The following is a 49,247-nucleotide window of genomic DNA, read 5'->3' as shown; positions in this document are numbered from 1 at the left end:
CAGGTCTTTGCGGCAAATGCTCAGGGGCGACACTTTGACGAGCGACTGGTAGAGCGCCTCGCTCTCCCGCAGCGCCTCCTCCGCCCGCTTGCGCTCGGTGATGTCGCGGTAGATGGCGTAGACCGCCTCCAACTTCCCTGCGACCAGAATAGATGCGCCGATGAGGGATACATCAACGAGGGTGCCGTCCTTCCTGCGCCGCACCGTTTCCAGAAGGTTTTTCCCGCCTTGAATGGTAGACCTTGTTAGCGCCTCGGCTTCTTCCCAGCGCGCGGGAGGTGCCACCAGGTCGTCGAGATATTGTCCGACGACTTCATCGACCCCATAGCCAAACATGCGCACAAACTCGGCGTTCACCCGCAAGACCCTGCCTTGGGTATCGGCGATCGCAATGCCTTCCGGGGCTGTCTCCACCAGTTGGTCGAAAAACGCTCGTTCGCGCTGAACCTCTTCCTCCGCGTGCTTGTGCGCGGTGATGTCACGACCGATACCTACCAAACCGATAATCCGGCCCTCCTGGTTCCGCAATGGCAGTTTAGAGGAGAGCAACCAACGTTTCTGTTGTTTCTCGTCAAGGATATACTCTTCCCTATTGAGCACTGGCTTACCAGTTTGCAACACCAATTGATCGTCAGCAAAGAACTTCTCCGCAAGTTCCTTTGGATAAATATCGAAATCGTCCTTGCCTAAAACATCAGCTTCCGATTTCACTCCGAGGTAGCGTACTTCAGTTGAGTTGGCGAGTGTCTTGCGGCAGGCCAAATCTTTGGAATAGATTGAATCCGGAATATTATCGATCAGTGTACGAAGCAGTAATCGTTCATTTTGGAGCGTTTCCTCAGCCTGTTTGCGCTCAGTGATGTCGCTGATGAATCCTTCTATGTAGAGCAACTGCCCGGCATCGGAGAAGATGCCTCTCCCTCGCTCCCACACCCAATGATCGGTTTCTCCGCTGGCAACGACAATGGGGTACTCATGTTGGAAAGCCTTTTTCTGCTGAACACAATTCTGTACATTCAGCCACACCCGCTCCCGGTAGTCTTGGCGAATTATGTCGTTGAAAGCCAACTTCTTGTTGTGCAGGAAGTCTTCGGGTGCATAACCCGTTATATCCCTGCACCCATCGCTCATGAACGACATGGTCCAGTCACGGTCGTTCTGGCAACGATAGACAAACCCGGGAAGATTGCCGATCATTGTACGGTAGCGTTCTTCGCTATCTCGCAGCGCTTCCTCCGATGGCCTCTGCACTACGGCAGCCTCATCTGAACGGATTTCCTTGTCAGTCATGGTTGCCCCTCTCCCCAGTTTCCAGACCACATTTGGCCACGTCAGCCCCCGTCCCACAGTGCTCGCGACTGTCTTGTGCATGTTTGTTGCACTCGCAGCTCCTGAACTCTTCTTGACTTCATCGAAGAGCAATTCTCTTGCCACACGCGCGAAAAGAGGGGAACTCGCTCGATTCTGTTCTCAGGATAGTCGTGGCACAGAATGGGTCAAGTTCTGCAGTGAGTTGACACGTCAGTGATGTGGACAAATGGGCACCTTGCCATTCACAGACTTGCCCCGTGGAGTCATTGACGCAAAACGCTGCGCTGCTATATATTGTAGTACTTGTAGTACTTGGATTCTGAATACGTATTCGCGGCCCGGCGCGTGCTCGCCGGGGAACAGGAGGCAAGCAATGGAGCCAGTACGCAAAATCTTGATCATACTCTCTACGGCCGAGCGCGAAAAAGCCATGGCAGGTTTGATGTTCGCTAAGAACACTCATGAAAACCACGTGTTTGATGATGTGCGCGTCGTTCTATTTGGCCCAATCGAACGACTTCTCAGCGAGGACAAGGAGATCAGAGACCTTGGTGCGGAGGTCTTCAAGGTTACGGCTCATCCCATGGCCTGCAAGGAGTTCGCAGAAGAGGCGGCCGTGAGCGACGCTCTCAAGAGTCTGGGGTGCGAGATCGATCAGGTGGGGGGCATCATCTCGGAGTGCATCCGAAACGGCTACGTTCCCCTCGTGTTCTAGACGTTCCGTTTCACCATAGTCGCGTGAATCACAAACGCCCCGGGTTTCCCGGGGCGTTTGTTTTCCAGATATGCTCTGCGCTACTTCTGTTTTCTCTCGCACAACTCCAAGAGAACGCCGTGCGTTGCCTTGGGGTGAACGAAGGCTATCCGGGCCCCGCCCGCACCGTTACGAGGCGTTTCGTCGATCAACTTGATACCCTTGGCCTTCAGCTCCGCCAGAGCTGCGTCGATGTCGTCGACTCGGATCGCGATGTGATGCAGGCCCTCACCGTGCTTCTCGATGAACTTGGCGACCGAGCTATCCGGACTGGTAGACTCCAGCAGCTCGATCTCCGTGTCGCCCACGGGCAGGAACGCCGTTCTCAGTTTCTGTTCAGGCACCTCCTGGGTACCATGCAGCTCGATACCCAGAGACGCCTGCCAGAATGACAGTGACTCCTGTATGCTGGTAACAGCAATTCCGATATGATCGATGTTCTTGATGTTCATGTATTCCTCCAGCTTTGTTCAAAGATGATGTCTGCCAGCGAATATGGGTCGCTCTGCTTGCTGGCGACCTTTTCCAGCTCTGCCTGCACGGCCGGCTGGTCCAGCTGCTGCTTCATTGTGTCTGCCAGGCGCGCCTTCAGGATCTCCAGAACGTCGAGCTTGGCCATCCGTATCTTGAGTGCATCCAGCTTCCCGGATGCCACAAGATGCGCGCGATGCCGTTCAATCGTATCCACAACGCTCTCGATGCCAGTGTTCAATTCGGCCGATACCTTGAGCACGGGCGGGTTCCAGCCCGTCGTCATCGACAGTTGCAGAACAGATTCGACCTGAGTCGCCGTACGGTCTGCTCCATCGCGGTCCGCCTTGTTGATGATGAACAGATCCCCGATCTCCATGATGCCTGCCTTCATGGCCTGGATATCGTCCCCCATGCCGGGTGCCATGACAACGGCTGTCGTATAGGCGACATCATGTACGTCGACCTGGGACTGACCCGCGCCAACGGTCTCGACGAGGATCCAGTCGAACCCCGCAGCATCAAGGATACGGGCCGCCATCCGGGTGGCACGGTTGAGACCCCCAAGCGACCCCCTGGTCCCCATGCTGCGGATGTAGACATGGCGAGTGAGAGCGACATCGAACATGCGGACCCGGTCGCCCAGGATCGCGCCGCCCGAGAAGGGACTGCTGGGATCGACCGCCAGAATGCCGACCTTCTGTCCACGAGCCGCCAGCAATGCCGCCAGTCGTGAAACCAGTGTGCTTTTGCCCGCGCCGGGCGAACCGGTCAGTCCAACGATATAGGCGCGTCCTGTGCTCGCATAGACGCCATGGATCACCTCGGCGCCGCGTGGATCGCCATTCTCGACCCACGTGATCGCACGCGCGACCGCTCTCGTATCGCCGGCCAGGACACCCAGCTTGACGTCCACCTGACTAGGCTTCCCTCTTCACGTGGCTCCGGATGTAATCCACACACGTAGCGAGTGGAGTTCCCGGTCCAAAGACCTCACTGATCCCGTGTTCTTTGAGGAACGGGATGTCATCTTCAGGAATGACCCCTCCACCCATGACCAGGATATCGTCGGCTCCTTTCTCCTTCAGCAAGTCAACGACCTTTGGAAACAGCGTGTTGTGCGCCCCCGACAAGCACGACAGGGCAACCACGTCCACGTCTTCCTGCACAGCGACTTCCGCGATCTGCTCGGGCGTGCGGCGAATGCCGGTGTAGATGACTTCCATGCCCGCGTCCATGAAGGCTCTTGCCAGGACTTTGGCCCCACGATCGTGCCCGTCCAGGCCAGGCTTTGCCACGAGAACTCTGATCTTCTCTTCCATGGTCTCCTCCTTAGAACGTCGCGTCCGGCCGATACTCGCCGAACACGGAGCGCAGCACGTCGCAAACTTCACCAAGAGTCGCGTACGCGTCGACCGCGTCGATGATCGCTGGCATCAGGTTTTCATCAGTGCCTGCGACAACTTTCACCTGGGCGAGGGCCGCTTCGATCTTGGCGGCATCGCGGTGGCTCTTCATCGCAGCCAGCTCCTTGTGCCGTTTCTCAAAAAGAGCGGAGTCGATGTGCATGAGATTCTTGAATGGTTTGTTCTCGACCTGGAACTTGTTGACGCCGACGATGACCTTCTTGCCTGACTCGATCTCCAGCTGGTACTGATAGCTGCTGTTCTGGATCTCCTGCTGGATGAACCCTCGCTCGATTGCCTTCACCGCGCCGCCGAGCTCATCGATTTTGGCGATGTACTTCAAGGCCTCTTCCTCGATGCGGTTGGTCATGGATTCCACGAAGTAGCTGCCTGCAAGAGGATCGACCGTATCGGCCACTCCCGACTCGTACCCGATGATCTGCTGTGTTCGGAGGGCAATACGCACTGAGTCCTCTGACGGTAGCGACAGAGCCTCGTCACGACTGTTTGTATGGAGTGACTGGGTCCCACCCAGCACTGCGGCAAGCGCCTGCAGCGTCACCCGTACGACATTGTTGTCCGGCTGCTGGCTTGTGAGTGTGCAGCCTGCCGTCTGCGTGTGAAAACGCAGCATCAGGCTCTTTGGATTCTTTGCATGGAAACGGTCTTTCATGATCCGCGCCCACATTCGACGGGCGGCACGGAACTTGGCAACTTCTTCCAGCAGGTTGTTGTGCGCATCGAAGAAGAACGAAAGGCGGGCCGCAAAACTGTCGACATCGAGTCCTGCCTTGATGGCTGCATCGACATACGCTATGCCGTCGGCGAGTGTGAATGCGACCTCCTGGACCGCAGTGCATCCGGCTTCACGCATGTGATAGCCACTGATGCTGATCATATTCCAGTTGGGAGCTTCCTTGGAGCAATAGGCAAAGATGTCACTGATGATGCGCATTGACGGGGCCGGCGGATAGATGTACGTACCGCGAGCGCTGTATTCCTTGAGAATATCGTTCTGAATGGTGCCGTTCAGCTTGTCGGCGCTGATGCCCTTGCGCCTCGCAAGCGCGATATACATCGCCATCAGAACCGCGGCAGGAGCGTTGATAGTCATGGACGTGCTGACCTGATCGAGCGGGATGCCATCGAACAGCACCTCCAGGTCCGCGAGCGAGCTGACCGACACGCCAACCTTGCCGACCTCACCCTCCGAGAGCGGATGGTCTGCGTCCATGCCCAGCTGGGTGGGAAGATCGAACGCGATGGACAGACCGGTCTGGCCCTGGTTCAATAGATATTTGTACCGGCGGTTGGACTCCTCGACTGTTGCAAACCCCGCGTACTGGCGCATGGTCCACAGACGGCCCCGATACATCGTGGCCTGGTAACCTCTCGTGTACGGATACTCTCCGGGGAACCCAAGGTCGCGCATGTAGTCCATCTCGCCAACATCCTCGGGCGTATATAACAGCTTGACGTCGATGCCGGAACTGGTCGTGCAGTCCGAATAGGCCTTGCATGTCTTGCCGGCAGGGATCTTGTCAGCACCCTCCTGCCACTTCGCCTTTGCAGCTTTCAGTCTCCCAACGCTTTCCTTGTCAAACATTCGCTCACCTCACTTTTGACATGTCCATGGAAGGCTCAGGGCGTGTTCACACCCGATGTTCGTCTCCAAGAAAGTATAGCAGGAAACAGGAGCCTCACCACATGAGGTGCATCCTGCGAACCAAGCCGTCATTCCCCCGAGCCCTTTTGCTCAAGGCGAGGGGTACTCTCGGCGAAGGCGGGAATCCAGTCCTTGGTCCGTCATTCCCTCTGTATATTGTCATTCCCGCGCAGGCGGGAATCCAATCCTGGCCGTCCTCCTGTCACGTCGTGGATGCACTCGCCTCCTCCTGAAACATCGCCATGATGGCTACAAGTTCGTTCGCTACCGGAAAAATGAGCGGCTACCTAACTCCCAACAGTCGCCATTTCGGTGGATCAGTAGTGGTGGAAATAGGGGCGGACTGGCAGCCCTGCGAACGTCCTTCCGTACTACTACTCAAACTGGTTTTGGAAGTAGTGTTGGGCACCCGGGGCTCGTCTGTGACACGCGGCCCCGCGTCACCAGTGCCAATACCTCGGGAGAGGCTTGGAATGGGCGATGATGCCCTCAACGGCCTTCTCGAAGTCGTTTCCGTACGCATCGAGGAAGGACTTGGTCATCTTGACGTGGTTCTCGAGGATAACGTTAGCCGGGCCGTGGTCATCACCGAACAGTCTCCAGCCCGCCTGCTCCAGGAGCTTGTTGATCTTGATCCTTGCAGTTACTTTTTTCTGCATGCCCTTCCTGTCACCTCGCTTCAGTTGCTGCGCGCATATGGCGCACATACGTAGACGTATACCACGAACGCACGAAAAGACCACCCCAGAGAACAGGTGTATTGACGCATGGATTCCCGCCTGCGCGAGAAGCACCCCTTGCCTTGGACAGAAAGGCTCGGGGGAATGACGAACGAGGCGCCTTCCTGTATTGTTGTCGTCCCCCGGAAGCGGAACCATACGGTGATACAAGAATGGGTTCCCGCCTTCGCGGGAACGACAGACTGAGCGGCAACGCGAAGATGGATTCCCGCATACGCGGGAATGACAGAGGTATTATACTGTAGACGACATCCCTGCAGTGGAGGCGACAATGGAACAGCATGGTCTGGTGATGGTGTACACGGGCAACGGCAAGGGGAAGACGACTGCGGCGCTGGGTCTCGGCCTCAGAGCCATTGGAGCCGGGCAGCGCGTTCTGCTCGTCCAGTTCATGAAGGGAGATCCGACTTACTCCGAGCTGAAAGGTATCGCCTTTCTGCCGGGATTCGAGGTTGTCCAGACGGGTCTGCACCACTGGGTCACCAAGGAACAGGTCAGCCTGCTGGACAAGACGGAGGCACGGCGGGGATTGAACATCGCCCGCAATGCTTTCGTGGAAGAACGACATGAACTTGTGATCCTGGACGAGCTCAACTGCGCCATCGACTATGGTCTTATTCCTGAGGCTGATGTTCTCGAGCTGCTGACACACAGACCCCAATTTATGTCGGTCTGCATAACGGGGCGTGGAGCTCCTTCACTCCTGCTGGGTGTTGCCGACATGGTCAGTGAGGTCATCGAGGTCAGGCACCACTTCCGCCAGGGCATCCCAGCCCAGAAGGGAATCGAGTTCTAGTCCGCCGGACAGAGCCCAGTGAACCCATCGAAGCACAACGCCTGGGGGCTGTTCAACCTCGGTGCTGCGGCTACCATCTGGGGCAGCACGTTTGTGGTCAGTCGCTGCGCCCTGGCCAGCGTATCCTTTCTCCACCTTGTCATCTTGCGGTTTGCATGCTCGACTGCTCTGTTCATGGTCCTCTTCCTCGTCCAGCGGCCAAGACTGCCGCACGGCCGCGAATGGTGGCTCTATCTCGGTAGCGCTACGTCGGGCTATGTCCTCTCCATTCCGTTCCAGTTCCTCGGCACATCGCTGACCAGCGCACACATCGGCTCGATCGTCACCTGCGCCACACCGCTCGCCATGGTCGTTCTTGCCGGACTCTTCCTGTATGAACGCATACGCGTCCGGGACATCTGTGCAATCGTCATCGCTCTCGCCGGCGTCACACTGATATCACTGGAGGGGCTCAGTCATAGCCCAGGGGCAAGCCCTCTGCGCTGGCTCGAAGGCATTGCCGCTTTGGTTGCCGCGGCTGTCACATGGGCCTTCTACTCCCTGTTCCTCCGCCTCATCACCCGGAAACAGTCGTCCCTCACCGCGACAGGTATCAGCAATGGACTCGGGTTTTTCATCCTCCTTCCTTTGTTCATCCCTCGGGGTGGCAATGTCATCGCCACAGTCGCCACCCACCCTGTGCTTGTTACTGCTATCGCCTACCTCGCCGTCATCTCGACGTTTCTCGGGTTCTACCTCTGGACCCTGGGGCTCGAACAGGTCACCAGCGTCTCTGCATCCTCGCTCATGTTCTTCTGTCAACCTCTCGCGGGGACAGTCCTCGGCATGCTGGTTCTCCATGAGCACGTCACCGCGCAGACCATCATCGGCAGTGGGCTCATCCTGACCGGGCTTCTGGTCAGCATGAACGGATCACACATGAATACACTGTGAAGAATGGATAGCACGTTCACCCCGGCATCCGTGTACTAGAGGTGGCGAAACAGACTTCATACCAACCTCCTTCCCAGAAACAAAAAGGGCCTCCGTAGCAGCCGGAGGCCTTTTTTGTTTGTCAGTGGGAACGCTACTCGAACAGCGCCGTGCTGGCGTAACGATCGCCACGGTCGGGGAAGATAACAACAATCGCACCACTCTCCAGCGTGCGAGCCAGTTCCATGGCTCCCCAGAGGGCTGCACCGCAAGAGATGCCGACACTGATGCCTTCCTTTCGGTAGATTTCGCGAGCAATGCCAAAGGCGGGAGCGTCTTCGGTCATCCTCAGCGTTACGTCCAGGTTGTCGAAGCTGAAGATGCCCGGTGTATAGGCTGCCATGTTCCGCAGGCCCTGGATCTTGCTGCCCGCAATCGGCTCGACCCCGACGACCTTCACCTGTGGCGTTTGCCTGTGCATGAAGGCGGATAGTCCAGTCAATGTGCCGCCCGTACCCATGCCCGCGACCACGTGCGTCACGTCGGGGACGTCCCGTAGGATCTCTGGGCCGGTTGTCTCTTCGTGTGAACGCGGATTGGCGCTGTTCTCGAACTGGTTGAGGTTGACCCATGATGGATCCTCCGAAAGCATCTGCTGTGCAGTCTTGATGGCCAGATTCGTGCCGCCGGCAGCGTCGGTGAGAATGATATCCGTGCCAAACATCTTCATGATCTTCCGACGTTCGATGCTCGCACTCTCGGCCATCACAGCACGGAACCTGTAGCCGCGCAGAGCCGCGATCATCGCCATGGCAATCCCGGTATTTCCGCTGGTGGCTTCCAGCAGCTGAGCTCCGGGCTTCAACACGCCTCGTTCCTCAGCGTCCCTGAACATCATGAGGACGGGGCGGTCCTTGACTGATCCCCCAGGATTATTGCCCTCCAACTTTGCCAGGATACGAACCCTGGGGTTTGTGCTGAAGTGCTGAAGCTCGACGGTCGGTGTATTACCGATGAGGTCCAAGATGGAATTTGTCGTCATGTGGTTTCTCCTTTAGTACCACGAGAGGTACATTGACACCATGGGGTCTGTCCGGAACGACGTGGCGCGAGGTCTTGGCAGGCATGAGGTTCCCTGTGAGGCCCGCTCGCATGACCTCTGCCTTCGTGACATGTTCACCAGTTCTCCAGGCAGTGACTGCTATGTGGTCACTGCTGTAGTCGACGAGATAGACGGGCACGTACTTATATCCCATGCGCTTGAGAGCGTTGTAGCGATGATGGCCGTCCAGAATAACCATGGTCCGCTGGTCCACGATGATGGGGTCCTTGACCATGCCGTCCCGCACCAGATCGCGCTGGACGCGCATCAGGTTCTCGTTCAGGATCTGCTCGTGTTGCCGCAAGGCGTTTATAGGTACCAGTGTTATTGTCATTCCTTCTCCTTCTTCGTGAGTTCTCCAGTAACCAAAGAAGCCTCCCGTCTCCGGGAGGCTTCGCATGTTCAGTGTATGAATATACGACTAGCGATGCCCCTCGGTATGCTGCGTTTCACAGATGCAGATGTCCATCGCTATGGTTGTCATACAGTTATTGTGTCCCGACAGGACTCCGCGTCAACCTCTCCATGTGATGGTGTCATTCAGGATACCTTGCTCTGGTAGTCCTCAATCGCCAAGTGCAGTGCCTGAACTGCATATCCGGCACAACGCCACTTCGATTCAGGCAGACCTTCGAGCAGACCCGACAGATACGGCATGTCGAGAGCCAGGGCCTCGTCAATGGTCTTGCCCGGCAGTTCCTTGCTGAGAACAGACAGCGTTGCGATAAGAGCTGTACACCCTGCTATCCGGTATTTGGCATCCGTGATGCGACCTGCGCCGACGCTGATGAAAAGGGTCAGTTCGACGGCGTCCGCATTGTCGGTGATATGCCCCGTACCCGAGGGATCGTCGATGTGCCCGATGTTGCTTGGGCTCATGAACTCACGGATCGTGGCACGACTGTACTTGTCCATGTGACCTCAAGCCATCGAACGCAGGAACTTGACGAGATTGGGAATGACGTCTGCGGCATAGTCGATGTCCTTCTCTGTCGTTACATATCCAAACGAGAGACGTATCGACGACTTCGCTTCCTTCAGGTCACAACCGATAGATGTCAGCACATGCGACGCCAGCGTTTCCTCGGCGTTGCAAGCCGAACCGCCCGCTGCGATAATCCCAGCCTCGTTCATGGCAAGGAGAAGTGGCTCGTTGTCGATACCCTCGATGCGGATATTGAGGTTCTGTGGCACACGCTGCTTCATGTCGCCGTTCAGGAAGATTCTGTCGATGCGTGCCGAAAGCTTGTCATACAGCATGGTCCGCAACGTCGTCAGACGTTCGAGCTCTCCCGGCAGCCGTTCCTTGCCCAGCTGCGCCGCCTTGCCGAGCCCGACGATACCAGGAACGTTGTGGGTTGACCCACGCAGGCCCCACTCCTGTCCACCTCCGTCGATAAACGGATACAATGCTGCGTGGTCACGTACAAACAAGATACCCACACCCTTCGGTCCGTTGAACTTGTGACCAGAGAGACTCAGGAAATCGACCCCCAGGGCGTTCACATCCACGGGGATATGCGCAGTCGTCTGGACGGCGTCCGTATGCATGAGAGCTCCGTTTTCATGAGCTACGCGCGCGATGTCGGCGATGGGCTGTATCGTGCCAATCTCATTGTTGGCGTGCATGATCGAAACCAGCAGGGTAGTCGGGCGCATAGCACGCCGCACGTCGTCAGGATCCACGATACCACTGCGCCCAACCTTCACGAACGTGACCTCATATCCCTGGCGCTGCAATGCCAGGGCGCTGTGCAAGATGGCGTGGTGCTCGAACTCCGCCGTCACCAGGTGCCCAGGCTTATGCAACCGCTCGCGTGAGGCCTTTTCCACTGCCCCCTTCAGTACCCAGTTGTCTGACTCCGTCCCGCCACCCGTGAAAACAACCTGTTCGGGCTTCGAACCGATAAGAGACGCGACGCGCACGCGGGCTTCCTCGACCGCTGTGTGCGCCACATCGCCCGCAGATGAATGCATGTACGTCATAGGGTTGGCAAATCGCTCAGTGAAGAACGGTTTCATCTCCTCAAAAACAGCCGGGTCAACCGGCGTGGTGGCTGCATTGTCCAAGTAGATCACTCTTTCCATTGCTTCCTCCAGTGCCTTCATTGCCTGTTCACCCGCGCCGACCGCGCACAGAGACAGCCGAAATACGGCGGACATCCTGCTTGGCCTCAGGGCTGCAGAATCCCCTCCGTCTGGCCTTCGACAGACAGTATAACCGATGTGATGCCCGATATCCACATGAATGTTGTTTCGATCTGCTGCCGAATGCCCCCGGACTTGCATGGAACCGTCTGTCCATTGTTGAAGCCCTTCGCTGAAATCGATCCGTGCGACGCCTCGGTCGCTGACAGACACGGACCTCCCGTATGATTGATGCCGCGCACTATCCCCGGGGGACGTACTCATTCCCTTCCAGCAGCGCCTGGACGGTCTCCTCGGTCCGAGGGGCCTCGCGCACGGTCTTGTCGCCTACAACATACAGCCGGTCCGGCAGGACGCGTATGGTCTCCAGATTGTGCGTGGACAGCACCACCGACTTGCCCTTCGCCGTAGCCCAGGATATCAGGCCGTGCAGTTCGCGCAGGCTGGGGAGGTCGAGGTGCAGTTCGGGCTCATCCATCAGGAGAACATCTGTCCACTGCGCCACAAGAGCCAGGAGCATGATCTTGCGCTGCTGTCCTGAAGACATCTCGTCCAGGAAACGTGCACCAAAGCCGCTAACCTCTGAGAACACGTCAGGGTGATCCGAGGCCTCGAGCTGTTCCATGGACTTGAGCCGTCCAAGGGAACTGAGCTCAATGACCTCATCCACCAAGATGTGCGCCTGAGGTATCCCAGGCGACAGGAACCCAATGGTTGCCGCAAGGGTCTGAGGACTCATGGACTGCAGCGGGTGCCCCTTCAGCATGACCTGACCATCGAAGGGTGGCAGGAACCCGCGCATCGTCCGAAGGAGTGTCGACTTCCCTGTCCCGTTGCGGCCGACCAGCGCAACGGCCTCTCCCGGGCGAATGCTGATTGTCACGTCCCTGAGAACAGGTTCCCCCCGAACGTACCCGACCGCGACGTTGCTGAGTTCGAGGACAGCGGGGATCACATCACCCTCCTCGACTTGATCGACAACCAGATGAGATATGGCGCCCCAAAAAGTGACAGCACCGTGTTCAAAGGCACCTCAGACACGCTCACTGAACGGGCTATGAGATCCCCAACAACCACCACGGTCGCGCCCATCAGCATGGTCAGGACGACGAACGTTCGGTCCGTGCGATGTGTCAGCAGACGTGCCAGGTGCGGAGAGAACAGTCCAGCGAACCCCACGACTCCCGAGGCGGCAACGTCTGTGGCAGCAAGAATAACACTGACGACCAGCAGTGAGATCCTGATTGTTCTCACGTTGACGCCCAGGTTCTGCGCAAAGTCGTCACCTACCAGATACGATCGAAGAGGACGCATCAGGCTCATGACAACCGGTACGGCCACGATCAGTCCTGCAGCCACCACTGCCATGCCCGTTTCGGACGCCCTGTTGAGTCCCATCCAGGACCAGAAGATGGTGTTGGAAAGAATGTCAGGCCGTGTCGAGACGAGGATCGAGTACAGGGCGTTCAGCATGTAGGAAAGAGCAAGACCCGACAGCAGGAATGCCAGCAGGTCGTGACCGATGCGCCTGCTGATGACGAGGAGCATCACTAGAACGAGGAGGCCTCCAGCCAGTGGTGCAGCGATCATGACGGGGACGGAAGCAACCGTCCCGGCAAGACCGAAAAGAGCAACAAGTGTGACTGCCAGCTGTGCCCCTCCTGAGACTCCGAGGAGGTAACTGTCGGCCAGTGGATTCCGGAAGGCCGTCTGCATCAGGAAACCGGACAGTCCGAGCGATGCGCCTACCAGGACACCCAGCCCGATGCGAAGGAGTCTCAACATGACGATCTGAGCTTCCGGCGTTCCCATGGGGGCACCCCCGATCATGAGGCGCAGTCCGTGAAACACCTCAGAAGGCACCAGACCAGCACTGCCGAAAAATACGCTGATACCCGTGACGACAAACAGGATTGCGGCTGTGCCCACAAGCACAGCCGCATTGTGTCGTCGAACCCCGGCGTCAGGGGCGGGAAGCACGCTGGACATAGTCCGCGATCATTTCGAGACCCTTGATGATACGAGGCGACGGGCGGAGGATGTAGTCACCCAGAATGTCATAGACGTGCCCCTGTTTCACAGCGTTGATCGTGGCAAACGCGGTCCGCCCTGAGACATCTCCAGCTCCCATGCCGGATGCCACGACGATGACGTCCGGGTCGTGACTGATGATGTATTCCTCGGATAGAACGGGCCACGGAGTATTCGCCTCATCAGCGATGTTGGATCCCCCGGCGATTGAGATGAGGTCTGAGACAAACGTCCCCTTCCCAGCACTCATCAGCGGACTGTTCCAGATCTCGACGTACACGGCCGGCTTGCGAGTCAGTTTCTTCGCCGCCTCAGCTACCTGTGCGATGGACCGGTGCATGGACAACGCCACCTCGAACCCCCGGTCCGGAACGCCAAGCACGACTGACAACGAGCGTATTGCATCTAAGATACCTGACAGAGACTTGGGATCGTCGGCGTATACCTGGCGCCCCATCGTATGGAGACGTTCTATGACCGCCAGCGGCGTGCCATCCGTCACCAGGATGAGGTCAGGTGACAGGACCAGCAGCTTCTCGAGTGAGGGGTTGCTGAATGCACCGACGGTCGGGATCTTCTTTGCCTCCTCGGGGTAATCCGTGTACTCGGACGTGGCAATGATATTGCTGCCCTGACCAAGGGCAAAGCAGTTCTCTGCAAGATTCGGCGCCAGGGTCACAAGCCTCATCTTCCCGGCCTTCGCAGGGAACGTGTCATGTTCATAGCCGAGGACNNNCGAACCAGGTCCTTCCTGACCGACGTGTTATAGGAGCTGTCGACGAGCGTCCTGCTGCCAAACTCATAGGCGCCCGCAACTGGTCCCAGCGCGAAGTAAGCAGTGTTCTGCGACCGCTCGAACCGCACCACGCCGCCTGCCGCCTCGATGAGAGCGCGCATGGGGAAGGCAAGGTTGGTACCGAGCTCGACCGGAACAGACTCCTTGGGGAAGCTGCCTGCAACACGCTTTGAGCCTATAGTGACAACGAACGTGGATTGACCAGCACGGATATTCAGGGAAACACGACGCATCGAGGCAGCCGAGGCGACACTGCCGGCCTGTGTGGCGGGGACGGTAACCAGCATCGATACCATGATGACAGCAAGCACAAGCGATATGATCCATCTTCTACCTGCCAGTCTGCAACCTGCCGTCGGATCAACATGCCTTTCGGTCCGGTTCCAATATCCTCTCCTCAACATTCTGGTTCCTCCATCTCATTGAGTTTTTGGTCCGGCCGCCTGCGGTGAATCACAGGGGACTCCCACTCGGCCACCGGTTGCATCCGCTTCTGAGGGCGGACCGCACTTCTAGTGCCAGACAAGCGGCCCAGCGATGCAGACCGGTCGTCTCGTGCCTTGGCATGCTCCAGTATATCAGTTCCTGTCCTCTGTCAACGTTGCCATTCCTCCGGGTCCTCGTCACGCAAGGTATTGCAAAAAGGGATTAAAATATAAATTTAAGAGGAGCAAATTATCCCTTTGGAAAGAGGCGATGGATTTCGAAAAAGGAAATACAAAAACTACAGGGAGGTACGTACATGGAATTGGCTATGCAAAAATACTTCTCGTCAATAATTGAGATTCTTAACCGAATTGAAAGTACGCAGAGTGAAAACATCCAAAAGGCTGCTGATCTTATGGCGGATTGTACAAAGAATGGTGGAATAATTCATGCATTCGGTACAGGCCATTCGCATCTTGTTGCTGAAGATATCTTCTGGCGGGGATCCACGTTATCCAACATACATGCAATATTGGAACCCAGCATGACAGGACACGCCGAAATAACAAAGGCCGAATACATGGAGAAGCTGGAAGGGGCGGGCAAACTAATTGTTGAGTATCACCGACTTGCTCCGCCGGATATTTTGATCGTGATTTCCAATTCTGGCAATAATATCGTTCCAATAGACGTTGCGATCGAAGCTTCGAAAAGAGGAGTTAAAGTCATTTCTATTACTTCTTTCGATTATGCAGCTCATCTTAAAACACTACATACTTCAGGCAAGAAACTAAAAGATGTTGCAGATGTAGCGATTGATAATTGCTGCCCCATTGGGGACGCTGCCGTATCTTTTGAAGATTTGCCAATGAAGGTTGGCGCCGTTTCAACAGTTGCTGGATCATTCATAGCTCATTCACTTATTGTACAGACAGTCGAAAACTTGCTGAAGCAAGGCATAAAACCAGATGTATATTTTAATGGCTCCTTTATGGCAAATTCCAAAGAAGTCGAAGAGTATAACCAGAAAATTACTGACAAATATTTCTCAAGAATTAGAAATCTGTAGGGACTAGACAAGAACAGTTCTCCATATCAGGTTGGCAGCGGCATCTCGCTTGTACTCAATCATCAGGCAACACAGCTACCTCCTCCATTCACGATGATTCAGGATGTGCAATGCGACGGGTGACAACCCGCTCTCTTTGCCATATACTAAATATGCAAGAGATGGAGGAGAAGACATGATACGTGCGATAAGCCTGGACTTGTGGAAAACGCTTATTCTAGACCATGATCAGGATGAGGCTCTACGTGACCGCATCCGGGCTCAAGCCATTCGTGAAGTCCTTGGCGAACACAATGTTGTCGTTTCCGAGGATGGGCTCTACGAGAGTCTTCGTCGCATCGACGTCTTGCGCAGAGACGTCCGTGAGATGCGCGACTGGACTCTGACAACCTCCAGCCAGGTCGGTTTTGTTCTGACGCAGGCCAGCGTGTACCCTTCCAGGGATCTGGTCGCTGCTGTCCTGCCCCGATATGAAGCGGCGATCTTCCAGCTGATGCCTGCCCTCGTCGAGCCAGACACCCCACAGTTGCTTGCAGATCTGGCCCAGCACTACCCTCTCTCCTTGACGTCCAACACGGGCAAAACGCCTGGGCAGGTTCTGCTGAAAGTATTCGACATGCTGAACATCCGCAAGCCATTCACGCATTTCATCTTCTCGGACGAAGCCCTGTTTCTGAAACCCGACAAGGGTATCTGGGAACTACTGGTCGACACCAACGAACTGAAGCCGGAGGAGATCGTCCATGTGGGGGACTCATACCGCATGGACTACAAGGGAGCCCGCGCGGCCGGCCTCCAGGCCATTCTCTTTGGACGCCAGGAGTCGTTGCCCACAGAGACCCTCGCGATCGCCTCACTCAGTGAACTAACAACAACCATCGAGGAGATGAACAGATGAACATATGTCTTACCGGTTCCAGCCTGACCTCCAGCGAAGTCGTCCGTGTCGCCCGCCAGGGTGCCGTCGTCGAACTCGGCAAGGAAGCTGTGGAACAGATCAATATTGCCTCTTCATTTGTCCGGAAGATCGTTCAGGATGAAGCCCCTGTCTATGGCATCAATACGGGATTTGGCTCTCTGTGCAACGCACGTATCGGTCCCCAGGATTTGGGCAAGCTTCAGGAGAATCTCATCCTGTCACACGCTGTCGGTGTCGGCCGCTGTTTCACCGAGGACGAGGCGCGAGCAACAATACTCGTACGTGCCAATACGCTGGCCAGCGGACATTCGGGTGTTCGTCTCGAGGTAGAGCAACTCCTGCTTGAACTGCTCAATAAGCATGTATACCCCATGATCCCATCACAAGGGTCTCTCGGCGCATCTGGTGACCTGGCCCCTCTTGCCTCGCTGGCGCTCGTGCTGATCGGCAAGGGAACGGCGACCGTACACGGCGAAATCCTCCAGGGTCAGGCAATCCTCGACGCCATCGGAGCCAAGCCAGTCGTCCTGGAAGCCAAGGAAGGTCTGGCCCTCATCAACGGCACCGCCGTCATGACCGGTGTAGCCGCTCTCGTCTTTGCGGACGCACGCACACTCCTTCGTACCGCCAACCTGGCAGCCGCCATGACCATGGAAGCACTCCGCGCCCGTCTCGAACCCTTCGACGAACGCATCCACGATCTGCGCCGGCACGCCGGACAGGGCGCTGTTGCCAGGGACATTCTAAGCTACGTTGCAGGCAGCAAACTCATCGGCACATGCGACGACGTCCAGGACGCGTACAGCATCCGCTGCATGCCACAGGTCCATGGCGCCATCTCCGATACGATCGACTTCGTGGAAAACGTGTTGCTCAATGAACTCAATGCAGTCACAGACAATCCCCTCCTGTTCCCTGCCGACGGAGACGTCCTGTCGGGCGGAAACTTCCACGGCGAACCCGTGGCGTTGGCCATGGACTACCTCGCCATTGCGCTGGCAGAGCTGGCCAGCATCAGCGAACGGCGCACCAACCGGTTGCTGAACCCCGCCCTCAACCGGGGATTGCCGGCGTTCCTGACGCGCGATGCAGGCCTCAACTCCGGCCTCATGATCGCCCAGTACACGCAGGCCGCTCTGGTTTCTGAGAACAAGATACTGGCACATCCAGCTTCCGTGGACAGCATACCGGTATCCGCCGACCAGGAGGATCACGTGAGCATGGGCACCATCGCTGCGCGCAAAGCCCGTTCGATTGCGGACAACGTGGCCACCGTGGTCGCCATCGAACTGCTGGCCGCCTATCAGGCTGTCGACATCCTTGGTGGCGAGGACAAGCTCGGTCTCGCGACCAGCAAGCTCTTCGCACAGCTCAGAACGTGCGTTCCACCCATAAACGGCGACCGCATGTTCATCGAAGACATCAACGCAGTACGAAATCTGATTCGCAGCAATGCGGTCTGACAGGAGGAAGAACATGGAACCGATACATGCACCACACGGAACGACCCTGACATGCAAAAGCTGGCAACTGGAAGCTCCCATGCGCATGCTGATGAACAACCTGGATCCAGAGGTTGCGGAGCGGCCCGAAGACCTGGTCGTCTACGGCGGCAAGGGCAAGGCTGCTCGCAATTGGCAGGCCTACGCCGACATCATCGCGACGCTCCAGAGCATGGATGTCGATGACACGCTGGTCGTGCAGTCCGGCAAACCCGTCGCCGTCTGGAAGACTCATATCGACGCGCCACGTGTCATTATCAGCAATTCGATGCTGGTCCCACACTGGGCTACCTGGGACGAATTCCACAAGCTGGAAGACAAGGGACTGATCATGTATGGCCAGATGACCGCCGGTTCCTGGATCTACATCGGGGCTCAGGGCATCCTGCAGGGTACCTATGAGACGCTGGCCGCTGCCGCCCGGCAGGCCGGTTGGGAAGACCTGAGCGGACGATTCGTCCTCACGGGTGGATGCGGTGGCATGAGCGGCGCACAGCCTCTGGCCATCACCATGAACGGGGGTGTTGGGCTGATTGTCGAGTGTGACCCGGCCCGAATCCAGAAACGTCTCGACGCCAAGTTCATAGATACGATGGTGACCGACCTGGACGAGGCGCTGCTGATGGTCCAGAAAGCCGTCGCAGAGAAGCGCCCATTGTCCATCGGACTCGTCGCCAACGCGGCCGATGTGTTCCCCGAACTGTTGCGCCGTGGCATCATCCCGGACGTCGTCACCGACCAGACGTCTGCTCACGACACGCTGAATGGATACGTCCCCAACGGCATGCCGCTGGAAGAGGCATACGCTCTGCGCGCGAGCAACCCCGCCGAGTACGAGAAGCGCACACTGGACGCAATCACCGTCCACTGCAAGGCGATGGTCGGCCTGCAGGAACGAGGCGCCGTCGTGTTCGACTATGGCAACAATATCCGTGGCCAGGCCCTGGCAAACGGGTACGAGGACGCGTTCAAGTTCGACGGCTTCGTCCCGAAGTACATCCGTCCCTTGTTCGAGGAAGGCAAGGGCCCCTTCCGCTGGGCAGCACTCTCAGGGGACCCGAAGGACATCTGGACGACCGACGAGGTTATCCTCAAGGAGTTCGCCTATGATCAGCACCTGGTAAAGTGGATCCAGATGGCGCACGACCAGGTCCAGTTTCAGGGGCTTCCCGCCCGCATCTGCTGGCTGGGATACGGCGAGCGTGAGCGGTTTGGCCTTATCATCAACGACCTCGTGAAATCCGGCAAGATCTCCGCGCCCATCGTCATCGGACGCGACCATCTCGACTGTGGCTCCGTCGCCTCACCCAACCGTGAGACCGAGAAGATGATGGACGGCAGCGACGCCATCGCCGACTGGCCCATCCTCAACGCTCTCCTCAATACGATCGGAGGAGCTACCTGGGTCTCCGTGCATCACGGCGGCGGCGTCGGGATCGGTTACTCCATCCACGCCGGCATGGTCATTGTTGCCGACGGCACGGATGCTGCGGCCAAACGCCTGTCGCGTGTTCTCACCTATGATCCAGGCATGGGCATCGTACGGCACGCTGATGCAGGGTATCCGAAAGCCATCCAGTTTGCCAAGGACCACGGCATTCGCATGCCGTCACTCAAATAGGAGGTTCGACCAATGGAAAAAGAACTCAACTACATCGACCTGATACGCACGCGTCATTCGACACGCGACTACGAGCAGCACACGTTGACTGACGCCGACAGGACTCAGATCATGGAAGCGGTCGCCGGCACTGTCCAGCTCAACAACAGCATCCATCTCGAGTGGAAGATCGCCGACCGTTCGCCCATGGGGTGCAGCGGTCTGGTGTATGCCGAGTGCCCCATGTCCGACGAGGAGCTTGTCGAATATGGCTACCAGGGTGAGCAGATAGTTCTGGCGCTGCTCGCAAATAGTTGGGGAACGTGCTGGTATGCACAGGTGCGGATGCCGGGCAGCCCCTGCTCAATAACCGTAGGCAAGCCGGCTGCGCAAGGGGTCCGATCAGTGGTCATGAGTGCTCTCTCACGGGGACACACACGCAAGTCGCTGGAACAGCTGGTCAAGGATGGCATCCCTGAACATTCGTCACCCCTGGTGCGCACTGTTCTGGAGTCCGCCCGACTTGCCCCCTCCGCCGTGAACCGCCAGCCCTGGAACTTCGAAGTGGCATCTGACACACAGATCGTCATCAAGGGCGATACCGGCCGTTTCCCCGACATCGGCATCTGTCTGGCAAACGCGATGGTCACTGCGCGCCAACTCGCAGGCAAGGCAACCGTTTCTCGTCTCGACGAAGGCAAGTACAGTGTCGCCTGGTAAGACACGCTGCAAGGCCGGCCCTCTGCGACAGGTCGAGGTTACCACATGCATGAGAAAGGGTTGAGACGATGAGCGAGGGGCTGCGGGCAGGGCCGAGGATGACAGTTACCGGTTCGACTACTCGGGAACAAACAGAGGACATCTCATGAAACGCCTGTTCCAGGAAGCGGGCGCGCTAACCTGGCTGTTCGTGGGAGCTGTCGCATGCGCTGTGGTCGTGTCGGTGTCCACGGTAGCCTTCGCAGACATCTTCGGCCGTGCCCTGTCACTCGTCGTGGCCGGCAGCGGTCTCGTGGCTCTGCGGCAGGTCATCGTCGTCGGTGTCGCTATCAGTGTGGCGTCCGTGGCGTGCACGTTCCTTGGAAAGCTCCTTGCCGGCCACTTCAGCGAGCGCCTGCAACGGATCCTCCGTGACCGCGCCATCGAACGTCTTGCCCATGCGACGGCTGCAGCAATGCACGGCGAACACTCAGGGGACATCCAGTCCCGTTTCTCGAGTGACATGCTCTTTCTCGAGCAACTGGTCAGAACCGATAGCCTGCAGTTCGTGTCACAAGCTCTGACGGCCCTCCTTGCGGCCGCATACATGCTGTCCAGGAACTGGCTGCTTACGGTCGCATCCATTGCACCCACTCCTATCCTCCTGCTCGTGGCGTCATTTCTGACCAGGCCCCTCGGACCTCTCATGACAGCCGCCCAGGAGGCCCTTGCACAGGCAAGTGTGGTAACCCAGGAAGCAGTCTCCGGCGCCGAAGTCATTCGGGCCATGAACATGACCACCACCGTGTCTCTTCGCCACGAGCACGCGCTGTCCTCGTGGCAGGAACGGAGTACCACGGCGGCGAACCAGGTTGCGAAGCTGTACTCGACAGGCATGACGCTGGCAGTTATGCCCTTCATCATCGTCTTATCCGTCGGAGGATACCTGGCCCTGGCCCACCGTATCGAGATCGGGCTGCTGTTCTCATTCGTCCTGCTGGTCAATTACCTCTCCTTTCCCCTTCAGGAAATGCCCCGGCTGCTCGGTCGCATCCGGTCAGGTTCGGCTGCTGCACACAGGGTCCTTGAACTGCTCGACGTTCCAGTGGAGCGAACAGGAGGGGCACGTGGCCCTGCGAGCGCGGATGATGTCCTCACCCTGGAGGACGTGTCCTTCTCCTACTCCGGGACAGCAGAGCCAGCTCTGAAAGATATCTCACTGACAGTGAAGCAGGGGCAGAAAGTCGCTCTGGTGGGTACCAGCGGTTCGGGCAAGTCGACGGTCCTGCGGCTTATTACCGGTGACTACACCCCCAACGCCGGAACTGTCCGGGTCAATGGATTGTCGGTCCAGGATTGGGACCTCTCTGCGCTCCGAGCAACCATAGCAGTCGTCGACCAGGAAGCGTTTCTCTTTGGCGACAGTGTCGCCGACAACGTACGTACTGGACGCCTGGATGCGACGCAGGTCCAGATTGCCGAAGCTCTGGACGTGGCAGCCGCCGACTTTGTCGGGGAGATGACACAGCATGAGGACACGCTGGTCGGGGACACTGGAGGTCGACTGTCAGGTGGCCAGAGACAACGCATAGCCCTCGCGCGAGCGCTGGTCAAGGACGCGCCGCTGATCATCCTGGATGAGGCCACATCCGCTCTGGACAACGAACTGGAACGTCGTGTCTATGCGCGGCTGGTCGAGCACTATCCGGACAAAACTGTCGTCGCAGTGGCGCACAGACTGACAACCGTCCAGGACGCCGACATGATCTATGTGTTTGACAACGGTCGTGTCGTCGAACAGGGAACGCATGCCAGCCTGTTGGCTGCCGGGGGACGCTATGCCCTGCTCTGGGAACTGCAGCAGGCACAGGAGAGTGACCGTGGATAGCTGGAGGGCACTGAGGAGGCTGCTGTCCTGCACAGGGGATGCTGCTCGCCAGTATACGGCGGGCATCGTCGGTTTGGGCCTCACCAATTATGCGCTGAACGGTATGTTCGCCATCTCCCTTTCTGCGTTCACACGAGCATTGATGAGCGGCAACCGTCCCATGCTGAACTGGTCAGTCATGCTGTTCGTGGTCGCCGGACTCGCCGCGTCACTGGGCGTCCTGTTTGCCGGGAGAGCGCTGGTCATCGGTGCGGTACGCTCCGAACGCCACGTGCGGAGCGCCGCGTTCGCAGCTGTCAACCGCCTTTCCCTGACCGCGCTGGAACGCCTGGGCCCAGGAGAAGTGCTGTCACGGCTGACCAACGACACGGCGGTCGTCGGTCAGATGTACAAGCAGACGCTCCAGGACGTTGCAAACACGCTATGTGCAGGTTTCGGGTCCATCATCACCGTACTAGCCATCGACTGGCGCGCCGGACTGGTCATCATTGGTCTCTCGTCCCTGACGCTCCTGGTCACGCTCCCACTCCTCGCTCCCCTCAGGCGCCAGAGTACGGCTATGCAGGAAGCGAAAGCCGCGTTCCTGGGCGACGTCGGCCAGATGGCACGTGGCTCTGCCATCATCCGCTCATTCAACCTGGCAACCTGGATGACCGACCGCCTCCGTCGCCGTAGCAGAGACCGCCTGCGGGCCGGGCTCGCCGCCGAGACAACGCAGGCTGCCCGTGCGACCGTTGATGTGCTGACAGACACGACCCTCATAGGGCTGATGGCATACGGTGCGTATCGAAGCGCTCTGGATCCGTCTTTCGTGCCCAGGCTTGTCGCCCTCATCCAGATGTCCAACGGCGTTACCACCTTCTTTAGCCAGCTGTCCAGGATTCTCGCCGACCTGCAGGTGAGCCTGGCAGCTGGGATACGCATACTGGAGCTTATGGGCCTCCCCGCAGAACCCGACCACCTCACCGGTTCTTGGGCAGAGCCCGCGTCTGCGCGTTGTGGCTTAGGCGTCAGTGACCTGGCCTTCACCTATCCTAGTTCGGACAACTCTGTCGTCAGCGACATCGGGTTCACTGTGCGCAAGGGCTCGACCGTGGCATTCGTTGGACCGTCCGGAGGCGGCAAGACAACCCTGTTCAAGCTCCTGCTCGGGCTGTACGCACCTGCGCGTGGAACGATAACCGTCGAGAGTGATTCCATCTATGATCAAGCCCTCACTGAGTGGCGCGGGAACTTCGCCTACGTTCCGCAGAATGCCTTCGTCTTCAGTGACACGGTCTACGGGAACATCCTAGGCGGCATGCCAGACCCCGGCCGGCAGGAGGTCGAGAGGACAGCCCGGGCTGCCAACGCCCATGACTTTATCATGCAGCTGCCAGACGGGTACCAGACTGTGCTCGAGGAGTCGGGGCGGAACCTCAGCGGCGGCGAGAAGCAGCGCATCGCAATCGCGCGGGCGATCCTCCAGAATGCGCCCGTGCTGTTGCTCGACGAAGCTACATCAGCCCTCGACACAGAAAACGAACAACAGGTCCAGGAAGCCATCGAGAGGCTGATGAAAGGCCGGACCACGCTGGTGATCGCCCACCGTCTGTCGACGATCCAGAGAGCAGACACCATCTATTACCTGGAGGACGGCCGTCTGATCGAGCAGGGGACTCACGAGGAACTCATGGATAGCCCAGACGGAAAATACAGGGCACTGGTCGAAGCGGGCCTCCGACCACAGGCCGTCCAGGTGCAGGACATCTCCTGCTAAAGGCCACAGACCCTCGCCGTTCTACGAGGGCGACCGAGTCTCAGATGGCAAGACAACTTCAGGAACAGCAACCTCGAGATTGACTCCACAGGCCCACGAGTGCGCGGTGCAGAAATGAAGAAGGCGCAAGTCCTGGTTTTGTCCCGGGCTTCCGCCATTTCATCTTGGACACCATCCACTGCTTCTGCTGCTTCTGAAGGTGCCGGATCTTCGCTGGTTTGCTCCGTGTCCGGCGGTTCTTCTCGATGGGCCGCGTGGCCTTCTTCATCATGCTGTCTTCGTTCATGAGCCACCTCCTGATTGTCAATGCTCGTGCGAATGAAGCCCTAACAATGTATCGGAGGGAAATTGGATGTCAAGTTCCATGCGTGAAGGACGGCCGTAAGCAGACAACACTCACGGCCGGGGTCCCTTCGATTGCGAATTCCAAAACCTGTCTAGTCTGCGAGGCCCTCTCTGGTACGCAACTGCATACGGACCTGTCGCTCGCTGAACTTGCGAGCGAAGTCAGAAGCAACGCGCGCATTCTCAAGCGCACCCGCTTTGTCATCATTGTTGCTGCTGTGCAAAATGCCAGGAGTGACACCTCTCTTCGCCAGCAATTCCATGACCTCGACCATCATGCTATCGACCAGCACTGCCCCCGCGATTGTCGAGCCAGGACCGGCCTTGGCTGGACTGCCTTCGATAGAAACCAGAGCGTCACCTGGTTCGCCACACGTATCCAGAACAAGGTCGGCTACCTCGAAAAGCCTCTTTCCCGATGGATGCCGGGATGGAGTCCCCTTCGAATGCGCAACATTGGTCACGGCGATGACGTGCAGCCCCATCTTCTTGCCCTCCATGGCCATCTCAACAGGAACGGCATTACGGCCGGAGTTGGAGATGACAACCAGTACATCGCCCTCTTCAACCGGCGAGTTGGTCAGGTAGACATGGGCAAGGCCGGGCAGACGTTCGAGATATGTTGCCTGTGTCTCATTGATGTGTACCATAAGCTCAGTTTCCAGGATGCCCTGTGCTTGGATGAGACCGCCGGCACGGCTCATCATCTCTTCGGCAATCATGTGAGAATGTCCCGTTCCAAAGCCAAACAGCATTCCACCGTTCTGAACGCTGTCTGCCACTATGCGAGCGGCTTCCAGTATGTTGTTCATTTGCGTCTCTTCAATACGGTCGATCATAGATCTCACTGCCTGAATATACGTTGTTGCTGCCATGTCATTCCTCCTGAATCAGATGTTGTCCGTCGTCTCAGACTCCAAACTCGCCTGCGGCGAACCTCTCCAGCGCCACCGCCGCGCCCTGTTCATTGTTCGACGGTACCACGAACCTCGCCAGAGATCGTGTCTGCTCGTCGGCATTTGCGACTGCAACCGAGACCAGAGCTGTTGCAAACATACTTCGGTCTGCCTCGCAGTCACCCACGGCCATCACGTGGGAACTCTCGAGCCCAAGATAGTCGATCAGCCAGCGAAGTGCGGCACCCTTGCTGACGCCTGCGTCCATGATGTTGACGAAGTTCCTGTCAGCCTTGACCACGTTCGCCCGGGGTCCCAGGCTTTCCACGACGAGGTCCCTGACAGCATCTGTATTCCCAGGCAGGCATATGATAGAGATTTTCCGCACTCCATCTGTTGCGATCTCGCTTGCCGCTGGAACATAGCGCAAGTGACTGGTGTACCAGCTGGACCCCCACTCGTCGACAAAACTGGGCGCGCCCGCGTTGCGGAACACCTGTGGATCGCCCCGACCATACAGAATCATGTTCACAGGAATGTCTATCGAGCGCACCGTCTCCACTGACCCGAGGAGAACCTCTGGAGATATGACTCGCTCCATGAGGATGTGTCCGCTCTGCGGATCGACGACTATTGCCCCCTGTTCCGCGATGACGGGAACTGAGAGCCATGCCAGCTGCTGAACGTATGGTGCGATGCGTTCAAGATCACGCCCGGATGCAACTGTACACGCAAGCCCGGGAACGCTGACAGCTCGCAAGCGTGCCGCCGTCTCATCGGAAATGGCCGACCGGTCGTCAAGAAGTGTCCGATCGAGATCAAAGACCGCAAGTTTTCGAATATGCATCCAGGACCTCTGGTTCAGGCGTGATACTCGCCGCTCACAAATCGCTGAACCGCGGCAACGACGCCGCGTTCATCGTTCGACGGAGCCACGTACCGAGCCATACGAATCACCTGGGGATCGCCGTTCGCCATGGCTACGGAAACGCCTGCCACCTTGAACATGCTGGCGTCCGACTCATTGTCACCCAGAACCATGATGTTCTTCATCTCCACGCCAAGCATGGAGGACAACGTTGAGACAGCGCTGCCTTTGCTGACACCTGCCCCCATGACGTCGATACAGTTTATGTCAGCTTTCACAACCGTCGCAGTGACCCCAAGTACGTGCTCGAGGTCCAACTCGAGGGCATCCGTCTCTTCCAGGCGACACCGGATGGCAAGCTTGCGATAGCCCTCCATATCGTGAGTCTTCCAGACCCCAATATCCTCAAAACGCGAATTCAGCTCCGCATATGGCGTGTTCTGCAGGAAGAAGGGTGCGGCGGCATTCTTGTAGAGCACGACGTCCTTGCCTTTCAACAGAAAAAAGTTGAAATCGTATGAGCTACGTTGCAGAAGGTCGAGGACTTCTCCTATGACAGAACCTGCGAGATTCCACTCAGCAATAATGTGCCCATCAAACGGATCCTGGATAACGGCGCCAGTCTCACTGATGATCGGTACGTGGATGATCCCCAGCTGCTCAACAAACCGCATAATCGAGAACTGTTCCCGGCCGGAACAGATGGTGAATTCCATCCCGGGGACCAGGGCAGCCCTCAATTCAGCAATCGTTTCTTCGGTGATGAGCGAATGGCTGTCCAGCAGCGTCCCATCAAGGTCGCAAGCAATAAGCTTCTGGATTGCCGCCACGGCCCTACGCGCTGTAGACCACGCTGCCCTCGCAGATCGTGGAAGAGACATGAAGGTCGGGGGTCAGGATAACAATGTCCGCAACGGCTCCCGGTCGAATAATACCTCGATCGGTCAAACCAATGGAGCGGGCAGGGTTCTGACCTGCAGCGCGGAAAGCACTCGCAAGGTCAAGGCCGCCGATGTTGACCACGTTGCGGACGGCCCGATCGAGCGTCAGAATGGAACCCGCAAGGCGCCCACCAGGAAGCCGTACTGAGGTTTCGTCCACCATCACCTTCCGTCCATCGAAATTGAACTCGCCCTGGATGCCGAGTCCGACAGCCAGGACAGAATCAGAAATAAGCACGAGTCGATCCTTGAGATACCGGCTCACCAGTGCAATCGTGGCAGGATGAGTGTGCACGCCGTCAGCTATGAATTGAAGATAGACATCGTAGAGGAACGCAGCACCCACAGGACCTGGTTCGCGATGTAGCAATGGTCGCATCACATTAAAGAGATGATTCATAGATGTGGCGCCAGCGGCGATCCCCGCAACAGCATGCTCAAAATCCGTATCTGTGTGCCCAATGGAGACATGCACGCCCCGGCTGACAAGATACTCGATGACCGGGATCGCCCCCTCACGCTCAGGTGCCACGGCCATCAGCGTGACGGGTCCACTGTCAAGCAGTGCTTCGGCATTCGCAATGGTCGGTATCTCGAAATCCTCGGGATTCATGGCCCCTGGCATTTTTTCATTCAGGAATGGTCCCTCCAGATGCCACCCCAGAGGTCTCGCTCCCTCGACGGTTGCCAACTTGGGACTCAAAGTTGTCATGACGTGCTGGAGAGTGGCAATGCGCGCGCCCACGGTCGTCGGCAGAAATGACGTGACGCCGGCATGTGGCAGGCCTGTCGCCATACACTCGAGAGCTTCGCTGCTCGCTTCCATGATGTCGTGCCCGCCGTACCCGTGAATATGGACGTCAATGAAGCCGGGGGCAACAAGGAGGCCCGTCGCATCGAGAACTTCAATTCCAGAAGGTTGCTCTGTGAGAGTGTGTTTGATCCGGCCAGCCTCAATTTCGATCCAGAACGTACCCCGCAGTTCATCGGGTGTAAAAAGGCGGTCGGTCTTGATGACATAGTGCGAAGATGCCGGTATGTTCATGGTCTTCTCCTTTCGAATACAGCAGGACATGAAAGAACCCTGGCTCCGGTCAGGACACCTGGGGACGTTGCACATCAACCCGGTTGCCAGTGTCGGCGGATTGATAGCAGGCATCGACTACGCGATGTGTCCAGCCAGCCTCCGCAAGAGTCGGGCGGGCCGCGAACCTAACATCGCCGCCTGTACAACCGTCCAGAAATGTATAGATGCTTGCAGCATGCATGTCACACATGAGTCCCATCGACATTTTCGAACTTGGAAACGCAGTCTTCAGGTAGGTTACCCACGGATCGTCCAGAACGACGTCCTGCGTGACGTCACGCGAAGCCGCATCCATGACGACCGCTCGCCCACGCTGAAGGTCAACTGTCACTGAACCCTTCGTTCCAAAGACCTCAAAGGCAAAGGTTCCTTCACGTCCGGCATGTACCCGCGAAACCTCAATCGTTCCCGTGCTGCCATTCACCAGGTCTGCCGTGACCAGTGCCCAGTCGTCCACATCGACGCGGGACATTCCATCTGGGGCTCCCATACGGGGACGCTCGCCAACAACTGTTCTGGTTACGCAGCGCACGGCTTCGAATTCGCCGGCGACCATGCGCACGGCATCGACCATATGAAGACCCAGGTCGACAAGCGCGCCACCACCAGATTCCTTGCGACTCAAGCGCCACGTCATTGCTCGCTGAGTGTTGAGATAACTGGCATGCAGCAGGACAGCCCTCCATGTCACGACATTGCCGATGACGCCCGCTCGAACAATCGCGCGCGCAGCTGCCATAGCAGGAAGGAAACGGTACACGAGGGCAGTCTGGTTCAGGACGCCTGTATTGTCTGCCTTCCGGGCCAGTTCAAGTGTAAGCTCGCCGCTCAGGTCCACCGGTTTCTCACAGTAGACAGGGACATGTACCGCGACTGCCGCCTCAACAAGAGGGTGATGTGAGGCGTTTGGGGTGCACACGTCCAGCATGTCGATCTGGGCACACGTCGAAGATACGGATTCATAAGGGAGGGCTCGAGAAAACTCGAACCGATCAGCTTCATTCGGGTGTGACGTATAGATTGTGTCAAACATGACTCGCGCCGGAACTTCTGCGTACATCGCTGGCAGTGCCCGATAACACATCCAGTGGATGCGGCCGATGAAACCAGTCCCCGCAAGGCCAAGTCGAACCGGCCGCATATTCTCAGACACGGTACAGACGGTCTGCGTACTTGGCTGTGTACTGCTTGTTGAATTCAGGGCCCCCGTCCACATTGGCGCTCATGAACACCGGTGGAACATAACCAGCCTCCAGCATCTCGCGGATAGCGAAGACCATAGTCTGATCGACCAGGATGTCCGAACTGATGCTCGACGTTCCGGCGATCTTGGTGGGAAGACCCGGAAGTTCGATAGTAGCATCTCCTTCGACACTGTGATTGTCCAGGATGACATCTGCAAGTTGCCACAGCATCTTGCCGCTCGAATGGCGCGACGTACTGTGTTTGCCGACTTCGAGAGCGGTGACGGCAATGACCGGTACGCCGATCGACCGTGCAACCATTGCCATCTCGATAATCAGAGGATTCCGACCCGAGTTGCTGATGATGAACAGACAATCGTTCTTCTGGATATCCCACATCTCGGCGAATGTCGTTCCCACGCCTTCGATGCGTTCATAATGGCCGCCCGATAGTTCCTTGACCTGTTTGGATGGAATAAGGCCGCCCGCCCGCCCGCAAATCTCGATGGCAACAGATGCAGAATGCCCGCTGCCAAAAGCCTGCAGGATTCCACCGCTCATGATACTCTGCGCAACAATGTGACCTGCCTTGCGCATGTTGCCCTCTTCCTGCTTCAGGACAGGAATCAGCTCCTCGATCTTGTCAAAGAATTCCAGTGCCATTCCGACCTCCCAACTCGTATCCATTTTTTCTGCCGACAACGATCCGTCTACAGCAAACCCTTCTTTCGGAGAAGTTCGACCAGATCCAGCGCACGGTCATTGCCGCTGCGCTGGGGAGTAATCTTGTAGCCCATGTCCCCAATAGCCTTGAATGCCTCTGCATCCTCTGTCGTCACAGCTATCCATGGAAGAACCATCACATATTTGGTTCCCTGGACAGGAGCCTGATTACCGACATTGATGCTCTTCGGCTTGAATCCACCCTGCATAAGTGCCAGTGCACCCTGCGCATTGCGCGCAATAATGAGGACACTCTCGTGGGCAGGATCCATGGAAGAAAGCAATTTCAAACCGTCAGCAATGGTGACGACCGAAGTTGGGAGTCCACGCGCTGCCTGTGGCAGCACAATGCGCTGAATCGGATCGGCTGCGACCTTGTCGTCGGCAACAATAATACGCTTGGCGCCATAGTAGCTGCACCAAGTTACGGTAACCTGTCCATGAATAAGGCGATTGTCAATGTGTAGAAAGAATGCCATGATTCGCTCCTATCGAGTTGAAGATGGTGCTACACCGGTATCGTTGTGCCCCGGACTATTGTTCAATGCTTGACGCATTATTGCACTCAAACTCTGAATAGACTCCTTGCCTGCATTCATGGCCATTTCTGCAACGTCGGCCAGTACCATGTCACCCCGGACAGCCAGAATCTCAAGGATCATTGGCAGGTTCACGCCTGTAATGATCTCTACACGGTCGGTGACGAGGTACGCCGCGGCATTGGAAGGAGACGCTCCCAGCATATCCACGAACAACAGCGAGCCCGAACCCGTGTCCGTTTTGTCAATACCCGTCTGAATGCGTTCCTTGAGTCCATCGATACTGTCTCCTTCACGAAGCGCTACAGTCTCGAACTGTTCCTGGGGTCCTGCAATAAGTGTGACAGCACTTGCAATGCCATCAGCAAGCTCTCCGTGAGTAACAACGACGATTCCAATCATGATGGATTCCTTTCCAATCCCGGGTTGCCTACGCAGCCCGGGATGACGTTTCGGTATGAAACTACGATTACAGAATCTTGAAAGCTCCCAGAATGATACCGGCAACAACCAGAAGAAGCAGAACCTGAAGGTTGGTCCAATGCTTCTTCTTCAGCAGCCAGTAGACACAGAACACAAGAGCCAATGGCAACATATACGGAAGAATCTTGTCGAAGGAATCCTGGATCTTGATGGATTGGACGACATCTTTGCCCTCAATCATGACATGCTTGGTGATCTCGAGAGGAGTCTTCACTCCCGCCAGAATGCTCGGGATAAATCCACCCATGATGAACAGAGCCGCTGTGCTGGCCATGTCGGTGATTCGGGTGATAGCGCCGCTGCTGACTTGCCGTACAAGACCGAGGCCCTGCCTGTAGCCAAGCCAGAAGCCAGGGAACGTGAGGAAGAACCAGAAGAAGCCAAGGAACAGCATGAGCCAGGCACCGCTGGCATGGCCCTGGAGGGCTAGCGACGCCGCAAACACGGCGAAGATAGGCTTCATCAGAATAGCCATGACGGTGTCGCCGATACCTGCAAAGGGACCCATCAGGGAAACCTTCAGGCTGTCGCCCACCTCGGGTTGCCTCTTTTCCTCAAGAGCACAGTCGGCACCGAAAATTGTCGGCGAACCGATAGCAGGGTTGGTGTTATAGAATACCATATGACGCTTGAGAGCTGTAAAGTATTCGTCCTTCTTCGGATACACCTTCTTGAGGATGGGCGCAATGGACCAAGCATAGCCAAGAGCCTGCATGCGCTCATAGTTCCAGGAAAGCTGCAGAGTCAGATTGTGCCGCCACATGGCGTTGACGAGATCACCGCGGGTGACAGGACTCTTAATTCCGTCGACTTTCACAGCAGCAGCTTCTTCAGCCTGCTGTTCACCAGCCTCGACCGGCTTGAGCGAGAAGTAGATGATGACCACCGCCAAGGCAGCGAGCGCGATACCAAGAAGTGGAACATTCAGGTACGCGAACATGACAAAGCCCAGAACGAAGAATGACCACCACTTCTCGATGGGCAGGAAGGTCAACAGGATGCCAAAACCGAGAGCCGGCAGGATATGGCCCATGGTACCCAGGCCGCGGGTCAGCCACGTCGGGATGTTGTTGATAAGGGATTGAATGGGCCCTGAGCCGAGCCACACAGCAAAGAAGACAGGAATAGCACGAGAGAGACCCCATGGAAGCTGACCCCACAGGTGCCAACGTGAGAAAGCAGCATCGTCCTGTTTCTCCACGGCACGATCCGCTCCATGGATAAAGACGGTCGTCAGCGAACGACCGACGATGTCGAGTTGAGTCATAAATAGTGAAACAGGGACTGCGACAAGCATGCCGGCTGCCATTGCCTCTGTCGGGGCTAACTTGGACAGTGCAGCGAATGCTGTTCCAACGATAGCGCCCGTCGTGTAGTCGGGGGTCGTCGCACCGCCATATGTCCATAGGCCGAGCGACATCAGTTCCAAGGTACCACCAATGGCCAGACCCAGAGGTATGTTTCCGACAACAGCTCCAACAAAGAACCCGCTAACAATCGGGTCATTGAGTAACCAACTTGGACCCAGGTTGGCAATCATCGCCACGTACGACCAGATCGCCAGAATCAGTGAAATTCCAAAACCGTAGCTCGCAGTCATAGACCAAACCTCCTCACTAAGATACCTTCCTACCTCCAAGAGAATGTTCGCCAGCTTTTCACATCTCATTCATCGAAGCCCGGGAAGCGCTTGCGCGCTACTGTGCTCCACGATCACCTCCCACTCAGGTGGCTTTCACGCAACAACAGACAGCTGCAATCGATTGCAACCCCTTATGGCCAGAATCATGAAAGCAATAACGCAACCTATTGTGGTGTAGTCCACGGGATTTGCAATAGAGATATCGATTTCTGTGTTGGGGTTCAGGGATGCAGGGTGTCCGCATCTGGATTGCCTGCACGACGTTCGTCGTCCTGGACGAGACTGATCTTGTGGAGAAAACGGGGTTTGTCGGGGTTCAGCTTACGTGCAATCGAGAGGCTGTAGGCAAACAGTTGTGTGAATAGAGCGTTCTCCAATGGATAAACAGTCGGGTCCGCATGGGGGATACGAAACGCAATGTCACCGTACTGCAAGGCTCTGTCACTGTCGGAGACCACCAGCACATGAGCACGCGTCGACTTGATACGCTCCAGAACTGCTATGTTGAGGTCCAGACATGCATCGTTCGGAGCAAACATGATGACAGGCAGGTCTGGATTGAGGACAGCCAGCGGCCCATGGATAAGGTCAACCGAGGAGAGACCCTGCGCATTGATATAGCACGTCTCCTTCAGCTTCAGGGCGCCCTCCAGGGCATTCGCGTAGCAATAACCTGTGCCCAGCACGACAAAGTCATCGGTGAACGTGTAGCGCAGTGCCTGCTGACGCACTTCTTCTTCTCGCTCAACGATGCCTCCCAGACACTCGAGGACGGTACCGATGTCAAAGGTGTCGCCCCGGATGGCATGGACCAGAAGCAGGAGTGCTGCCAGTGATGCAGTAAAGGTCTTCGTAGCAGCAACACTCTTTTCGGGTCCCGCCCGCAGAAACAGCGAATTAGGAGCTACTGTCCGATCAAGAGTGCTGCCCTGGACATTCATGACGCCGACTGTGAAGGTGCCGTCTTTGACGGCTTGCTCCGCAACCCTGCAAACATCTTCCGTCTCGCCCGACTGCGAAATGGCGATGACTGCACCGCGCCGCATGCGTGGAGGCAGACCGTAGTTCGTGTACAGTGACCCAAGCGCCAGAGCCACGGGAATTCGCAGGAGCGATTCGATAAGATACTGGCCGTACATGCAGGCATGATCCGACGTTCCACGTCCTGATTCAATGACAACGTCAGGATCAATGGCGGCAAACCGCTGCCCGATTCCCTCAATCGACGGCCCTTCCTCGTGCCCAAGGCGCTCGAGAACTGAGACCGTCTCACGCACTTCCTGGATCATCAGCCGCTGTTCCACTGGTCCCTCCTTGTCACACCAAGAGTGCGCGCAGCCCGTTGATGGCAGTATCCCGCAATCGTTCACCCTCGCCTTTGGCGATGAATGTCGTGAACGCCTCATAGCCACCCTCGTCATATGCTGCTGCATCGGGGATATATCCCATATAGTCTCCACAGTACCCTGCGACCAGTACAACATGGTCTGGAAATGCAGCTCGAATGTCATTCCCCAAGCTGGAAAACAGCTCTCCGGGAATCCCGGCCACGAGTATGTCACCAAATCGAACCAGCGACAGACGTGAGTCGATGTATTCCACGCTACCTGCACTGTCGGCTATCTTGGCCGCAAACGTCAGTCCCTCGATAGCCGATTCCAGGGGTCTCAGATTCCGCACCTGCTTCAACCGAGCTACTTCCAACTTCTTTCGGGCGTCAGCAATGCTGCGCTCAAGGTTCTGCGCCGAGGGGAACTTCCTGGCTTTGAGCCTCAGGGGAACTTCGACAGCCCGCACCGTAAACGGCCCCTTCATCGGCTCCAGCACATCCAGACTTGCAGCAACACTCTCGGCTACGATGGTACCAATACGCTCCACCTCGGCAAAGTCGGAACTCTGCCGATAGAAGCGCGTACTCATGTCGCCGGCAGCCCCATTGAGGAACACGGGCATTGTGACAAAGGGCTCAAAGAGAGGCATGATGCTGGCGGCGAACCCCGGGAAGTCCGCGCTGTACAAGCGGTTCTCCTCATGAAGAACAGTGGGGTGGCAGTCAAGGTTGTAGACCACTGCGCATCGTGTAGTTGTTTCCACTTCCAGCACGCGCATCTGCACCGGCTCTGTGGTGCGAACGCGTCGATTGCCACAGATCGGCTGTTGCATGTTCGTTATGCCGCTATTGATAGTGCCTTCGCGAGCCCACCTGCAAGCTTTTCTGGCAGCGGTGGCACATCCTGCGACCGTCCGCTCGAACAGCCTCTCGTTAAAAGCCCCAAACACCTGGGTGTCTTTCGCCGCTCCCGGCAAGGCGACCCGTCCGAGTCCCGAAGGTCCGGAATGCGTATGAATAGCCGCAACCAGACAACAGACGGCAGGTACACCGGTCTCCTGCTCCACCCGTCTCCGTACCTCGTCCACGAACTGTCGGTCTACCTCGAGTGTGTCCACGACGATGAGCATCATGCGGTTCTCGGGCCCGTCTGCCAGATACACTGCCCTGGCCATAAGGTCGTCATGAACGCCCTCGGCAATACGCTTGCCAAGAAATCCACCCATCTGCAACCCCACACGAGGGGTGATGACGGCGCTTCCACATCCAGTCTCAAGCATCGCAACAAGGCACTGTACAATTCATGATTGAGTTGAGATTCTTTACTGCGCTCGCGGCACACGCCTCGAAGAACGCCAAGTCCGCCACGCGGGTATCACACGGAGGATGACATACGACACGAAACCGATGGCGCTCACAACGTACCCTGGAATCCTTGCCTCGGGTACCATGGACAGAAGGGCTCCTGCCATCACGACCAGCACGGCCATGAACAGACGCTTCGCGGCATTGTCCATCGTCGACCAGGTCTGTCGCGTACGGGGCTCCGAATTGTGCCAACCATTTCGCACCGGCGCACCGGTCTTGTTCTTGTGTTCACCCATTTCTGGTTCCTCCGCAGTCAACAACCATTGCGAGTTGACCAATCTGTCAGGAATACGATACTATCGTAGTCCAAATTGGTCAAAAGCAAGGGAGTCGAGCTGCTTCATCTCAATTCCGTACGATGAAGGGGAGGTAGCCATGATGCTGACATGCTTGTGTGAGTATGTGGGAAAGGAGCAGCGTCATGGCGTTATCAATGTAAGAGTAACAGCATGTTGGGAGAGGTTGCCCTGTGCTCCCTCCGTGGCCCAGACAACGAAAGCATGTGTACGTAAGTTCCAAATAATCACATTGACAACCGTAATCCTGACCGCTCCACGAAGATAGAGATCACTTCAATCTGCGCGAGTATTTACACGGCGTCTAACTCCCTGACGATTTGTTCGCAAAATACGTGGGTCAGCAGGGAGTCCTCCGCAGTCAGGGAGAACGGCAGTCCTTGGACTATGGCACTGAGGAAACAGTCGATGATTTGTGCGAATCCGCGGCGAACGAGGATGGGCTCCCAATCGCCGGAGCGAACTCTCTTTTCCTCTCCGTTGTACGAGTGGACGCTTTCCACGAGATCATCGACTTGCCATTTGTTCCCGGAGGCAATGACTTCAAGTCGCTCTTCGGTTTTTCCGCTGTTTCGGTTCATGATTCCGATAGCAGTAAAGCGCGGGCCGGACCACTCGACAATAGCTTGTTCCAGGAGACCATCTTTCTTGTGACCTGATACGCGGATGTCCTGGGGCGTGCCAGGAGACAAGAACCGTAAGGTATCCACGACATGAATGAAGTCATCGAAAATGAAGGTCCGCGCTGTTTCAGGGGGGCCGACACGGTTCTTCTGCATGAAGATCAGAGATTTGTCGGGGACGGTGCGCAGCTGACTGTAAAAGGGAGCAAAGCGCCGGTTAAAGCCTACCATGAGAAGGCATTGGCGGCGTGCAGCCAACTCAACAAGATCCCGAGCTTCCTTCAGAGAATAGGCAAGGGGTTTGTCAACGTAGACGTGGATACCGCTGTCCAGCAAGCGCTGCACGATCTGAAAGTGAGCTTCGGTAGCCGCATGGACAAATGCCGCTTGAATGCCCGTGTGAATCAATTCCTCTACCGATCCCACCTTCTGAGGTATGCGATATTGCCGACTAATTCGATCAAGCGTTTGGGAATTGCGGGTCGCCAAGACAATATCCAAGTCACCTCTTGCGGCCAATATGGGGAGATAGGCCTTTTGAGCGATAGTTCCCAGTCCGATCACACCTACTTTCATTGGGTTCCTCCGCAGTCGATAACCATTGCAAGTTGACTAGTCTGTCTGCAATACGATACCATTCTCGCCCAAACTGGTCAAAAGCAAGGGAATACGGTCTGGCTCTCCGTTGCTACATCGATGGGACGCACAGCACGTTTGTCAGTGCTCGAGTTCCCTTGATGATGTACTGTCCCTTGTAGTAGAGGGTCGTTGAGCTTCCGCCGTCAAGCGTCACCACGTTTGTGAAGAGTCCGAGCCGGGACAGCGCGAGGCTGACGTCGCCGAACTGCAGGCGCACCTTCGCCGGCGTCACGATGAAATACAGATGCTTCTGGTCATCCATGCCAATGAACGCACGGGAACCAAGCTTGGCGGTGCGACTGATGTCCTTGTACTTCCGATAGTCGACGTATGGCTTGCCTCCGAGCACGACGACCGGTCCACACTGCACAAACGTAGAACCAGTGCAATCACGCGTACCCACGTAGGAGCGCAAGTCTGCTCCGGGCGACATTCGCAGAGCCGCGGCGGTGGCAGGGTTCCGTGCATACAGTGCTATCTGTCCCGCGGCCAGCGTCCGCGGCGTGAAGTACTTGCCACAAATGAGTCGAACGACCTTGCCTTGCTGAAGCACCACCAGGGCTTCAGTCGCGCCGACGGAGAAGCCGCCGGTGTAGTAGTTAGAGTACAGAGAAAGCGATAGTGATGATGGTGCCGCCGGGGACTGGTTGATGCGAGCCACGGAAAGCTCCTTGCCCGTGGTCAGCCGCACAACCACGTGAGCCGTCCCTTCGACATAGAAAGGGGTGTTGTCCGCGTCAATACCAATCGTCGAGACATACGTTCCCGAGTAATAGACAGGTGTGCCCTGATCCTGCACCGACCCACTCATGATGTAGCTCGTCATGTTAAAGGGTGTCGCGTTCATGAGCACAAGCGGCTTCAGGCTGCTTACGTACGTGGATGGAAAGCGAGCGGTTCCCAGACCACCTGTGGACTGGCAGCTCAGAACGTGGATTCCTTTGCCCGACATGTCGATACGGATGATATTAAAGTCCACTGTCTGCATGAACACCTGTTCGCGTCGAGTCTCAAAAGTGACAGCGTTAACATCGACAGGCCCCACCACTACTGGATCCGGGGTAACCCAGGTGAACACCGACTGGCCGTCGACTAAACCGCGCGAATACTGTACAGAGAGCAGTAGCTGCACATCAGCAGCAGCGACCAGCACTTCGCCAAGCAACCCTCGCGGCGTAACGGAGAGTCCAACGGCGTGACCGTCCACGAGAGCCTCGAGACTGCCTGGAGTCACGCATATCATGTGATCGGCGCTCGAAAGAGTAACAGCCGCGCTCTGGGGCACTGGCGACACGCCAAAACCGAACTGCCTCGCGACAAACTCGATCGGGACGAGTGTCTGCTGAGACACCTGGTCGATCATCGGGGGGACAAGCATGGTTATCGTGCGACCATCTACAACTGCCCGTGCACTGCCCGTCGTAAGGACGACCATCGTGCTCCGGGCGCATACAGCCGGCACCGGTGCACACAAGAGTATCAGTGTTACGACACCACACAACGCTTTTCGAGACAAGACCCTGAGCTTATGTACCATTTCACAACACCTCCAACACAAATATAGTATATACGCATATTTTAGACGGCCGAGCTTCTCTACTTGTTCCATATCCCCACTTGTCAGAACTTCCCTCCTCAAATTGAGTCGCTCAACACGCCGCAGGATAGCCGCACACGCCAGATTTCAGCTTTACAGAAGAAGTTTACGGGATATCATGCATATATGCTGACAGTAGGTAGAACGGGGACGGTAACCTCGGTGAATACTGGTCGTTCTGGGTGCCGGGGAGTATTTCCAGCACACCAGGTCATGCGCAGCGCAGTCGGGTTTGCTATCATCGCAGTCCTGCTTCTCATACCAATATCCCGGGTCCGTGCCTCCACTCCAGTCTCATCACCTCCCCAGCTGGTGGTCGCTGCGAACATCTACGAACCCTTTGCGTTTCAGCGTGACGACCATCTCGTCGGATTCGATGTCGATCTTGTGAATCTCATTGCCTCGCTCAACGGCTGGAGCGTCCGATACGAAACGACAACCTTTGCGGACGAATTGCAGCGTGTCCAGAACGGCACTGTGGACCTGGGCATCGGGTCGATCTTCTGGACAAGTGACCGCGCTTCCCATTACGCCTTCACCAGTTCCTACCTGAACTCCGGCCTTGTCCTGGTCACGCCGGTTGGCAGCGCAATCCACAACCCACGCGATCTTGGAGGCCATCGTGTTGCCGTCAAGACAGGAACGGTTTCAGACGACTATGTGACTAGCCTGGACGATCGCTACGGGCAGCTGCAGGTCCAGCGTTACGCATCACCGGAAGAGGTGCTCGCTGCGCTCGCAGACGGTCAGGCTGACGTCGCCGTTCATGATCACGTCAATGCTCACTTTCTCATCGACGACCGTTATCAGGGAATCCTCGTCATCCAGAACGGAGACCTGTTTACGCCTTTCCTTACCGGCCGCCGCCCCGTGGCATTCCCAGCAGCCCGGAATATGCTCCCATTACTGTCTCAGTTCAATGCGACACTGGCGGAAGTGCGGCGCAGCGGCCTGCTGGCACAACTGGAAACGAAATGGTTTGGAACCACGATTTCCTTCTACACTGACACCAATCGGTTGAGAACAACGTTGCTGGTGCTGGGAGGCATCGCGGTCGTTTTGTTCGCGATCTACCTGCTTGCCTCGCGTGAACGCGCGGCGCGCGGCGCTCGTGACCGGGCCGCTTACTATCAGCAACTGTTTGCTGCAGTCCCGGAACCGGCTCTGCTTGTCGACGACGCTGACGGACAGCTGCGCATCGAGGCCGTCAACGGAGCTCTGTGCACTCTGCTTGCTCGAAAAGACTCTGACCTGCTTGGCGCCACACTGGGGTCCATCATGTTCATCGGACAGGCGGATGTGTCGAAAACCCTGACGTCTCTGGAGGACCGAAGTCTGACGTCAGCACGGTGGCAGTTTGTCGCATCCGACAGGACCCTCATCCCTGTCGAAGTCATGACATCGAACCTGCCGACTCCCAGCAAGCGCGTGCTCATCGTTGCCCGTGACCTGCGGGATCAGCTCAAAGCCGAACAGACCGTTCGCACAGCGTACCAGCAGTACCACGCTTTGTTCGACGAAGCTCCCGATCCCATTCTGATCATCAGCGACCACGTCATTACACAGGCAAACACCGCCGCAGGGCGAGTGCTTGCTACGACAACCGAACAGTTGACAGGAAAGATCATCCCCAATATCAGTCCCGCCATGCAGCCCGACGGCCGTCCATCTGCTGACGCCATGCGCACGTTCGAAGATCAGGCCCTTGCCGGACAGGCACAACGGTTTGACTGGACCTTCGTCACCCACGACGGCCGTCAAGTCATCTGTGAGGCTTCCCTGCAGTCCATACCATCTGCCGGGGCTTCCATTGTCCAGGGAATCTTCCGGGATGTCACAGAACAGCGACTCACAGAGGAGCGAACCCGGCAGCTGGAAAAAGAGCTCTTGCAGTCACAGAAGATGGAAGCCGTCGGCAGACTCGCAGGGGGGATCGCACACGATTTCAACAACCTCATGGGCGGGATCATGGGGCATGCGTCGCTGCTCAGGGTCGACGCAATGCAAGGGACTGATCTCTACCGGGGGCTGGACACCATTGAACGCGCTGCGAGGCGTGCCGCTGACCTGACACACCGATTGCTGTCCTTCTCGCGCAACGGCACACCAACCATCGCCGACGTCGATATGGGCGAGGTCCTGGCGGATACGCTCTCGATCGCCATGCCGGGCTTTGACAAACGCACTGTCCTGGTACAGAGCATCTCTCCAGATCTGGCATACGTTCCCGGTGACCGAACACAGCTGGAAGAGGTCATCCTGAACCTGGTCATCAATGCCCGCGATGCCATGGGACACCACGACGGCACACTCACGGTCGACGCCTGCAACGTCATCATCGACGAATCCTTCTGCGTCAGCCACGATGTTCCTGTCCTACCAAACGGCAATTACCTGCAAATAAGGGTGTCAGACACCGGTTGCGGTCTATCACCTGAAGCCAGGGACCACCTGTTCGAACCGTTCTTTACGACGCGGCCTGAAGGAACCGGGTTGGGACTGTCCATCGTCTGGCGTGTCGTGCACGACCACGGGGGAACCATCACGGTGGCTTCAGTGCCAAACCAGGGAACGACGTTCACGCTGTACCTTCCGGCCATTTCCCGGGCCGAAGCACAGGGAAGGGCTCGCCAGACGCCCGTCTCCGGGTCACTGCCACGGTCTGCCCGAGGAGAATCGGTGCTCATCGTGGATGACGAAGATGTTGTCCGCAGTGTTGCCGTCAAAGTCCTCTCGGGTCTCGGATATCACGTCATCGATACCGCAGATCCAGTGAACGCGCTCGCTATCTACAAGGATTCATGGCTATCCATCGACCTTGTCCTGGTCGACATGATGATGCCGCACATGAATGGCAAGGACTTGTTCGAGAAGCTTCGTGAGATCAATCCGTCGGTGGCTGCAATCCTGATGTCCGGCTATGATGCGACTGACACTCCTTTCGCCAGTACGGGATTCGTGGCCTTCATCCCGAAACCCTACACGCTTCAGGAACTGGCCACACGCGTGCGTCAGTCTTTGTCCACTCCGGCCGCCCGGGCGTCCAACCCGTCGGAGGAACCGACCGTCTGAGAACCACCTCCAGCGGATGAGTCAGCCACGGCGAATGTTCGCAGGCCCCGGAAGGTGCGGGGGGTAACGAAGGCCAGCATCGCCCCCAGGAACACGACGCCAATGACCCCGCTGACGAAGAAGCCCTTATTGGCACCGAGGGCATCGCAGATCTTACCCGCATAGAGCGCACCGATGGGGGTCGAACCCACGAAAACGAGGTTGTAGGCAGCCATAACGCGGCCACGCATGCGGTCGGGCGACTGCATCTGGAGGGCCGTGTTACACATCGTCGACAAAGCCGCCATGCCGAATCCACAGAAGACCAGCAGCAAGCCGGTCAAGTAAAAATTCCGCTGTATTCCGACGAGGATCATCGCAACCGCCAGGATGAACCCCGAACCATAAATGTAGGCAGGAGTCGGTTCCAGGCGTGTTCCACCGAGAGACATGAGTACCCCGGCGGCGAGTGCGCCTACTCCCATTGCCGACATCAGTCCCCCGTAGCCATCTGCCTGTAGACCAAGAGTCAGTTTGGCAAAACTGGGAATGGTAATGTTGAAATTGAGCAGGAACAGGCTGATCACACCTGCTATTACCAAGAGGCTTATGATTACTTGATTCCGGGCAATGTACTGCGTGCCCTCGCGGACTTCCTGGGCATAGCTCCCCATCTTGCTCTTGGTCGGCTTACGGCCAGCTTTCATCAGGAGAAGACTGATGATGACGGCTATGAAACTGACCGAGTTCAGAGCAAATGTCCAGGGAATGCCCACGATAGCGATCAGGACCCCGCCGATGCCAGGACCGATAACACGGGCGATGTTGAACATGGTGCTATTGAGCGCAACAGCATTGACGACGGCAGACCTGTCGTTCACCTGTTCGCCAACAAACGCTTGTCTGGTCGGCCAGTCGATAGCACTGATAATGCCTGTGACGGCGGCAATAACCAGCACGTGCCAGTACTGCGCATGACCCCCGAACGTCACGACAGCCAGAGCAGCGGCGGCCAGCGCATACATGATCTGCGTAAACAACAGGATCGAGCGCTTTGGAAAACGATCGATGATCGGTCCAATGAATACCGAGAGAATCAGAGACGGGAGAAACTGGATGCTGGTCAGAACCCCAAGCTTGAGGGGTGAGTTTGTCAGTTTGAGAACCAGCCAGGACTGCCCGGTGTTCTGGAGCCACGTACCGACAAGAGATATGCTCTGGCCCGCAAACCAGAGCCGGTAGTCTTTGGACTCAAAAGCCGGCAGCCGCTTTCGAATGTTCACTCAGTCTCTTCCTTTCGCTAACCGAATTATCTGATAGCTACAGTCTACTCTCGTTGTTGTAGAATCAAGAACCTAGTTCCTCACCATCTGGAGCACGGTCTGAACCGTCAGCGTTGCCGCCAGGATGATCATGACGATCGCCTGCGCCCATACCGCGATGTTCTTGCCTCGGCTGTTGACGTATTCACCCATCAATGACTTGTCATTGATCAGCTTCAGCATGAGGACGAGTATCAGAGGAAGCAGAACACCGTTCGCCGCCTGCGAAAACAGCATGATGCCGATGAGCTTGCTCTCCGGTACGAACATGATCGTTCCTGCACCCAGAACGATAAGAGCCGTATACAGACCATAGAAGAGAGGGGCCTCGCGAAATGACTTTCCGACCCCCGACTCCCAGCCAAATGCTTCGGCCACGGAATACGCCGTCGAGAGAGGAAGGACGCCAGCGGCCATGATCGAGGCGTTGATCAAGCCGACCGCAAAGAGAATCGACGCGTATTTTCCCGCGAGTGGCGCCAGTGCGCCTGCCGCTTCTGCCGCAGTATTGACCCGGACGCCCGCAACAAACAGAGTACTCGCGCATGCGACGACGATGAAAAAGGAGACGAAGTTGGTGAGGAAACTGCCAATATAGGTATCCAGGACCTCATAGCGGTAGTGCTTCAGGTCGATCGCCTTCTCCGCGACCGAAGACTGCTGATAGAATTGCATCCAGGGCGCAATCGTGGTTCCTATCGTCGCGATGAACAGCGAGATGAACTCGGGGTTCATCTGAAACGTCGGAACGACAGTGGATCTGGCAACGACCCCCCAGTTGGGATGTGCCATGAAAGCACTGATGACATAGGTCAAAAACAGGATGCAGAACACGAGTAGAACCTTCTCCACAGCGCGATATGAACCCTTGACGACCAGAAGCCAGACGAAAAATGCAACCACAGGAATGACGAGGAAACGGTTCAGGCCCAGGATCGAGCTGGCTCCCGCTACTCCAGCAAATTCTCCCATGGTATTAGTCAGGTTGGTAAACACCAGCAGCAGCATGACGACCATGGTCAAGCGAATACCGAACCGTTCACGGATCAGGTCTGCCAGTCCCTTGCCAGTGACGACGCCCATGCGGGCGGACATCTCCTGGATCATGGCCAACGTGAATGTAATCAGCAGGAGCATCCACAACATGGAGTACCCGAACCTGGCACCGATGACGCTGTAGGTGGTAATGCCCCCTGCATCGTTGTCAACGTTGCCCGTAATGATCCCGGGTCCAAGAATGGCGAGCATGATGGGCAATGTCAGCGCGAAACGCCGAACCTTGCCCCTGACGCGCTCCCAGATCCGTGCCATGGCGCCAGGCTAGTCCATGGCCTGGTCGAGAACGTCATCGACCGTGACAATCCCTTGCAGGACGCCCTCGTGATCAACAACCGGCAGCGCGAGGTAGCTGTACTTGCCGATGATCTCGGTCACTTTCCCCTTCGGATCGTCCACAAACACCGAAACGGTGCGTTTCTGCATGATGTCAGCCACGTTTGTACCGGGCTGCGCGACAATCAGCGCCCGCAGCGACAAGATCCCCGCCAGATGCCCGTCATCGTCAGTTACGTACAGATAATAGATGGTTTCTGTGTCTGGAGCCTCGCGACGGAGAAGCTCGATGACCTGCTCGGCCGACATCTCCTGTCTAATCTCGAGATAGTCATTGGTCATGAGGCCCCCGGCCGTATCCTCGTCATAGGCCAGCAGCTCACGAACGTCCTCACGTTCTTCCGGCTCCATTTCCTGAAGCATCGCCTCCTGCGTTTCAGCCCGCGTGTCCTGCAGGATATCCGCAGCGTCATCTGGGTCCATTTCCTCCAGAATGTCGGCTGCGCGGGCCACACCGAGCCGTTCCAGGATAGTGACCTTGACTTTGTCGTCCTCCAGTTCAGCCAGCGTATCGGCTGCCTGCTCGTCGTTCAGCGCTTTGAACAGAGCGTCGCGCTCATTAAAATCCAGGTCGTCCACGATGTCCGCCAAATCCGAAGGGTGCAGTTTCGAGAGCTCTTTCCACGTCGCCCTCACCTGCACGCTACGAACATCACGCCCGAGGGGCTCTACAAAGCTCCATGGAATCGAGTTCTCGCCAATCTTGTGATGACGTCCCCGTTCAACGATATGGATGAGCCATGCGAACCCAGCCCTGCGCATGAAGCTCCGGAACCCGGCATCGGCCGCTATGACACGTAGCTGCCCGTGACTTTCCGCCAGCTCGATATCGTTCACACGAACGACCTTGGCTCCGTGGATATCGACAATCTGTTTGTCCAGCACATGGTTGAGCAGCAGCATGGAGGTATCTTCCAGCTTGAAGTTGGGCTGAAGTTCGGCATCAGCGAGTTTGAGAGTACACTCTGTGATGCCCAGGCCGCGCACGTTGTGCCACGCCACGCGCGTCAAGCCCCGCTGCGTCTTGACGAGAACAGCCATGACGACCGGGAATTTCTCGCCAGTCGCCACTTCAAGATCAGCTATCGAGCCAACTACGGCTTGCTTTCGATCCAGAACGCGCATGCCAAGAATGTTACTGAGGTAGAACATTGGCGCCTCCTGGGGCAAGAGAATAGCACAGCGCCTGTATGCTATGCATGATGGCTTCTGGTGTCAAGCGCACGGGTGGAGGCACGACGATCAGCAGGGCGAACGCGGGCACAGACGACCTATGGACGGTCGTCGACCTCAACTCCGGAGATGGACGATATGGCTTCCTCTCCCATCAGGAGAACCTCAGGAAGAGGCAAGTGCCCAATAATGTTGTGGCGCCAGTCGATCGTAAACACAAGAATGAGCGAGAGGAAACCTGCCACCACGTTGCTGACAGTCATACCAATCCAGACGCCACGTGATCCGAATTTAAGGGTCATGGCAAAGAACCATGCCAGCGGCACGCGCAGGCCCCATAGCCGAACCAGGTCCAGAACCATGTTTGGAACGTTGTGCCCTGAGCCCTGGAACGCCGACTGGACACCCATCATGACCCCAAAGAACGGGTTGGCCCAGAGAAAGATCGACATGAAGAGGACGCCTTCGGCGATGATTTCCGGCTGGCTTGGAATGAACGCCCGGAACACCAGGGGCGTAATGAGACGCAGAAGAACGCTCGCAACTGCCATCAGGCCGACGATGGCAGTCGTCCCCTGTCGCACGACGGCTGTGGCCCGTTCCTTCATGCCGGCACCCAGCGCCCGTCCCACCATCGTGGCTATACCCATACCAGCCCCGTCGTTGATGAGAGAGGTGATGCTGAACATCCTGTCACCAATCCCATACGCCGACAATGCCACCGTGGGGTTGGGGACGCGGCCGATGATGCCCGTCAGGACAATGAATCCAAAGGATGTACCGGATGCCCCGACTGAGGCGGGAATTCCGATGCGGAGGATGCGTTTTACCCAGGCAATCTCGGGACGCAGGTCACGCCAAGTCACTCTCAGCTTTCGCCTCCCGGTCATGAGAATCGAGAGCGAGATAACGGCGGACAGGACCTGACACAGGACGGTCGCAAGAGCGGCGCCGGCTACACCCATGTGGGCAAACGGGCCCCACCCGAAGATCATCAGCGGGTCCAGGATGACATTCAGGCCGACGGTGATCGTGTTGATGAGCATCGGCGTAAGTGGATCTCCATAGGCATTCATGATCTGCGCGTACAGGGCCGAGACGAAGATGGCGGGCATCCCGATGAAGATGATCCGCGTATAGCTTATCGCCACTGCCGAAATGGCCCGGTCTGGAGTCAGGACGGGGAGTAGAATCGGCGACAGCACCACACCGATGAACGCCACGACGAATCCAAGCAGGATTGCCAGAGACATGGTCTGACCAGCCGCCTTCTCCGCATGAACCTCGTTGTGCGCTCCCATGAACTGCGAAACGAGAGCGAGACCTGCGGACCCGAATCCGAACGCAAATGCGACGAGGAACCATACAACAGGTCCTGACATCTGAAGCCCGGCGACTGCTACCGCGTTTTCGGTCTTTGGAAGGTGCCCGACCCAGAATGTGTCGGTCATGTTATACACCATGTTGAGCAGCGAGCTTACCATGACGGGCCAGGACAATCGGAACATTGTCGCCACGACTGGACCGTGAAGGATCTCCTCGCGCGTGGGCATCGTCGGACGCCGGCTCATGTCCGTCCCCCTACACCCCGGGCTCGGCCGGAGTCGGAATCAGCTCTGACGTGCCAGTCTCATCGATCGCCCCAGCCAGTGCAGACGTGTGTTCAATGACCTTGTGGTGCCAGTCGACCGTTACAAGAAACACCAGCGCCAGAACAGCCGCAAGGACGTTGCTGACCAGCATACCGGTCCAGATACCGCGCGATCCCATGTGCATGGCAAACCCGAAGAACCATGACAGCGGGACGCGAAGACCCCAGAGACGTACGAGCTGCATGATCATTGGCGGCGTGTTGTGCCCTGAACCCTGGAACGCCGACTGGACTCCGTTGACGATGCCAAAGAACGGAATGGAGGGGAGGAACAGGGACATGAACAGAACGCCTTCGCTGATGATCGCCGGCTGTGTCGGAATGAAGGCTCTGAACAACCATGGCGTGAAAACCCTCAGAAGGGTCCCCTCCCCCACAAGCATGCCAAACATCAATGCAGTGCCAGTCCAAACGACACTGTTGGCTCGTTTCCGCAGGTCCCCGCCCAAAGCATGCCCGACCATCGTCGAGATGGCCAGCGACAGACCATCGATGGCAACGAAACTGATATTGATGAAGCGGTCACCGATGCCATATGCCGAGAGTGCTACTGTAGCGTTGGGCACACGGCCGATGATGCCCGTCAGAACCAGAAACCCGAATGACGTCCCGGAGACGCCAATGGAGGCAGGAAGACCGATCTTGAGAATCCGCCTGTACCAGAACCAGTCCGGAAGAAGGTCGCGCCAGCTGACACGGAGACCATGTCTCCCTCTGAACAGGATGACCAGTGAGATGACTGCGGCGATGGCCTGGCAGATAATGGTGGCCACCGCAGCCCCTGCAACCGTCATGCGCGCAAATGGTCCCCACCCGAAGATCATGAATGGGTCCAGGACAATATTGGCGATGACGGTCGCCAGGTTTACGAGCATGGGCGTAATCGTATCCCCATACGCTGCCATGACCTGGGCATACGCCGCCGCGACGAACTCAAAGGGCATGCCGATGAAGATGATACGCGTGTAGACCGTTCCGGCGCGGGCGACAGCAGGGTCTGAGGTGAGGAGCCTCAGCAGGGCAGGCGAGAAGATGACGCCCGTAACCATGATGAACAGCCCGAAGGCAATCGACAGCGAAAGCGTCTTGGCAGCTGCCGTATTCGCTTCCTCCTTCCGATGAGCGCCCATGTACTGGGACACGAGCGCCAGCCCTCCGGAGTTAAACCCGAAGGCAAATGCCATGAGGAAGAAGATGACCGGGCCGGCTATCTGAAGTCCGGCGACAGCGGAGGCATTCTCCGACACGGGCAAGTGGCCTACCCAGAAGGTATCGGCCATATTATACAGGTAGTGCAGCAGGCTGGAAATCATCAACGGCCATGCCAGCCTGAACATGGTCCGGATGATGGGTCCCTCGAGTATCTCTTTTCTTGATGCGGTTCTTGCCACGGTGTCCTCCAGACGGTCGGGCACGAACCCGTACCTGATTTAGACTTCTATTAGTATACCCTCATTCGTACTACGAACAAGAAATGACACGGATCCCTCATACAGAAGAGAGGCGCCGCATGGCGCCTCTCTTGGTCAACTCAATCTCGATCGAAGCTAGTGGTTGTAGGGCCCGCTCTTGCTTCCCCTGTGATCGCGTGGATCACCGTGCCCTCCGCTGGGACGGTGCACTGAACCAGAACTTCCGCTTGGTCTCGAAGCACCGAAACTCCCACCACGTCTGTCACCCTGGGGGCGTCCGTCTCCACTTGAAGAACGACCAGAAGCACCCGGACGAGGCCCCCCACGGTGCTCGTTCGGACGAGGACCGCCAGTGCTCTCGGTACCGTCCGGACGGACGAAACGCGGCAGTTCGGTCTTCGCCTTGCCATCCCAGATGCTGTAGGAACCGGTAGCCGCCTTCTCATGGCTCACCGGCTTGATGTCGGGAGCATAGCGGCTTACAAACTTGCGATGCGGTTCCTCTGTGCCACGAGGGCCTCTGCGATCAGAAGTACCACCGCGCGGAGAAGACTGAAACCTTCGATTGTCCGCACCTGGACGCCCCGTTCCCCGACTCGTTCCTGGCGTGCCGTCGAGTCGCGGCTCCTCTGTCCTGGGACGGTCAGAGTATGCCCTGTCGGTGCGTGGGCGATCTGAATATGGTCTGTC

General features: G+C 57.2%; 45 protein-coding genes. 11 read left to right on the top strand and 34 right to left on the bottom strand.

The window, feature by feature from the left end:
* The coding region (locus SMC3_RS06520) for a PAS domain S-box protein (protein WP_119089947.1) at positions 1 to 1,290 on the bottom strand (1,290 nt) is incomplete at its 3' end.
* Positions 1,291 to 1,684: 394 nt separating this feature from the next.
* On the opposite strand from SMC3_RS06520, the gene SMC3_RS06515 reads away from it, so the two are divergent.
* The gene (locus SMC3_RS06515; RefSeq protein ID WP_119087082.1) at positions 1,685 to 2,026 is read left to right on the top strand and encodes a hypothetical protein; all 342 of its coding nucleotides are present in this window, start codon (positions 1,685 to 1,687) and stop codon (positions 2,024 to 2,026) included.
* Between the two features lie 80 nt (positions 2,027 to 2,106).
* Here the strand turns inward: SMC3_RS06515 and mce are convergent, their stop codons facing one another.
* The 5 genes from mce to SMC3_RS06490 form a co-directional block, all read right to left on the bottom strand.
* A complete protein-coding gene (gene mce / locus SMC3_RS06510; protein ID WP_119087083.1) occupies positions 2,107 to 2,517 on the bottom strand; it encodes a methylmalonyl-CoA epimerase in 411 nt (136 codons plus the stop codon).
* The gene (gene meaB / locus SMC3_RS06505) at positions 2,514 to 3,452 is read right to left on the bottom strand and encodes a methylmalonyl Co-A mutase-associated GTPase MeaB (RefSeq protein WP_119089946.1); all 939 of its coding nucleotides are present in this window, start codon (positions 3,450 to 3,452) and stop codon (positions 2,514 to 2,516) included. The genes mce and meaB overlap by 4 nt, the downstream gene beginning before the upstream one ends.
* A 4-nt stretch (positions 3,453 to 3,456) precedes the next feature.
* Positions 3,457 to 3,858 carry a cobalamin B12-binding domain-containing protein gene (locus SMC3_RS06500; RefSeq protein WP_119089945.1) on the bottom strand — a complete coding sequence of 134 codons (402 nt, stop codon included), beginning with the start codon at positions 3,856 to 3,858 and terminating at the stop codon, positions 3,457 to 3,459.
* Between the two features lie 10 nt (positions 3,859 to 3,868).
* Entirely contained in the window at positions 3,869 to 5,548 is a 1,680-nt protein-coding gene (locus tag SMC3_RS06495) for a methylmalonyl-CoA mutase (protein WP_119087085.1), read from the bottom strand.
* Positions 5,549 to 6,048: 500 nt separating this feature from the next.
* Positions 6,049 to 6,267 carry a hypothetical protein gene (locus tag SMC3_RS06490; RefSeq protein WP_119089944.1) on the bottom strand — a complete coding sequence of 73 codons (219 nt, stop codon included), beginning with the start codon at positions 6,265 to 6,267 and terminating at the stop codon, positions 6,049 to 6,051.
* 352 nt (positions 6,268 to 6,619) lie between these two features.
* On the opposite strand from SMC3_RS06490, the gene SMC3_RS06485 reads away from it, so the two are divergent.
* Positions 6,620 to 7,144: a cob(I)yrinic acid a,c-diamide adenosyltransferase gene (locus SMC3_RS06485; protein WP_119087940.1), complete on the top strand. Its 525-nt coding sequence runs from the start codon at positions 6,620 to 6,622 to the stop codon at positions 7,142 to 7,144.
* A gap of 18 nt (positions 7,145 to 7,162) precedes the next feature.
* Positions 7,163 to 8,077, top strand: a complete 915-nt coding sequence (locus tag SMC3_RS06480; RefSeq protein WP_119087939.1) for a DMT family transporter — start codon at positions 7,163 to 7,165, stop codon at positions 8,075 to 8,077.
* Between the two features lie 133 nt (positions 8,078 to 8,210).
* Here SMC3_RS06480 and SMC3_RS06475 read toward each other — a convergent pair whose 3' ends face one another.
* The 7 genes from SMC3_RS06475 to SMC3_RS06445 all read right to left on the bottom strand — a co-directional run bounded on the left by SMC3_RS06475 (position 8,211) and on the right by SMC3_RS06445 (position 14,025).
* Positions 8,211 to 9,098: a PLP-dependent cysteine synthase family protein gene (locus SMC3_RS06475; protein ID WP_119087938.1), complete on the bottom strand. Its 888-nt coding sequence runs from the start codon at positions 9,096 to 9,098 to the stop codon at positions 8,211 to 8,213.
* The gene (locus tag SMC3_RS06470) at positions 9,064 to 9,492 is read right to left on the bottom strand and encodes a ParB N-terminal domain-containing protein (protein WP_165846637.1); all 429 of its coding nucleotides are present in this window, start codon (positions 9,490 to 9,492) and stop codon (positions 9,064 to 9,066) included. Before SMC3_RS06470 ends, SMC3_RS06475 begins: the two co-directional genes overlap by 35 nt.
* A gap of 206 nt (positions 9,493 to 9,698) precedes the next feature.
* On the bottom strand, positions 9,699 to 10,073 hold the full coding sequence (locus SMC3_RS06465) for an iron-sulfur cluster assembly scaffold protein (protein ID WP_119087936.1): 375 nt from the start codon (positions 10,071 to 10,073) through the stop codon (positions 9,699 to 9,701).
* A gap of 6 nt (positions 10,074 to 10,079) precedes the next feature.
* Positions 10,080 to 11,246: a cysteine desulfurase family protein gene (locus SMC3_RS06460; protein WP_165846636.1), complete on the bottom strand. Its 1,167-nt coding sequence runs from the start codon at positions 11,244 to 11,246 to the stop codon at positions 10,080 to 10,082.
* A 301-nt stretch (positions 11,247 to 11,547) separates the two neighbouring features.
* Positions 11,548 to 12,261, bottom strand: a complete 714-nt coding sequence (locus tag SMC3_RS06455; protein WP_165846635.1) for an ABC transporter ATP-binding protein — start codon at positions 12,259 to 12,261, stop codon at positions 11,548 to 11,550.
* Positions 12,258 to 13,295: a FecCD family ABC transporter permease gene (locus SMC3_RS06450; protein WP_119087933.1), complete on the bottom strand. Its 1,038-nt coding sequence runs from the start codon at positions 13,293 to 13,295 to the stop codon at positions 12,258 to 12,260. Before SMC3_RS06450 ends, SMC3_RS06455 begins: the two co-directional genes overlap by 4 nt.
* Positions 13,270 to 14,025 carry an ABC transporter substrate-binding protein gene (locus SMC3_RS06445; protein WP_119089943.1) on the bottom strand — a complete coding sequence of 252 codons (756 nt, stop codon included), beginning with the start codon at positions 14,023 to 14,025 and terminating at the stop codon, positions 13,270 to 13,272. Before SMC3_RS06445 ends, SMC3_RS06450 begins: the two co-directional genes overlap by 26 nt.
* Before the next feature lie 850 nt (positions 14,026 to 14,875).
* Between SMC3_RS06445 and SMC3_RS06435 the strand changes: the two genes are divergently transcribed.
* From SMC3_RS06435 to SMC3_RS06405, 7 genes are all read left to right on the top strand, one after another.
* Positions 14,876 to 15,628, top strand: a complete 753-nt coding sequence (locus tag SMC3_RS06435; protein WP_119087931.1) for a sugar isomerase domain-containing protein — start codon at positions 14,876 to 14,878, stop codon at positions 15,626 to 15,628.
* 175 nt (positions 15,629 to 15,803) lie between these two features.
* On the top strand, positions 15,804 to 16,526 hold the full coding sequence (locus SMC3_RS06430; RefSeq protein ID WP_165846633.1) for an HAD family hydrolase: 723 nt from the start codon (positions 15,804 to 15,806) through the stop codon (positions 16,524 to 16,526).
* Positions 16,523 to 18,010: a histidine ammonia-lyase gene (gene hutH, locus SMC3_RS06425; RefSeq protein ID WP_119087929.1), complete on the top strand. Its 1,488-nt coding sequence runs from the start codon at positions 16,523 to 16,525 to the stop codon at positions 18,008 to 18,010. Before SMC3_RS06430 ends, hutH begins: the two co-directional genes overlap by 4 nt.
* 13 nt (positions 18,011 to 18,023) lie before the next feature.
* Positions 18,024 to 19,670 (top strand): urocanate hydratase, encoded by a 1,647-nt coding sequence (gene hutU / locus SMC3_RS06420; protein WP_207799704.1) that lies wholly within the window; start codon positions 18,024 to 18,026, stop codon positions 19,668 to 19,670.
* A gap of 12 nt (positions 19,671 to 19,682) precedes the next feature.
* Positions 19,683 to 20,369, top strand: coding sequence for a nitroreductase family protein (locus tag SMC3_RS06415; protein WP_119087927.1), 687 nt, complete (start codon positions 19,683 to 19,685; stop codon positions 20,367 to 20,369).
* Between the two features lie 145 nt (positions 20,370 to 20,514).
* Entirely contained in the window at positions 20,515 to 22,236 is a 1,722-nt protein-coding gene (locus SMC3_RS06410; protein WP_119087926.1) for an ABC transporter ATP-binding protein, read from the top strand.
* Positions 22,229 to 23,995 carry an ABC transporter ATP-binding protein gene (locus SMC3_RS06405; RefSeq protein ID WP_165846632.1) on the top strand — a complete coding sequence of 589 codons (1,767 nt, stop codon included), beginning with the start codon at positions 22,229 to 22,231 and terminating at the stop codon, positions 23,993 to 23,995. The genes SMC3_RS06410 and SMC3_RS06405 overlap by 8 nt, the downstream gene beginning before the upstream one ends.
* Before the next feature lie 58 nt (positions 23,996 to 24,053).
* On the opposite strand, the gene SMC3_RS06400 is transcribed toward SMC3_RS06405, so the two are convergent.
* The 15 genes from SMC3_RS06400 to SMC3_RS06325 form a co-directional block, all read right to left on the bottom strand.
* Positions 24,054 to 24,281, bottom strand: coding sequence for a hypothetical protein (locus SMC3_RS06400; RefSeq protein ID WP_119087924.1), 228 nt, complete (start codon positions 24,279 to 24,281; stop codon positions 24,054 to 24,056).
* Positions 24,282 to 24,432: 151 nt separating this feature from the next.
* Positions 24,433 to 25,215, bottom strand: coding sequence for a sugar isomerase domain-containing protein (locus SMC3_RS06395; protein WP_119087923.1), 783 nt, complete (start codon positions 25,213 to 25,215; stop codon positions 24,433 to 24,435).
* A 34-nt stretch (positions 25,216 to 25,249) separates the two neighbouring features.
* Complete coding sequence (locus SMC3_RS06390; RefSeq protein WP_119087922.1) at positions 25,250 to 26,083, bottom strand: HAD-IIB family hydrolase; 834 nt, start codon at positions 26,081 to 26,083, stop codon at positions 25,250 to 25,252.
* A 14-nt stretch (positions 26,084 to 26,097) separates the two neighbouring features.
* Positions 26,098 to 26,934: a Cof-type HAD-IIB family hydrolase gene (locus tag SMC3_RS06385; protein WP_165846631.1), complete on the bottom strand. Its 837-nt coding sequence runs from the start codon at positions 26,932 to 26,934 to the stop codon at positions 26,098 to 26,100.
* 4 nt (positions 26,935 to 26,938) lie between these two features.
* Entirely contained in the window at positions 26,939 to 28,090 is a 1,152-nt protein-coding gene (gene nagA / locus SMC3_RS06380; protein WP_207799703.1) for an N-acetylglucosamine-6-phosphate deacetylase, read from the bottom strand.
* 49 nt (positions 28,091 to 28,139) lie between these two features.
* The gene (locus SMC3_RS09285; protein ID WP_165846630.1) at positions 28,140 to 29,273 is read right to left on the bottom strand and encodes a Gfo/Idh/MocA family protein; all 1,134 of its coding nucleotides are present in this window, start codon (positions 29,271 to 29,273) and stop codon (positions 28,140 to 28,142) included.
* 4 nt (positions 29,274 to 29,277) lie between these two features.
* A complete protein-coding gene (locus SMC3_RS06365) occupies positions 29,278 to 29,979 on the bottom strand; it encodes an SIS domain-containing protein (RefSeq protein WP_119087919.1) in 702 nt (233 codons plus the stop codon).
* Positions 29,980 to 30,026: 47 nt separating this feature from the next.
* The gene (locus SMC3_RS06360; RefSeq protein WP_119087918.1) at positions 30,027 to 30,518 is read right to left on the bottom strand and encodes a PTS system mannose/fructose/N-acetylgalactosamine-transporter subunit IIB; all 492 of its coding nucleotides are present in this window, start codon (positions 30,516 to 30,518) and stop codon (positions 30,027 to 30,029) included.
* A 9-nt stretch (positions 30,519 to 30,527) separates the two neighbouring features.
* Positions 30,528 to 30,980: a PTS sugar transporter subunit IIA gene (locus tag SMC3_RS06355; RefSeq protein ID WP_119087917.1), complete on the bottom strand. Its 453-nt coding sequence runs from the start codon at positions 30,978 to 30,980 to the stop codon at positions 30,528 to 30,530.
* 67 nt (positions 30,981 to 31,047) lie between these two features.
* The gene (locus tag SMC3_RS06350; protein ID WP_119089941.1) at positions 31,048 to 32,661 is read right to left on the bottom strand and encodes a PTS system mannose/fructose/sorbose family transporter subunit IID; all 1,614 of its coding nucleotides are present in this window, start codon (positions 32,659 to 32,661) and stop codon (positions 31,048 to 31,050) included.
* Positions 32,662 to 32,924: 263 nt separating this feature from the next.
* Positions 32,925 to 34,007 carry an SIS domain-containing protein gene (locus SMC3_RS06345; RefSeq protein WP_165846629.1) on the bottom strand — a complete coding sequence of 361 codons (1,083 nt, stop codon included), beginning with the start codon at positions 34,005 to 34,007 and terminating at the stop codon, positions 32,925 to 32,927.
* Positions 34,008 to 34,020: 13 nt separating this feature from the next.
* Positions 34,021 to 35,313, bottom strand: coding sequence for a neutral/alkaline non-lysosomal ceramidase N-terminal domain-containing protein (locus tag SMC3_RS06340; RefSeq protein WP_119087915.1), 1,293 nt, complete (start codon positions 35,311 to 35,313; stop codon positions 34,021 to 34,023).
* Between the two features lie 42 nt (positions 35,314 to 35,355).
* On the bottom strand, positions 35,356 to 35,637 hold the full coding sequence (locus SMC3_RS06335) for a hypothetical protein (protein ID WP_119087914.1): 282 nt from the start codon (positions 35,635 to 35,637) through the stop codon (positions 35,356 to 35,358).
* Positions 35,638 to 35,990: 353 nt separating this feature from the next.
* Positions 35,991 to 36,896, bottom strand: coding sequence for a Gfo/Idh/MocA family protein (locus tag SMC3_RS06330; RefSeq protein ID WP_119087913.1), 906 nt, complete (start codon positions 36,894 to 36,896; stop codon positions 35,991 to 35,993).
* 112 nt (positions 36,897 to 37,008) lie between these two features.
* Positions 37,009 to 38,496, bottom strand: a complete 1,488-nt coding sequence (locus tag SMC3_RS06325) for a stalk domain-containing protein (protein WP_165846628.1) — start codon at positions 38,494 to 38,496, stop codon at positions 37,009 to 37,011.
* Between the two features lie 273 nt (positions 38,497 to 38,769).
* Between SMC3_RS06325 and SMC3_RS06320 the strand changes: the two genes are divergently transcribed.
* Positions 38,770 to 41,628: an ATP-binding protein gene (locus SMC3_RS06320; protein ID WP_207799702.1), complete on the top strand. Its 2,859-nt coding sequence runs from the start codon at positions 38,770 to 38,772 to the stop codon at positions 41,626 to 41,628.
* Here the strand turns inward: SMC3_RS06320 and SMC3_RS06315 are convergent.
* From SMC3_RS06315 to SMC3_RS09620, 6 genes are all read right to left on the bottom strand, one after another.
* Complete coding sequence (locus tag SMC3_RS06315) at positions 41,568 to 42,890, bottom strand: MFS transporter (protein ID WP_119087909.1); 1,323 nt, start codon at positions 42,888 to 42,890, stop codon at positions 41,568 to 41,570. The two genes, SMC3_RS06320 and SMC3_RS06315, sit on opposite strands and share 61 nt — an antisense overlap.
* Positions 42,891 to 42,962: 72 nt before the next feature.
* Positions 42,963 to 44,240 (bottom strand): Nramp family divalent metal transporter, encoded by a 1,278-nt coding sequence (locus SMC3_RS06310; protein WP_119087908.1) that lies wholly within the window; start codon positions 44,238 to 44,240, stop codon positions 42,963 to 42,965.
* Positions 44,241 to 44,249: 9 nt separating this feature from the next.
* Positions 44,250 to 45,473 (bottom strand): magnesium transporter, encoded by a 1,224-nt coding sequence (locus tag SMC3_RS06305; protein ID WP_119087907.1) that lies wholly within the window; start codon positions 45,471 to 45,473, stop codon positions 44,250 to 44,252.
* A gap of 119 nt (positions 45,474 to 45,592) precedes the next feature.
* The gene (locus SMC3_RS06300; RefSeq protein WP_119087906.1) at positions 45,593 to 47,065 is read right to left on the bottom strand and encodes an MATE family efflux transporter; all 1,473 of its coding nucleotides are present in this window, start codon (positions 47,063 to 47,065) and stop codon (positions 45,593 to 45,595) included.
* A 10-nt stretch (positions 47,066 to 47,075) separates the two neighbouring features.
* The gene (locus SMC3_RS06295; protein WP_119087905.1) at positions 47,076 to 48,536 is read right to left on the bottom strand and encodes an MATE family efflux transporter; all 1,461 of its coding nucleotides are present in this window, start codon (positions 48,534 to 48,536) and stop codon (positions 47,076 to 47,078) included.
* A gap of 500 nt (positions 48,537 to 49,036) precedes the next feature.
* On the bottom strand, positions 49,037 to 49,247 hold a 211-nt coding region (locus tag SMC3_RS09620), incomplete at its 5' end, for a hypothetical protein (RefSeq protein ID WP_207799701.1).

It is taken from the genome of Candidatus Cryosericum hinesii (assembly GCF_003570985.1).
Lineage (GTDB): Bacteria > Caldisericota > Caldisericia > Cryosericales > Cryosericaceae > Cryosericum > Cryosericum hinesii.
This window is presented reverse-complemented; position numbering and strand designations above follow the sequence as displayed.

Excerpts from the sequence above, each read along its gene's own strand:
- SMC3_RS06395 (WP_119087923.1), bottom strand. The coding sequence starts at position 25,215 with ATGGCAGCAACAACGTATATTCAGGCAGTGAGATCTATGATCGACCGT.
- SMC3_RS06365 (WP_119087919.1), bottom strand. The coding sequence starts at position 29,979 with ATGGCACTGGAATTCTTTGACAAGATCGAGGAGCTGATTCCTGTCCTG.
- SMC3_RS06445 (WP_119089943.1), bottom strand. The coding sequence starts at position 14,025 with ATGAGGCTTGTGACCCTGGCGCCGAATCTTGCAGAGAACTGCTTTGCC.
- SMC3_RS06300 (WP_119087906.1), bottom strand. The coding sequence starts at position 47,065 with ATGAGCCGGCGTCCGACGATGCCCACGCGCGAGGAGATCCTTCACGGT.
- SMC3_RS06360 (WP_119087918.1), bottom strand. The coding sequence starts at position 30,518 with ATGGCATTCTTTCTACACATTGACAATCGCCTTATTCATGGACAGGTT.
- SMC3_RS06435 (WP_119087931.1), top strand. The coding sequence starts at position 14,876 with ATGGAATTGGCTATGCAAAAATACTTCTCGTCAATAATTGAGATTCTT.
- SMC3_RS09285 (WP_165846630.1), bottom strand. The coding sequence starts at position 29,273 with ATGCGGCCGGTTCGACTTGGCCTTGCGGGGACTGGTTTCATCGGCCGC.
- SMC3_RS06485 (WP_119087940.1), top strand. The coding sequence starts at position 6,620 with ATGGAACAGCATGGTCTGGTGATGGTGTACACGGGCAACGGCAAGGGG.
- SMC3_RS06470 (WP_165846637.1), bottom strand. The coding sequence starts at position 9,492 with ATGACAATAACACTGGTACCTATAAACGCCTTGCGGCAACACGAGCAG.
- SMC3_RS06515 (WP_119087082.1), top strand. The coding sequence starts at position 1,685 with ATGGAGCCAGTACGCAAAATCTTGATCATACTCTCTACGGCCGAGCGC.
- SMC3_RS06390 (WP_119087922.1), bottom strand. The coding sequence starts at position 26,083 with ATGCATATTCGAAAACTTGCGGTCTTTGATCTCGATCGGACACTTCTT.
- SMC3_RS06340 (WP_119087915.1), bottom strand. The coding sequence starts at position 35,313 with ATGCTTGAGACTGGATGTGGAAGCGCCGTCATCACCCCTCGTGTGGGG.
- SMC3_RS06325 (WP_165846628.1), bottom strand. The coding sequence starts at position 38,496 with ATGGTACATAAGCTCAGGGTCTTGTCTCGAAAAGCGTTGTGTGGTGTC.
- SMC3_RS06310 (WP_119087908.1), bottom strand. The coding sequence starts at position 44,240 with ATGGCACGGATCTGGGAGCGCGTCAGGGGCAAGGTTCGGCGTTTCGCG.
- mce (WP_119087083.1), bottom strand. The coding sequence starts at position 2,517 with ATGAACATCAAGAACATCGATCATATCGGAATTGCTGTTACCAGCATA.
- SMC3_RS06490 (WP_119089944.1), bottom strand. The coding sequence starts at position 6,267 with ATGCAGAAAAAAGTAACTGCAAGGATCAAGATCAACAAGCTCCTGGAG.
- SMC3_RS06400 (WP_119087924.1), bottom strand. The coding sequence starts at position 24,281 with ATGAACGAAGACAGCATGATGAAGAAGGCCACGCGGCCCATCGAGAAG.
- SMC3_RS06495 (WP_119087085.1), bottom strand. The coding sequence starts at position 5,548 with ATGTTTGACAAGGAAAGCGTTGGGAGACTGAAAGCTGCAAAGGCGAAG.
- SMC3_RS06430 (WP_165846633.1), top strand. The coding sequence starts at position 15,804 with ATGATACGTGCGATAAGCCTGGACTTGTGGAAAACGCTTATTCTAGAC.
- SMC3_RS06465 (WP_119087936.1), bottom strand. The coding sequence starts at position 10,073 with ATGGACAAGTACAGTCGTGCCACGATCCGTGAGTTCATGAGCCCAAGC.
- SMC3_RS06500 (WP_119089945.1), bottom strand. The coding sequence starts at position 3,858 with ATGGAAGAGAAGATCAGAGTTCTCGTGGCAAAGCCTGGCCTGGACGGG.
- SMC3_RS06330 (WP_119087913.1), bottom strand. The coding sequence starts at position 36,896 with ATGAAAGTAGGTGTGATCGGACTGGGAACTATCGCTCAAAAGGCCTAT.
- SMC3_RS06355 (WP_119087917.1), bottom strand. The coding sequence starts at position 30,980 with ATGATTGGAATCGTCGTTGTTACTCACGGAGAGCTTGCTGATGGCATT.
- SMC3_RS06350 (WP_119089941.1), bottom strand. The coding sequence starts at position 32,661 with ATGACTGCGAGCTACGGTTTTGGAATTTCACTGATTCTGGCGATCTGG.
- SMC3_RS06410 (WP_119087926.1), top strand. The coding sequence starts at position 20,515 with ATGAAACGCCTGTTCCAGGAAGCGGGCGCGCTAACCTGGCTGTTCGTG.
- SMC3_RS06450 (WP_119087933.1), bottom strand. The coding sequence starts at position 13,295 with ATGTCCAGCGTGCTTCCCGCCCCTGACGCCGGGGTTCGACGACACAAT.
- SMC3_RS06305 (WP_119087907.1), bottom strand. The coding sequence starts at position 45,473 with ATGTTCTACCTCAGTAACATTCTTGGCATGCGCGTTCTGGATCGAAAG.
- hutU (WP_207799704.1), top strand. The coding sequence starts at position 18,024 with ATGGAACCGATACATGCACCACACGGAACGACCCTGACATGCAAAAGC.
- hutH (WP_119087929.1), top strand. The coding sequence starts at position 16,523 with ATGAACATATGTCTTACCGGTTCCAGCCTGACCTCCAGCGAAGTCGTC.
- nagA (WP_207799703.1), bottom strand. The coding sequence starts at position 28,090 with ATGAACATACCGGCATCTTCGCACTATGTCATCAAGACCGACCGCCTT.
- SMC3_RS06460 (WP_165846636.1), bottom strand. The coding sequence starts at position 11,246 with ATGGAAAGAGTGATCTACTTGGACAATGCAGCCACCACGCCGGTTGAC.
- SMC3_RS06335 (WP_119087914.1), bottom strand. The coding sequence starts at position 35,637 with ATGGGTGAACACAAGAACAAGACCGGTGCGCCGGTGCGAAATGGTTGG.
- SMC3_RS06415 (WP_119087927.1), top strand. The coding sequence starts at position 19,683 with ATGGAAAAAGAACTCAACTACATCGACCTGATACGCACGCGTCATTCG.
- SMC3_RS06475 (WP_119087938.1), bottom strand. The coding sequence starts at position 9,098 with ATGACGACAAATTCCATCTTGGACCTCATCGGTAATACACCGACCGTC.
- SMC3_RS06320 (WP_207799702.1), top strand. The coding sequence starts at position 38,770 with ATGCGCAGCGCAGTCGGGTTTGCTATCATCGCAGTCCTGCTTCTCATA.